The 57,671-nt window shown below is 67.2% G+C and carries 45 protein-coding genes (1 of these 45 running past the window's edge); 24 read left to right on the top strand and 21 right to left on the bottom strand.

What is annotated here, in order from left to right:
• Positions 1-564 carry the 3' end of an HlyD family type I secretion periplasmic adaptor subunit gene (locus K3725_RS22310; protein ID WP_260019205.1) on the top strand. The gene continues 864 nt to the left of window position 1, outside the view, so only the last 564 of its 1,428 coding nucleotides appear in the window; its start codon lies beyond the left edge, outside the window; it ends in the stop codon at positions 562-564.
• A 415-nt stretch (positions 565-979) separates the two neighbouring features.
• On the opposite strand, the gene K3725_RS22305 is transcribed toward K3725_RS22310, so the two are convergent.
• Complete coding sequence (locus tag K3725_RS22305) at positions 980-2,002, bottom strand: replication initiator protein A (protein ID WP_260019204.1); 1,023 nt, start codon at positions 2,000-2,002, stop codon at positions 980-982.
• Between the two features lie 485 nt (positions 2,003-2,487).
• Between K3725_RS22305 and K3725_RS22300 the strand changes: the two genes are divergently transcribed.
• Both K3725_RS22300 and K3725_RS22295 read left to right on the top strand, forming a co-directional pair.
• Positions 2,488-3,897: an AAA family ATPase gene (locus K3725_RS22300; protein ID WP_260019203.1), complete on the top strand. Its 1,410-nt coding sequence runs from the start codon at positions 2,488-2,490 to the stop codon at positions 3,895-3,897.
• Positions 3,898-3,957: 60 nt separating this feature from the next.
• Entirely contained in the window at positions 3,958-5,139 is a 1,182-nt protein-coding gene (locus K3725_RS22295) for a ParB N-terminal domain-containing protein (protein ID WP_260019202.1), read from the top strand.
• A 173-nt stretch (positions 5,140-5,312) separates the two neighbouring features.
• On the opposite strand, the gene K3725_RS22290 is transcribed toward K3725_RS22295, so the two are convergent.
• On the bottom strand, positions 5,313-6,641 hold the full coding sequence (locus K3725_RS22290) for a UDP-glucose/GDP-mannose dehydrogenase family protein (protein WP_260019201.1): 1,329 nt from the start codon (positions 6,639-6,641) through the stop codon (positions 5,313-5,315).
• 338 nt (positions 6,642-6,979) lie between these two features.
• Between K3725_RS22290 and K3725_RS22285 the strand changes: the two genes are divergently transcribed.
• Positions 6,980-8,092 (top strand): glycosyltransferase, encoded by a 1,113-nt coding sequence (locus tag K3725_RS22285; protein ID WP_311202239.1) that lies wholly within the window; start codon positions 6,980-6,982, stop codon positions 8,090-8,092.
• 33 nt (positions 8,093-8,125) lie between these two features.
• On the opposite strand, the gene K3725_RS22280 is transcribed toward K3725_RS22285, so the two are convergent.
• The gene (locus K3725_RS22280; protein WP_260019200.1) at positions 8,126-8,974 is read right to left on the bottom strand and encodes an ABC transporter permease; all 849 of its coding nucleotides are present in this window, start codon (positions 8,972-8,974) and stop codon (positions 8,126-8,128) included.
• 90 nt (positions 8,975-9,064) lie between these two features.
• Between K3725_RS22280 and K3725_RS22275 the strand changes: the two genes are divergently transcribed.
• Positions 9,065-10,537 carry a sugar transporter gene (locus K3725_RS22275; protein WP_260019199.1) on the top strand — a complete coding sequence of 491 codons (1,473 nt, stop codon included), beginning with the start codon at positions 9,065-9,067 and terminating at the stop codon, positions 10,535-10,537.
• Between the two features lie 38 nt (positions 10,538-10,575).
• Entirely contained in the window at positions 10,576-11,229 is a 654-nt protein-coding gene (locus tag K3725_RS22270; protein WP_260019198.1) for an ABC transporter ATP-binding protein, read from the top strand.
• A 3-nt stretch (positions 11,230-11,232) separates the two neighbouring features.
• On the opposite strand, the gene K3725_RS22265 is transcribed toward K3725_RS22270, so the two are convergent.
• Both K3725_RS22265 and K3725_RS22260 read right to left on the bottom strand, forming a co-directional pair.
• Complete coding sequence (locus tag K3725_RS22265; protein ID WP_260019197.1) at positions 11,233-12,261, bottom strand: hypothetical protein; 1,029 nt, start codon at positions 12,259-12,261, stop codon at positions 11,233-11,235.
• Between the two features lie 31 nt (positions 12,262-12,292).
• Positions 12,293-14,086 carry a glycosyl transferase gene (locus K3725_RS22260; protein ID WP_260019196.1) on the bottom strand — a complete coding sequence of 598 codons (1,794 nt, stop codon included), beginning with the start codon at positions 14,084-14,086 and terminating at the stop codon, positions 12,293-12,295.
• A gap of 193 nt (positions 14,087-14,279) precedes the next feature.
• Between K3725_RS22260 and glf the strand changes: the two genes are divergently transcribed.
• The 7 genes from glf to K3725_RS22225 all read left to right on the top strand — a co-directional run bounded on the left by glf (position 14,280) and on the right by K3725_RS22225 (position 22,027).
• Positions 14,280-15,452, top strand: a complete 1,173-nt coding sequence (glf, locus tag K3725_RS22255) for a UDP-galactopyranose mutase (protein ID WP_260019195.1) — start codon at positions 14,280-14,282, stop codon at positions 15,450-15,452.
• A 16-nt stretch (positions 15,453-15,468) separates the two neighbouring features.
• Positions 15,469-16,131 carry a sulfotransferase family protein gene (locus K3725_RS22250; protein ID WP_260019194.1) on the top strand — a complete coding sequence of 221 codons (663 nt, stop codon included), beginning with the start codon at positions 15,469-15,471 and terminating at the stop codon, positions 16,129-16,131.
• 102 nt (positions 16,132-16,233) lie between these two features.
• Positions 16,234-18,798 (top strand): glycosyltransferase family 2 protein, encoded by a 2,565-nt coding sequence (locus K3725_RS22245; RefSeq protein ID WP_260019193.1) that lies wholly within the window; start codon positions 16,234-16,236, stop codon positions 18,796-18,798.
• Between the two features lie 25 nt (positions 18,799-18,823).
• Positions 18,824-19,405, top strand: coding sequence for a class I SAM-dependent methyltransferase (locus K3725_RS22240; RefSeq protein WP_260019192.1), 582 nt, complete (start codon positions 18,824-18,826; stop codon positions 19,403-19,405).
• A gap of 44 nt (positions 19,406-19,449) precedes the next feature.
• Complete coding sequence (locus K3725_RS22235; RefSeq protein WP_260019191.1) at positions 19,450-20,004, top strand: hypothetical protein; 555 nt, start codon at positions 19,450-19,452, stop codon at positions 20,002-20,004.
• An 8-nt stretch (positions 20,005-20,012) separates the two neighbouring features.
• Entirely contained in the window at positions 20,013-20,978 is a 966-nt protein-coding gene (locus tag K3725_RS22230; RefSeq protein ID WP_260019190.1) for a glycosyltransferase family A protein, read from the top strand.
• Entirely contained in the window at positions 20,975-22,027 is a 1,053-nt protein-coding gene (locus K3725_RS22225; protein WP_260019189.1) for a glycosyltransferase family 2 protein, read from the top strand. Before K3725_RS22230 ends, K3725_RS22225 begins: the two co-directional genes overlap by 4 nt.
• A 7-nt stretch (positions 22,028-22,034) precedes the next feature.
• On the opposite strand, the gene K3725_RS22220 is transcribed toward K3725_RS22225, so the two are convergent.
• Complete coding sequence (locus tag K3725_RS22220; protein ID WP_260019188.1) at positions 22,035-23,222, bottom strand: peptidase G2 autoproteolytic cleavage domain-containing protein; 1,188 nt, start codon at positions 23,220-23,222, stop codon at positions 22,035-22,037.
• A 282-nt stretch (positions 23,223-23,504) separates the two neighbouring features.
• Between K3725_RS22220 and K3725_RS22215 the strand changes: the two genes are divergently transcribed.
• Positions 23,505-25,865 carry a calcium-binding protein gene (locus K3725_RS22215; RefSeq protein WP_260019187.1) on the top strand — a complete coding sequence of 787 codons (2,361 nt, stop codon included), beginning with the start codon at positions 23,505-23,507 and terminating at the stop codon, positions 25,863-25,865.
• A gap of 368 nt (positions 25,866-26,233) precedes the next feature.
• Here the strand turns inward: K3725_RS22215 and K3725_RS22210 are convergent, their stop codons facing one another.
• A complete protein-coding gene (locus K3725_RS22210) occupies positions 26,234-27,871 on the bottom strand; it encodes a hypothetical protein (protein ID WP_260019186.1) in 1,638 nt (545 codons plus the stop codon).
• Positions 27,871-28,134: a hypothetical protein gene (locus K3725_RS22205; protein ID WP_260019185.1), complete on the bottom strand. Its 264-nt coding sequence runs from the start codon at positions 28,132-28,134 to the stop codon at positions 27,871-27,873. Before K3725_RS22205 ends, K3725_RS22210 begins: the two co-directional genes overlap by 1 nt.
• 271 nt (positions 28,135-28,405) lie before the next feature.
• Between K3725_RS22205 and xrtE the strand changes: the two genes are divergently transcribed.
• The 6 genes from xrtE to K3725_RS22175 all read left to right on the top strand — a co-directional run bounded on the left by xrtE (position 28,406) and on the right by K3725_RS22175 (position 35,069).
• Positions 28,406-30,034, top strand: coding sequence for an exosortase E/protease, VPEID-CTERM system (gene xrtE, locus K3725_RS22200; RefSeq protein WP_260019184.1), 1,629 nt, complete (start codon positions 28,406-28,408; stop codon positions 30,032-30,034).
• A 171-nt stretch (positions 30,035-30,205) separates the two neighbouring features.
• A complete protein-coding gene (locus K3725_RS22195) occupies positions 30,206-30,709 on the top strand; it encodes a hypothetical protein (RefSeq protein ID WP_260016693.1) in 504 nt (167 codons plus the stop codon).
• A 119-nt stretch (positions 30,710-30,828) separates the two neighbouring features.
• Positions 30,829-31,560, top strand: a complete 732-nt coding sequence (locus tag K3725_RS22190; protein WP_260019183.1) for a metallophosphoesterase family protein — start codon at positions 30,829-30,831, stop codon at positions 31,558-31,560.
• 157 nt (positions 31,561-31,717) lie between these two features.
• Positions 31,718-31,984 (top strand): VPEID-CTERM sorting domain-containing protein, encoded by a 267-nt coding sequence (locus K3725_RS22185; RefSeq protein WP_260019182.1) that lies wholly within the window; start codon positions 31,718-31,720, stop codon positions 31,982-31,984.
• A 160-nt stretch (positions 31,985-32,144) separates the two neighbouring features.
• Positions 32,145-32,831: a sugar transferase gene (locus K3725_RS22180; protein WP_260016690.1), complete on the top strand. Its 687-nt coding sequence runs from the start codon at positions 32,145-32,147 to the stop codon at positions 32,829-32,831.
• 93 nt (positions 32,832-32,924) lie between these two features.
• Positions 32,925-35,069: a polysaccharide biosynthesis tyrosine autokinase gene (locus tag K3725_RS22175; protein ID WP_260019181.1), complete on the top strand. Its 2,145-nt coding sequence runs from the start codon at positions 32,925-32,927 to the stop codon at positions 35,067-35,069.
• An 84-nt stretch (positions 35,070-35,153) separates the two neighbouring features.
• Here K3725_RS22175 and K3725_RS22170 read toward each other — a convergent pair whose 3' ends face one another.
• Positions 35,154-35,441 (bottom strand): hypothetical protein, encoded by a 288-nt coding sequence (locus K3725_RS22170; protein WP_260019180.1) that lies wholly within the window; start codon positions 35,439-35,441, stop codon positions 35,154-35,156.
• 322 nt (positions 35,442-35,763) lie between these two features.
• Between K3725_RS22170 and K3725_RS22165 the strand changes: the two genes are divergently transcribed.
• Genes K3725_RS22165 through K3725_RS22150 form a run of 4 tightly spaced genes read left to right on the top strand, consistent with a single transcriptional unit; the run spans position 35,764 to position 41,215 of the window.
• Entirely contained in the window at positions 35,764-37,881 is a 2,118-nt protein-coding gene (locus K3725_RS22165) for a YjbH domain-containing protein (protein ID WP_260019179.1), read from the top strand.
• Positions 37,878-38,528: a YjbF family lipoprotein gene (locus K3725_RS22160; RefSeq protein ID WP_260019178.1), complete on the top strand. Its 651-nt coding sequence runs from the start codon at positions 37,878-37,880 to the stop codon at positions 38,526-38,528. Before K3725_RS22165 ends, K3725_RS22160 begins: the two co-directional genes overlap by 4 nt.
• A 25-nt stretch (positions 38,529-38,553) precedes the next feature.
• Positions 38,554-39,933, top strand: a complete 1,380-nt coding sequence (locus tag K3725_RS22155; protein WP_260019177.1) for a polysaccharide biosynthesis/export family protein — start codon at positions 38,554-38,556, stop codon at positions 39,931-39,933.
• Positions 39,934-39,979: 46 nt separating this feature from the next.
• The gene (locus K3725_RS22150; RefSeq protein ID WP_260019176.1) at positions 39,980-41,215 is read left to right on the top strand and encodes a glycosyltransferase family 4 protein; all 1,236 of its coding nucleotides are present in this window, start codon (positions 39,980-39,982) and stop codon (positions 41,213-41,215) included.
• 31 nt (positions 41,216-41,246) lie between these two features.
• On the opposite strand, the gene K3725_RS22145 is transcribed toward K3725_RS22150, so the two are convergent.
• The 12 genes from K3725_RS22145 to K3725_RS22090 all read right to left on the bottom strand — a co-directional run bounded on the left by K3725_RS22145 (position 41,247) and on the right by K3725_RS22090 (position 57,671).
• Positions 41,247-42,620, bottom strand: a complete 1,374-nt coding sequence (locus tag K3725_RS22145) for a hypothetical protein (RefSeq protein ID WP_260019175.1) — start codon at positions 42,618-42,620, stop codon at positions 41,247-41,249.
• 156 nt (positions 42,621-42,776) lie between these two features.
• Entirely contained in the window at positions 42,777-44,030 is a 1,254-nt protein-coding gene (locus K3725_RS22140; protein ID WP_260019174.1) for a lipopolysaccharide biosynthesis protein, read from the bottom strand.
• Entirely contained in the window at positions 44,027-44,821 is a 795-nt protein-coding gene (locus K3725_RS22135; RefSeq protein ID WP_260019173.1) for a sulfotransferase family protein, read from the bottom strand. The genes K3725_RS22140 and K3725_RS22135 overlap by 4 nt, the downstream gene beginning before the upstream one ends.
• Positions 44,822-44,846: 25 nt before the next feature.
• Positions 44,847-45,752: a sulfotransferase domain-containing protein gene (locus K3725_RS22130; protein WP_260019172.1), complete on the bottom strand. Its 906-nt coding sequence runs from the start codon at positions 45,750-45,752 to the stop codon at positions 44,847-44,849.
• Positions 45,752-46,903 carry a glycosyltransferase family 4 protein gene (locus K3725_RS22125; RefSeq protein WP_409201611.1) on the bottom strand — a complete coding sequence of 384 codons (1,152 nt, stop codon included), beginning with the start codon at positions 46,901-46,903 and terminating at the stop codon, positions 45,752-45,754. The genes K3725_RS22130 and K3725_RS22125 overlap by 1 nt, the downstream gene beginning before the upstream one ends.
• 450 nt (positions 46,904-47,353) lie before the next feature.
• The gene (locus tag K3725_RS22120; RefSeq protein ID WP_260019170.1) at positions 47,354-48,793 is read right to left on the bottom strand and encodes a mannose-1-phosphate guanylyltransferase/mannose-6-phosphate isomerase; all 1,440 of its coding nucleotides are present in this window, start codon (positions 48,791-48,793) and stop codon (positions 47,354-47,356) included.
• Positions 48,794-49,326: 533 nt separating this feature from the next.
• Positions 49,327-49,590 (bottom strand): hypothetical protein, encoded by a 264-nt coding sequence (locus tag K3725_RS22115; protein ID WP_260019169.1) that lies wholly within the window; start codon positions 49,588-49,590, stop codon positions 49,327-49,329.
• 186 nt (positions 49,591-49,776) lie between these two features.
• Positions 49,777-50,466 carry a YjbF family lipoprotein gene (locus tag K3725_RS22110; RefSeq protein ID WP_260019168.1) on the bottom strand — a complete coding sequence of 230 codons (690 nt, stop codon included), beginning with the start codon at positions 50,464-50,466 and terminating at the stop codon, positions 49,777-49,779.
• Positions 50,463-52,670: a YjbH domain-containing protein gene (locus K3725_RS22105; RefSeq protein ID WP_260019167.1), complete on the bottom strand. Its 2,208-nt coding sequence runs from the start codon at positions 52,668-52,670 to the stop codon at positions 50,463-50,465. Before K3725_RS22105 ends, K3725_RS22110 begins: the two co-directional genes overlap by 4 nt.
• Positions 52,671-52,881: 211 nt before the next feature.
• Complete coding sequence (locus tag K3725_RS22100; RefSeq protein WP_260019166.1) at positions 52,882-54,456, bottom strand: carbamoyltransferase C-terminal domain-containing protein; 1,575 nt, start codon at positions 54,454-54,456, stop codon at positions 52,882-52,884.
• On the bottom strand, positions 54,453-55,808 hold the full coding sequence (locus tag K3725_RS22095) for an SGNH/GDSL hydrolase family protein (RefSeq protein ID WP_260019165.1): 1,356 nt from the start codon (positions 55,806-55,808) through the stop codon (positions 54,453-54,455). The genes K3725_RS22100 and K3725_RS22095 overlap by 4 nt, the downstream gene beginning before the upstream one ends.
• 27 nt (positions 55,809-55,835) lie before the next feature.
• Complete coding sequence (locus tag K3725_RS22090; protein WP_260019164.1) at positions 55,836-57,671, bottom strand: carbamoyltransferase; 1,836 nt, start codon at positions 57,669-57,671, stop codon at positions 55,836-55,838.

Genomic DNA, 57,671 nt, shown 5'->3' with positions numbered 1-57,671 from the left:
CGCGACCAGGCCGCCCGGATCGCCGCCGAAAGCCAGGAGGTGCAGGAGCAGATCCTGGACCTGCGCCAGCGGCTGGATGCGATCGGCGACGTGGCCGAGCGGCTGACCATCCATGCGCCGCAGGACGGCCGGGTGGTCGGGCTGGCGATCAACACCCTGGGCCAGGTGGTGGAACCGGGCCAGACCATCCTGGAGCTGATGCCCGCAGGCACCGGCCTCCTGGTGGAAACCAAGGTTGCGGTGGCCGATATCGACGAGGTTGCGATGGGCAGCCAGGCACGGGTGCAGCTGACCGCCTACAGCTTCCGCTCCACCCCGCCGGTGCGGGGCGAAGTGGTGATGGTCGCGGCCGGCAGCACCACCGACACGGCCGGCGGCCAGCCCTATTACCCGGTGCATATCCGCATCGATGAGGCCGAGCTTGCCGCCCTGCCCAATGTCAGGGCGCTGCCCGGCATGCCGGCCCAGGCAATGATCGAGACCGGCCGCCAGACCCTGGCCGACTATCTGATCAGCCCGGTGCTGCAAAGCATGTCCGGCGCCCTCAAGGAGGGCAGCGGCTGAAACCGGGGGCCCGCGCAAGGCGGGACTGAAAGACGGGCTGAAAGACGGGCTGAAAGACGGGGGGAGACACCCTTGAGACAGCTTTGAGACGGCTTTGAGACAAGGCAGCAGCCCAGGGGGGAAGGGCCGGCTGCCTGCCAGGCCCGCACCCGCCGCAAGGCCGGGCGCGGGCCTGTTAGCTGCCGGGGGGCGGGGGGCCGGAAACCCTCCGCACATGTTTCTGAAAAAAGGTCCGGACCGGACCAAATGTTTCGCGCGCGAAACATTTGGTCAATCATGCTGACCTTTCCGGAGAGGCGAAAGGCCCGCTGCCCAAGCAAGGGCGGCGGCCTGCGGCCCCCGGCAAAATGAGTATTTATGGAAAGATGAAACCCCGGAGGCCCAAGGGGGGCCAGGGGGGGGGGCCGCCCGCCGCCTATTCCGCCGCGCGCTTGCGGACCCAGCCCAGGAACGCCGCATCCGGCATCCTGAGCCGCGGCGCGCCGGAGCGCACCCACATGGCGCGCCATTCCGCCTCCAGCGCATAGGCATCCGCGCCCGGGATCAGCGCCCGCGCCTCCTCCAGCGTCTGCGGCTTCAGCTGCGGCGCATTCAGCACCGCCTCGGTGACCGCGTTTTTCTGGCTGAAGCGGATCACGTCGCCCTCCAGCTCCTCCAGCGCGTAATCGGGCAAGGGCTGCGCGTCGATCATGTCGCGGATCATCTTGCGGAACACCCGGCGCGGGCTGGCGGAGCCGGATTTCTTCAGCAAGGTCTCCACCGAGACCTGCCAGCTGTTCTGCCGCCCGCAATGCTTGCGCGCGAGTTCATAAATCCGCCGCTCCAGGGGTTTGCGCAGCCGGAAGTAATCGCGGCTGAGCGTCAGCACCGATTTCGACAGCACCGCCCGGTAGAGCCAGTCCGACAGCGTCACCGCCACGCTGACCATCTTGCCCGCACCCTTCCTGCCGGCCGGCGCCTTCCGCACGATCTCCCATTTCTCGATCAGGCCGAAGCCGGTGGTCACCTCCTGGCCGCCGGTGACGATATTGGTGGTGATGCGGGTGCCTGCGAGCCGCTCGAACGCCTCGCGCAGCCGCCGGTAGGCATCGCCGGAGGTTTCGCGGTTGCAGGCGACAAGCAGGTCATGCGCCTTCAGATGCAGCACCCGGCTCACCTGGCGGCCGGCATTCAGCGCCGCCATCAGCTGGCTGATGCAGAAGATCAGGATGTCCTTGTCGTGGATCGTCGCCAGCCCCTTGACCGAGGGCGTCACGGTGATCTCGGCGCCGTTGTGCTGGTAGTTCAGAATGCGCCGGTCCGGCCGGGTGCCCAAGCTGAACAGCGGATGCTCCATCGACGCCAGGTCGTTCTTGGGAATCGCCCCGAAGATATCGCAGAGGAAAAAATCCCCCTGCCCTTCTGGCGGAATCGCTCCCGCCGTCAGCTCTGCTGCCATCTGCCTGTCCGCCGTCTGCTCAGCCGCCCGCCGGAATCTTCTGCCCCGGTCCGCGACTCGTTTTATCGTGGTTTTGATTACACTCACCCTAGGGTTATCCACACCCTGCCGCAACGGGGGTTCGGAATCGTTGGATCGGGGGTTCGGAGTCATTTCAACGGGGTTTCAGAGTCACGCCTCTGCCAAAATCAGCCCGGATCCTCCATGAAAAAAGGGCTTTGCGCGAGTCACGCTCTCCCTGTAACTAATAAATAACCCATATTTAACAGGGCAGATTTTTTTGCACGCCCTGGAACACCCCCGCTTTCCCCTGCCGCAACCGCCGGATTTGCTTAGAAAAACCAAAGGGGATGCGCATTTTTCTTCCATGTGCCGTGTTTTTGGGTATTCTGGCCAAAAGGCAGCACATCAGGGCTGCAGAGCAGACAAGACCGCACTTCACATGAGCTGGACCGCAGAGGTCCAAGGACAGCAGGCAGATCCTCATGGCCAGAGATATCCACAAGGCAGGCAGCAGCCTCCCCCCCTATTTCAGCATCGACCCGGACGCGGCATTGGCGGAGCTGGACGCCCCCACCAGCACCGCGGGCTTTGCCGGGATTGCCGCGGCCTGCGCGCAAGGGCGCGCCGACCTCGCCAGCCGGGGTCTCAATGAGGAAGGCCGCAAGGAGCTGCGCCTGTTCTCCACCTGGGAGATCACCCGCTATCTGATCCCGGTCGCCCAGGCCCATTTCCGCCGGGTGCTGAAGGCCAACCCCGATCTGCCCCAGGGCCGCTCCGAGACCGAGGGCGGCGCCAAGTGGTTCACCCTGGACGAGGTGCTGCGCCTGCGCGCCTTCTTTGCCGCCCAAGGATCCAAGGCCAAGGATTACACCCCCTACCGCCCCGCAGGGCTGCCCGCCAAGATGGTGGCGGTGGCCAACTTCAAGGGCGGCGTCGGCAAGACCTCCACTGCCGCCCATCTGGCGATGTCGGCGGCGCTCGACGGCTACAGGGTGCTGGTGATCGATCTGGACAGCCAGGGCTCCATGACCTCGATCTTCGGCGGCAAGGTGGAGGATGAATGGCAGACCGCCTTCCCGCTGCTGGCGCGCCACTACGGCGAACATCTGCGGCTGGAGAACCAGCGCCGGCTCGACCGCGGCGACGCCCCGCAGCCGCTGGATGAGGCGCTGGATGCGGCGATGGAGATGACGGCGGCAGACGTCATCCAGACCACCCACTGGCCCAATATCGACCTGATCGGCGCCCAGCTGAACCTCTACTGGGCGGAGTTCCAGATCCCGGTCTGGCGGATGGCGGCGCGCAGCTGGAAACTGTGGGATGCGCTGACGGAGCGGCTGGAGGCCGACGGGGTCCTGGACCAGTACGACGTGATCTTCATCGACACGCCGCCTGCCCTTGGCTACCTGACCATCAACGGGCTCAGCGCCGCCGACATCCTCCTGGTGCCGATGGGCGCGTCCTTCCTGGAGTTCGACTCCACGGGGCGCTTCTTTGACATGCTGCATTCCACCTTTGCCAGCATCGAGGAGGGCGAGAATCTGGCCGCCCGCGCCCTGGGCCGGCCCGGCCTCAGTTTCGAATGGGATGCGGTGCGCGCGGTGATCACCCGCTACGATGGCGCCCAGCAGGGCGAACTGGCGGCGCTGATGCAGGCCTATATGGGCCGGGTGCTGTCGCCCCATAAGCAGGATTTCACCGCGCTCATTGGCCAGGCCGGCGAGCAGGTGAGCGGCATCTACGAGGCCGACTACCGCGACTTCAACCGCGAGACCTATGCGAGAGGCCGCGAGACCTTTGACGAGACCTATGCCGCCTTCAAGAAGCTCTTGATCGGCGTCTGGCGGCGCGAGGTGTTGCATCAAGAGGCCGAACAGCGCGCGGCGGGCTAAGGCCCTAACAAGAGATTTGGGGTAGTCTGACCGCCCCACCCGGAAAGAGGCACGAGGACCATGGCAAAACGCAAACGGCTTTCCCCGGCGCAAAGCGATTACCTGACAGCGGCGCCATCCGGCAGGCCTGCGCTTGGCGGCCCGTCCAGTGTGGGGGCCGCGCCGATTGCCCAGGTGGCCTCGGATGCGTCCGCCCAGGCGGCGCTGCAGGAACTGTCGGGGGTGCTGGAAAACGCCCGCGCCAAGGGGCTGATGATCGAGGAACTGCCGCTGGCGGCGATCGACGAAAACCACCTGGTGCGCGACCGCATCGAGCAGGACGAGGAAGAGCTGCAATCGCTCATGGACTCGATCCGTGCCCGCGGCCAGCAGACCCCGGCCGAGGTGGTGCCGCTGGAGGATACCTTCGGCACCCGCACTCACGGGCTGATCTCCGGCTGGCGCCGCCTGACCGCGCTTCGCAGGCTCTATGAAGAGACTTCAGACCCGCAATTCGCCACGCTGAAGGCGCTGGTGATCCACCCGGACAGCGCCGAAGGCGCTTATGTGGCGATGGTCGAAGAAAACGAGATCCGGGTGAACCTGTCCCATTACGAGCGCGCCCGGATCGCGGTGCGCGCCTATAAGGAAGGCGTCTTCACCCGCCGCAAATACGCGCTGCAGGCGCTGTTCGGCAATGCGACCCGCGCCAAGCGCTCCAAGATCGGCAGCTTCGTCACCCTGGTCGAGGCGCTGGACGCGGTGCTGTTCTACCCCACCGCCATCAGCGAAAAGCTGGGCCTGGCATTGGTGCGGGCGATCGAGGCGGATGAAGGTTTTGCCGAACGCGCCACCGCCGCGCTGCAGGCCGCGGACCGCTCCACCCCGGAGGCAGAGCTGGCGGTGCTGACCCGTCTGGTGGAGGAGCAGGCGGCTGAAATGCACAAGTTAGAGCCTGATGTGCCCCCTGCCCCGCCGACCCTAGAACAACTGGCGGCACAGGCCAAGGAACGGAATGCAGGCCGGGATGCGCAACACGCCCAGCCCCCGGCATCCCCGGTGCCGCCGCTGGTCAGCGGCCCGCGGGTGCGCGGCGCGGGCGACTGGGACGCTGCCATGCCGGGCGAGCGGATCATCCTGCCAGCCCCCCGCCGCGGCGTGCGGCTGGCCTATACCCCCGGCGAGCAGAAGATCGAAATCAGCGGCGAGGCGGTCAGCGCCGCGCTGGTGAAGGCGCTGGAGGCCTGGCTGAAAAAGCTCTGATCAGAGCCTGTCCGGTCTTTCATCTTTCCCCAAATACCCGCGCCGCAGGCAAAAGGGCTTTTCGTTCGAAAAGCCCTTTTTAGCGTCTGATATCAGCCCGCGCGGGAGAGTCTATTCAGGTCAGCATGATTGACCAAATGTTTCGCGCGCGAAACATTTGGTCCGGACCGGACCTATTTCGCGGTGCCGTTCATCTGGCCGCGGCCCACCGCCACATAGGTCTCGAACCCGGCCCGTTTGGCGGATTTGGGCGAGTAGATATTGCGCAGGTCCGCCATCCGCGGCACCTCCATCCTGCGCGCCAGCTTCTTCAGGTCCAGCGCCCGGAACTCGTTCCACTCGGTGAGCAGCACCACCAGATCCGCGTTCTGCGCCGCCTTGTAGGGATCGTCCTCCCATTTGACCCCGGGCAGGAGCGCTTCGCCCTCGGCCCGGCCCTGCGGGTCCACCACCCGCACCCTGGCGCCGCCGCCCACCAGGGCGGGCACGATGGTCAGGCTCGGTGCGTCGCGCATGTCGTCGGTATTGGGTTTGAAGGTGACGCCGAGGACGGCGATGGTCTTGCCGTTGAAGGATCCGCCGCAGGCATCGCGCAGCTTCTCCACCATCCGGTGCTTCACCTCGTCATTCACCCGCATCACGGTCTCGGTGATGCGCAGCGGGAAGGCATGGTCCTGGCCGATCCGCGCCAGCGCCGCGGTGTCCTTGGGGAAGCACGACCCGCCATAGCCCGGCCCTGCGTGCAGGAACTTGTTGCCGATCCGCCCGTCAAAGCCGATGCCGCGGGAGACCTCCTTGACGTCCGCCCCGACCCGCTCGCAGAGGCCCGCGATTTCATTGATGAAGGTGATCTTGGCGGCGAGGAAGGCGTTGGCCGCGTATTTGATCAGCTCCGCCGATTCCAGATCGGTGGTCAGGATCGGGAAGTCGCGCAGATAAAGCGGTCGGTAGATATCCGCCATCACCTCTGCCGCGCGCTCGTTCTGGACGCCGACCACCACCCGGTCGGGTTTCATGAAATCCTCGATCGCGGCGCCTTCGCGCAGGAACTCGGGGTTGGAGGCGACATCGAACTCGGCCTTGGGATTGGCCTTGGCGATCACCTGTTTCACCTGCCGGTTGGTGCCCACCGGCACGGTGGATTTGGTCACCACCACCGCATAGCCCGTCAGCGCCCCGGCGATCTCCTCCGCCGCCGCCATCACGTAAGTCAGATCCGCATGGCCGTCGCCGCGCCGGGTCGGGGTGCCGACCGCGATGAACACCGCCTCGGCGCCGTCCACCGCCGCCGCCAGGTCATCGGTGAAGCTGAGCCGCCCCGCCTTCACGTTCTTCTCCATCAACTGATCGAGGCCCGGCTCGTAGATCGGCACCTCGCCCCGGTTCAGCCGCGCGATTTTCTGCGCGTCCTTGTCGACACAGACCACATCATGGCCGAAATCCGAAAAACAGACGCCGGACACCAGTCCGACATAGCCGGTGCCAATCATCGCAATGCGCATGGAATGCCCTTTCCCCAATCCCCTTTGGCGGCGGTTGTGCAGCCGCCTTATTCTGAGATTAGAAGGATATACGGCGCCGGACAGGGCGGGAACCGGTTTTTTACCGGGCCTGCGGGGGCTGGCAGCAGGCTTGCAAGAGTGTCTGATGAGAAAAGGTCCGCTTCGGACCAAATGTTTCGCGCGCGAAACATTTGGTCCGAAGCGGACCTAAATACCCTCCGGGTTTGCGGCGGCGGCGGGGCGCCGCCGGGGCGGTAAAGGATTTGACAGCATCGGGGAATTATGAGTTTTCGGGCCGGAACCGGCAGCAGAGTCACTTCACAGGCAGGGAGCCCCCTTTGACGGCAGCAGACGCAACCAGCAGCGCCCCCCCGGCGGAGCGCCCCGCACAGGCAGCAAACCTGGCCGCAAATCCGGCAGCCGGCCCGGCGGCGGCCGGGCGGCTGGTGGCGGTGGTGGTGACCCACAACCGGCTCGGGAAGCTCAAGGCGACGCTGGCGCGGCTGCTGGAAAGCCCCCCGGATGAGCTGGCGGCGGTGGTGGTGGCCGACAATGCCTCTTCCGACGGCACCGGCGCATGGCTGGCGGCGCAGCAGGATCCCAGGCTGGACATCTGCACCAGCGCCGGCAACCGCGGCGGCGCCGGCGGCTTTGAGATGGGCATGCGCCGGGCGATGGAGGCCCATGGCCCCGACTGGCTGGTGGTGATGGATGATGACGGCCGGCCCGCCCCGGGCGGGCTGGCGGCCTTTCACGGGCTGGCCATGCACCGGCAGCCCGAAGGCGGCTGGGACGCGGTGGCGGCGGCGGTCTATTTCCCCGACGGCCGCATCTGCGAGATGAACCGCCCCTCGCGCAACCCGTTCTGGCACGCCCGCGAGTTCCTGCGCACGCTTCTGGGCGGCGGCCGCTCCGGCTTTCATGTGCAGCCCGCGGATTACCAGGGGCCGGGGATGCAGATCGATGTCACCTCTTTTGTCGGCTTCTTCATCTCCGCGGATGCGGTGCGGCGCACCGGTTTTCCGGATCCGGAGCTGTTCATCTATGGCGATGACGGGATCTATACCCTGGGGCTGACCAAGGCAGGCGGGCGGATCGGCTTTGAGCCCTCGGTGCGTTTTGAGCATGACCTGTCGACCTTCCGCGCCACGAAGGCAGGCGGCGGCGCGGAGCCGCAGCAGGCGGCGGCGGCGCAGCGCGGCCGCTTCGTGCCGCTGTGGAAGGCCTATTACTACCACCGCAACCTCTTGCTTCTGTACCGGATGGCGGCGGGCTGGCTGTTCTGGCCGGTGCTGCTGGTGATCGTGCCGAAATGGCTCTTGAAGGCGCGCCAGCATGGCGGCAGCCGCCGCGTCTTTCTGCGGCTGATGGGCCATGCGCTGCGCGACGGGCTGCTGCGCCGCACCGGCGTGCGCCATGCCAGGGTGCTGCAGCTGTCCGGCGAAGGCTGAGCCCGCGGGCCGCAGCCGCCGGGCCCCGGCGGTTCAGCGGTTCAGGATCACCCGGTGGAACCGGCCCAGCAGCACCATCCCCAGCGCCAGCAGCACCAGGCTGCTGAGCACCACGAAGGGCACGTTCACATAGGCCGGCGTATAGGTCGGGTAGACCCCCGCGCGCATGATCCCGGCGATGTGGATCAGCGGATTGTACCACAGGATCTCCTGTGCCAGCGGCGGCATGTCATCGTAGAGAAAGAAGATGCCGGAGGCGAGAAACAGCGGCCGGGTGACGATCGACCAGATCACCTCCCACAAGGGATAGAGCCCCATCAGCACGCAGTTGAGCGTGCCCACGCCCAGCCCCAGCAGCATCGCCAGCCCCAGCGCCGCGGCCATCTGCGGCAGCTCCAGCACCGTCCGGCTGTCGATGACGGCGAGGATGCCGCCCAGCAGCAGCAGGGTGACCAGCACCCCTGTCAGGCTGTTCAGCAGGAAGCGGGCAATCACCGCATCGGCCCAGGTGACGGCGGGAAACCGCAGCAGCGGATGCGAAAAGCTGATCGCCCGGGACACGGTGAGCGAGACCGACTGATAGAGATTGAACGGCAGATAGCCGGTGGCGTAGAACAACAGGAAGCTGGTGCCCAGCGACGGGGTATGGAGCACCAGCGAGAAGCCCACCGCGAGGAACAGGATCGCCGCCAGCGGCTCGAGCACCGCCCAGATATAGCCGCCCGGGGTGCGCCCGTAGCGGGTCGACATCTCGCGCAGCACCAGCGCCGCCACCGTGCGCAGGGTGGCAAAGCGGCGGTGCCCTGCGGGCCGGGCCGGGACGGGAGCGGCGGCGGGCGGCGGGGCCGGGATGGCATCCGGAGCGGGAGGAAAGCTGGCCATGAATACCCATTGTGATTACATGTGCGGCGGCGGTACTATGGCGCAAAGCAACGCCGGTGACAAACAGCAGTGCAGCAGGACAGGCCACTCATGACACAGAAACGCCAGGCGGCCCAGGCCGGCAGTTCCGGCCCGCAGGGCGGGACCGGCAAGGACAGCCAGGACCGGCCCGGGCGCCGGCTGAATCTGACGGACGGCGGCGCGGGCCAAGCCAGGCAGAACCTGAAACCCGGCGGCGGCGCAAAACCGGGGCCGGGCGGCCCCGGAGCGAAACCCGGAGCCAAACCCGGAGCGAAACCGGGAGCAAAGCCGGGACCCGGTCCCGGCGGCAAGTGGCCGCTGCAGCAGATGCGCGAGCGGGCGGAACGGGCCGAGGCCGAAGCCCGGCAGGTGCGCGCGGAGCTGGCCGCAGCCCGCACCGAGGCCTATCCGGTGGCCGGCCCGGCCCGGATGAAGCCGCGCCACTGGGGGCTGCTTGCCAGCTTCATGCTGGCGGTGCTGCTGCCGCTGGCGGCGGCGGTCATCTACCTGTTTGCCATCGCCGAAGACCAGTACGGCTCCACCGCCGGCTTCACCGTGCGCAGCCAGGAGAACTCCGGCGCCCAGGATCTCCTGGGCGGGCTGGCCGCCTTCACCGGCACCTCCAATGCCTCGGACAGCGATATCCTTTATGAGTTCATCCAGAGCCAGGAGATGGTCAATGCGGTGGAGGCGCGGGTCGGGCTCCGGGCGCATTACACACGGGCCTGGCCAAGCGACTGGGCCTTTGCGCTGTGGCCGGACGCCAGCGCCGAGGATCTGTCCTGGTACTGGCAGCGCATCGCCCGCATCGCCTTTGACAGCAGCTCCGGCCTGATCGAGGTGCAGGCCACCGCCTATGATCCGCAGACCGCGCAGGCCATCACCCGCGCCATCCTCGAGGAAAGCCAGACCCGCATCAACGCGCTCAACGAGCAGGCCCGTACTGACGCGATGCGCTATGCCGAGGCCGATCTGGCGGAGGCGGTGGAGCGGCTGAAGGAAGCGCGCGAGGCGCTGACCCGGTTCCGCACCCGCACCCGCATCGTCGACCCGGAGGCCGACATCCAGGGCCGCATGGGGGTGATGAACAACCTGCAGCAGCAGCTGGCCGAGGCGCTGATTGAATACGACCTGCTGGCCGGCTCCGTGCCCGCGGGCGACGTGCGGCTGAACAAGGCGCAGCAGAAGATCGGGGTGATCCGCGAGCGCATCGATATCGAGCGCCAGGCCTTTGCCTCCGACAGCACCGAGACCGGCGCGGTGGGCGAGGATTACCCGACGCTGATCTCCGAGTTCGAGCGGCTCACGGTGGACCGGGAGTTTGCCGAGGAGGTCTACCGCGCGGCGCTGACGGCGCTGGAGCTGGCGCGCGACGATGCCGCCCGCCAGAGCCTGTATCTGGCCGCCTATATCAAGCCGACGCTGGCCGATGAGGCCGAATACCCGCGCCGCTTCATGCTGAGCGGGCTGGCCGGGCTGTTCCTGCTGCTCAGCTGGTCGGTCGGGGCGCTGGTTTACTACTCGGTCCGCGACCGCAGCTGAGACGCTGCGCAAGGGGCAGGGCGCAAGGGGGCGGGGGAATGATCCGGTTTGAGAACCTGACCAAGAGCTACTGGCTCAAGGGCGAGCGCAAGGTGGTGATCGATGATCTGACCCTGACGCTGCCTGCGGGCAGGTCGCTGGCGCTCCTGGGCCGCAACGGGGCCGGCAAGTCGACGCTGCTGCAGATCATCGCGGGCACCATGCGGCCTGATTCGGGGCGGGTGGTCAGCGATGGCAGCATCTCCTGGCCGGTGGGGCTGGGCACCTCGTTCCACGGTGATCTGACCGGCGCCGAGAACGTGCGGTTCATTGCACGGATCTACGGGGTGGACACCTCGGAGCTGGTGAAATTTGTCGAAAACTTCTCAGAGCTCGGGAAGTTTTACCATATGCCGGTGCGCAGCTACTCCTCCGGCATGCGCTCGCGGCTGACCTTCGGCGCCTCGATGGGAATCAGATTCGATACCTATCTGGTCGATGAGGTGACGGCGGTGGGCGACGCCGCCTTCCGCCGCAAGAGCCAGCAGGTCTTTGCCGCGCGGATGAAGACCGCCAGCGCCATCATGGTCAACCACGCGATGCCGCAGCTGCGCCAGTTCTGCGATGCGGGCCTGGTGCTGGAGGAGGGCAAGCTGCGCTATTTCGAGGACCTGGAAGAGGCCATCGCGCTGCATGAGGCGCAGCTGAAATAGGCTCTAACCAAGCAGATGCGCGCTGAAAGCGGCGAATTGATCCAGCGAGATCCGGCCCAGGTTGCCGGGCTGGCCTGGGCTGCTGCTGCCGGCAAACAGCGGCGCGGGGGCGCCGGGGAAAAAGGTCTCTGCGACCCAGGCATTGGCGGGGGCGAAATGCTGCATGATCTGCTGCGACCGGGCCGGGGCCATGCGCGGCCGCGGCGCGGCCGGCAGGCTGCTGATGCGCGCCAGCAGCCGCTCCCGCTCCGGGTTGGCCGCCCCGTCCTTGCGGAACGGGATATGCGGCTGCATCCGGCGCAGGAATTCCAGCGCCGGCGCCGACAGCCCGGTGTTGTCCTGCGTTGAGCGCGCCAGGGCAGAGAGATCCGGCAGGGCGTCCCCGAACAGGATCTGCATGACATCCTCGAGGATATCGCCGCCCGCCAGATGGCTGCGGCTGTAGAGACGCACCTTCAGCGCCTCCTGGCCGAACACCTCTGCCCACAGGCTGAGCAGGCGCCGGTAGTAGAGATAGGGGGCCGGGCTGTCCGGCCCCAGGCAGGCTTTCACGAACTGGGGAAAGGTCATGCTGTTGAAGCCGCGGCGCATGTATTCGCCGTACATGCTGAGAATGGCGTCATCCTGGCGGCGCAGGTAGACCACGATCTCGATGCTGCTGAACAGATCTCCGAACAGCTCCCGCAGATTGGCAATGCCGGGCCGGCCGGTCAGGTTGCCGGTCAGGTTTTCCGAGGACACCAGCATGGTATGGGTGCCGGGCGGCGCCTTGGCGGCCTGCCGCTCCAGCTGTTTGCGCAGCGTGCGGCGGAACTCCAAAACGTCTTCGCGGCTGTGCAGCCCGTGGCCGCGGGCAAAATCATGCAGCCCCTCATGGGCCGCGTAGAACAGGGTGATGTGGTTGGCGTCGCGCGACAGCAGATCAGGATAGAGGACGCCGTGACGCTGCAGCCAGGCGGCATTGGCGGCAAAGCTGTTCTGCAGGAAGGTCGAGGCGGTCTTCGGGGTGCCGATATGGCAGACAAGTCTCATGGGCGGTCATCTGATTTGAGGCGGGGCCGGATCACGCGGCCTCGCGCGTTCCGGGGCGGTTCAGGGTCTTTTCCCAGTAGGGACGGGCCGTCATCTCGCCGTAGCCCTTGCGGTAGGCGGCCCTGAGCTGCGGATAGCTGCTGCAGAAAGCCCGCAGCGTCTTGGTCATGCGCCAGGCCAGGCTGAAGAAGCGGGCCTTGGAGTGGCGCACGGTGTAGGCCTTGCTGCCATCGGTGCTGAGATAGGTGAGCCGGGCGCCGCCGAAGGCGGGGAACACAAGGCCGCGGCCGCTGATGTCCAGCCGCATGCGGTCGCCAAAGCGCGTCCAGAACGGCAGCAGGTGGCCATTGAGCGTCAAAAGCCCCAAATAGTGCCGCAGGCGGCGGGGCAGGCGGCTGAAGCGGGCCCGTCCCGGCAGCGGCTGGCTGGCGGTATCCTGCCAGATCTCGTCGCGGACCAGCGCCTTGATGGCGGCGCGGCGTGCCGACATGTCGATGTTGTCGTCAAAGAACTGCGGCCCCTGCATCACGTCCTGCCAGGCCAGGAGCTGGGCCTCGGCACTGTCGTATTTGCAGCGCAGCATCGAGCGCATCATGAAGCGGATGGCGATTTTCGCGGTGCCAAGCGCGCTGCGCTCCAGCTTGTCGAACACCAGATGGTGGATCAGGTGGTTGCGCAGGTCCAGATACAGGGTCTGCGGGCTTTCCTTCTCGGTGAAGTCGTCCTGGAAGGAGACCACGCCGTTCAGGGTGACAATGCGGAAATCATTGGCCAGCGAGAAACTGATGTCGTCGCCGCGCACAAAGAAGGGGAACGGGTGGCGGCGCACGTGTGCCACCGGGAAGGCAAAGAACCACCAGCCGCCGTAGAGGGTGGCGGGCTGCGGGCCTGCAGCGGCAAATGCCATCTTGCGCACGGCGGCCGGGTCGCGCAGATCGGTGCCGTTGAACAGCGGCCTGCAAGCCCCATCGAACCAGGCGCCGTTTTCCCACATCCGCCATTTGTGGGTGTTGTTGATCATGGCGCCTGCCAGCGCGGTGCGCGGGTCGCGGGCCAGCGCCAGCAGCATATAGGCGCGCAGGATGTTCTCCATGTGGAAGGAGGCATCGTCATCCATGAACAGGCAATGGCTGAAGCCGCCGTCCTCGGCCTCCAGCAGGCCGCGGGCAAAACCGCCCGCACCGCCCAGGTTGCGGTTCAGGTAAGGCGTGGTGTGGCGCGACGCCTCAATCCCGGCGCTCTGGCCGTTGTCGACCACCTGCACGTGGATCCGGTTGCCGTAGGCAAAGCCGCCGAGAAACTCCTGCAGCCGCCTGACCGTGCGCTGCACCTCGGCCTCGCGCTGGAAGGTGGTGATGGAAACCGCCAGCCGCGGCAGGTCCTGCGGCATCTCTGCGATGGCAAAGCGGGCGCTTTCGATTGTCACCAGCTCATCCAGCGACAGGATTTCCAGATACAGAAGCCCGTCCAGCCCCGCCGCTGCCAGGGCGGACAGATCGGCCCGGTGGGGGGAGTCGGGGCTGAGTTCGGCGACTTCGCAATAGACCACCTCCCAGGAACGCCCGGGGCGGGCATGCACCAGGCGCACCTCGGCGCGGCCGCGGCCGGTGACTTCAGCATAAAGCGACTGCAGATCGCAGGCCGCTGTCCAGATGGCCAGATTGAACAGGTTGAAATACGTGTCGAAGCAGAGTCTTGAGCTGCGCGGCACGGAGAAGCTGCCGGTGCTCCGGGAAAAACCGGCGGCTCCCTGCTCATGGTAATAGAGGGAATGCTCGCTACAGATCTCCGGTTCCGGAATAATGATGTTTTGCAGGGTAATCATATGTGCACGAGACCTTTTTGCCACCGGACCCGGCAGGAGGCTGCCGGAGGGGGTGGTCCGGGTTTTGCCCGATCTGCCGGGGTATTTCCAGCCGCAAATTCCAGTCCCCCGGGCGCCAGCGGCTCAGCAATTGGACATGGACGGGGTTTTCCGTTTTAAGCAGGCTGCAACCAGCAACAGAGGAACGGGACAGATGGCAGCAGGCAAATTTCTGATGGTGGGGGCGGGCCTCTCCGGTGCGGTGATCGGGCGCCAGCTGGCCGAGGCCGGCCACGCGGTCACGGTGATCGACAGCCGCGCCCACATCGGCGGCAACTGCCACACCGAGCGCGATGCGGAGACCGGCGTGATGGTGCATGTCTACGGGCCGCATATCTTCCACACCGATGACGCCGAAGTGTGGGAGTACGTGAACCGTTTCGGGACCTTCAAGCCTTATAAGAACCGGGTGAAATCGACCACCCGCGGGCTCTCGGGCGAGCGCGAAGTGTTCTCGCTGCCGGTCAATCTGCACACCATCAACCAGTTCTTCCGCAAGGTGATGCGCCCCGAAGAGGCGCATGATTTCATCGTCAACGAACAGGCCGACACCTCGATCGAAAATCCCGGGACCTTCGAAGAGCAGGCGATGCGGTTCGTGGGCCGCGATCTCTACGAGGCCTTCTTCAAGGGCTACACCATCAAGCAATGGGGCATGCACCCCTCGGAGCTGCCCGCCTCGATCCTGAAACGCCTGCCGGTGCGGTTCAACTACGACGACAATTACTTCTTCCACAAATTCCAGGGCATGCCGGAGAACGGCTATACCGCGATGATCGCCGGGATCCTCGATCATCCGGGCATTTCGGTCCGGTTAGAGACTGAATTCACGGCGGAGATGGGGCAGGGGTATGACCATGTGTTCTATACCGGGCCGCTGGATGGCTACTTCGGCTACAAGCTGGGGCGGCTGGGCTACCGGACGCTGGATTTCGAGCGCTTCACCCATCAGGGCGACTACCAGGGCTGCGCGGTGATGAACTACGGCGAGGAGGAGGTGCCTTATACCCGCATCACCGAGCACAAGCATTTCAGCCCGTGGGAAAGCCATGAGGGCTCGGTCCTTTACCGCGAGTTCTCGCGCCAGGCAGAGCCCGGCGACATCCCCTACTACCCGATCCGCCAGGTGAAGGAGAAGGAACTGCTGGCGGCCTATGTGCAGCTGGCCGGAGAGACCCGCGGCGTCACCTTTGCCGGGCGGCTGGCCACCTACCGCTACCTGGACATGGATGTGACCATCCGCGAGGCGCTGGACGCGGCGCGCGGCTTTGCCGCCTGCCTGGACAAGGGCGAAGCGGCGCCGGCGTTTTTCGCGGCACCGCTGTAACCGGGGGGAATGCCGGATGATCGTGTCTGATACGGAAAAATTCGTCTTTATCCACAACCCGAAATGCGCCGGCATGAGCTGCCACAACACGCTGCTGCCTTATGACACCCGGGACAACCTGTTCTTTGAATGGCGGCCGGTGAACGATGCCGGCAAGATCCTCGACCTGGCCCATATCACCCCGTTCCAGATGCGCCGGTTCTTCCCCAAGGCCTTTGAAGAGGTGCAGGGCTATCTGAAGTTCGTCTTCGTGCGCGACCCCTACCAGCGGTTCATGTCGGCGGTGTCGCAGCATCTGAAGCTGGGCACCGGCCATATGCGCAATGCCATCCTGTCGGACCCTGAGGCCTTCTACAGGGTGGCGGCGGCCTTTGCGCTGCAGGCGCTGAAGCTGCATGCGGTGGAGAACGACCACAAGCTGGTGCATTTCCGCCCGCAGGTGCATTTTGCCAATCTCGACGGGGCCCGCTGGGCCGATGAGGTGCTGAAGCTGGAGCAGGCCGGCAGCCTGGCGGCGTCGCCGGTGTCGCGCTGGCTGCCCGGGATGGCCGAGGCCAACCGCACCGGCGGCTTTGCCGCGCAGGGCTATGAGCCGGAGCGGCTGGGCGAGGCGGCGCTTGCGGTGCTGAGCGCATTTTATGCCCGCGACTTCGAGACTTTCGGCTATGACCGGCGGTAGCGGCCGCGGCGCAGCGAATCCGCCTGCGGCCAGGCCGCCGCAGGCCCGTGAAACAGAACCCGCAAGGCTGCGGACCGTATAGAGTACAGGAACAGAGACACCATGCCGGACCCCATTGACGTCAGCGTTGTTATCCCCTCCTACAATTCCGAAGCTTTCCTGAAGCGGTCGGTGCTGTCGGCGCTGGCCCAGCAGGGGGTGGCGCATGAGGTGATTGTGCTGGACGACTGCAGCAGCGACTTCTCGCTGGATATCCTGCGCCAGATCCAGGAGGAAAACCCGCAGGCGCCGCTGCGCATCGAGGCGCGCGAGGCGACCCTGGGGCAGTCCACCGCGCGCAACCGCGGCATGGAGCTGGCCCGCGGCCGCTATATCGCCTTTCTCGACAGCGATGACGCCTTCTGCGGTCTGCATGTGCTGGCGCAATGGGTGGCGGAGGCGGACCGGCACGGGCTGGAGATGCTGATCGCGCGGTTTTACAACGTGTCGCCGGAGATGGTGCGCAGCCCGGCCCGGCGGCTGGGGCTGCAGCCGGGGGAGGCCCATTCGGTGGCCTCGGCGCCGGAACTGGCCAATGTGGTCAGCTGCTGGCAGATCCTCTACAGCCGGGCCTTCCTGGAAGAGAACGGGGTGATCTTCTCGCCGCGGCTGCGCCAGCGCGAGGACCGGCTGTTCGTGATCGAGGCGCTGCTGCGGACGCGCCGGGCCGGGGTCAGCGAATTGTTTGCGGTCGATCACTTCAATGTCGCCAATTCGACCATGAAGCAGGTCAACCGCGATCAGCTGGCACAGTATGTGCAGCATCTGAGCGAGCTCAACGCCGCCTTTGCCGCGGCGCGGGCCGAGGGGCGCTCGGGGCAGGGGTTCGAGGCCGCCAATGCGATCCTCTACCTGCAGCAGCTGGATGAATACTGGGGCCGCATCTGCCAGCGCCTGGCCGGTTTCGAGCGGTTCCGGCCGCTGGTCGCGGAGTATTTCGCGGGCCTGCGCGCGCTGGTGCGGGAGCTGCCGGCGCTGTACCGGGACACGGTGCTGAACATCAACGGCCGCGAGGGGTTCCTGCGCGAAGGCCGCATGGACGTCCTGCGGCTGGCGCTGAAGCAGGGGGACGATGATCTGCTGCTGCAGATCCTGGCCCGCCCCCGGCCGCCGGCGCCGCTGCTGGCGGGTTTGCGCGGCGCGGATGCGGGGGCCGATGAGGTGATCACCCGCGCGCTGTCGTTCCGCCGCGATGCCGCGCCGGCGGTGTCCGCCGCGCCGGTGCCGCTGCAGCAGCTGGTCAAGCGGATCATCCTGCACACCGGGCTTCCGAAAACCGGCACCTCGACGCTGCAGCAGGTGATGGAGCGCAACCGTTTTGCGCTGCTGGAGGCGGGGGTCCATTATCCGGTCTTCGGCACCAACCGCGAATTCGGCATCCGCCGCGAGCGCACCCCGGGCCATGCCAGCCTGTTCCAGAAGATCCTGGAAGGCGCGCCGGGGGTGGCGGAGGCGCTGTCCGCCGAGGTCCAGGAGGTGTCGCAGATCGCGGGGCGGCCGGTGGAGACGCTGATCCTGTCGGCGGAGAACATCGTGTCGCCGCGGTTCTGGGACAGGGGCGCGGATTTTGCCGCGATGCTGGCACCGTTTGAGGGGATCGGGGTGGAGGTGGCCTGTGTGCTGCGCCATCCGGCGGACTGGCTCAGCTCGCTCTATGTGGAAATGTGCGGCAACCCCTGGAACGGCTTCACCAGCACGGTGGATGAGTTTGCAGCGTCGCTGGATCAGCTGGGGCTGTTCGACTTCGATCACATCGCATCCGTGCTGCAGGCGCCGGCGGCGGTGTCGAAGCTGCATCTGGGCTGTTTCGAGAAGATCCGGGCCGGCGGCGGCATCGAACCCTGGTTCTTCGGCCTGGCAGGCCTGCGCGCCGAAGGTTTTGCGCCGGTGCCGCGGGCGCTGACCAATGAATCGCTGACCCCGCAGCAGGCGGCGCTGATGCGCCTGATGAAGCGGCTGAACGGGCTGACCCGAGAAGATCTGGCAAACCTGTTCCTGATGGTGTCGGAGGACGCGGAGGCCGCCGCCAGCAAGGCGCCGACCGCTGCAATGGCGGCGGGGCTGGAGCGTTTCCGCAGCAGCCACGCGGCAGAAATTGCCGCCTATGAACGCGCTCATGGCCAGGCCGGGCGGGTCCGCGAGGCGGCGCCGGTGCTGGACCTGGAGGCGGCGCTGGACCGCCATCTGGCGGCACTGGCGGCGGCGCGCGGGCCGGGCGGCAGCAAGCGGGCCGAGCGTTTCCTGAAGCGGCTGGACGGGGCCTACAGGGACTCGAACCGGGAGCGGGTCATCCGGATCCTGCGCGAGGCGCGCAGCCTCTGCGTCTCGGTGGCGCTGGAGCCGGGGGAAACGGCCGCGGGCGCCCGGCTGATCCATCCGCAGGGCGAAGAGCCGCTGGCGCTCATGCGCTGGGAGAACGAGGCGCTGGCGCAGATCGACACCGCCCGGCTGGCGGCGCTCTGGCAGGCCGGCCTGCGCGAGGTGGAGATCGAGATCCCGACCAGCCTGCGCAACGGGCGGCGGCCGTTCCTGATCGTGCAGCTGCTGGCGGACGGCAGCTTCTGGCTGGTGCCGCCGAGTTATGCCGAGCGCCTGCAGGGCGGCGGTGTCGAGAGCATCTGGCAGTAATGGCAGCGCAGGCAGGAAAATCCGCATGCTCAGAGTGATCACCGATGAGCGCGCCAGCGTCATCCAGCAGGTCCGCAAACGGGGGGAAGGGGTCGAGATCGGCGTCCACGAAGGGGCGTTTTCCGAGCGCCTGCTGGAGGTGGCGCAGCCGAAGAAGCTGACCCTGATCGACCCCTGGGCCTATGACGGGACGCGCAGCGGCGCGCTCTACGGCGGCAAGGGCATGAGTCAGGAGATGATGGACGCGCGCCATGGCCGGGTGCTGAAGCGGTTCGCGCCGCAGATCGCCCGCGGCCGGATCGAGGTGCTGCGGATGGAGAGCCAGGCGGCGCTGGCGCGGTTCGCGGACGGCAGCCTGGATTTCGCCTATATCGACGGCGATCACAGCTATGCGGCGGTGAAGGCGGATCTGGAGGGCTGGCTGGTCAAGCTCAGGCCCGGCGGGCTGCTGATTGCCGATGACTACCGCAATGCCAGCTGGTGGGGCGACGGGGTGATCCGCGCCTGCCACGGGCTGCTGGCGGAGGGCGGGGCGGAGATCGAGATGAAGCTGGGCAGCCAGATCGCGTTCCGCAAGCTGGCGGAGCCGGATCTTGCATCGCAATAGGGGCCGCATTATCCCGCGGCCGGGAAGATCACGAGGACAGGCAGATGGCAGAGACTGAGACGAGGCTGCATCCCCAGGCCGGCAGGCCCTCCCTGGAAGCGGAAAATGCCCTCTTGTCGGCACTGCCGGGGGCCGTGCGGAAGATCCGCTCGCCCCGGCCGCGCCATGCGCTGGCACCGGGCATCTGGCTGGATTACCAGCCGGACGCCGGGGTCGGGGTGCTGGCCGCCCCGGAGCCGGAGGGCGATGGGGTGCGGCTGCAGCTGCAGGATATCGGCACCAGCCCCTGGTTCTCGCTGTCCTACGGCATCGATCTTGCGGCGCTGCGCCAGGGCCGCTACCTGGGCCAGCTGCTGGACTGCTCGAGCCGCGGCCCGGGCCGGTTCCGGATCTGCCTGCGCTACCTGCTGGCAGAGGGGTTCAGGGATGTCTTCGCCCGCGACCTTGTGGTGCTGACCGGCGCCCGCCAGGAGGACCTGGTGTTCATCCCCGTCGATGCGGAGCTGGCGGCGCAGGCGCAGGGCGCCGAGGTGCTCTATTTCTTCGAGGGCCGCAGCTTTGATGTGACCCTGCACGGCGCCGAAGCGCTGCTGATCTGAGCGCGGCCATGGCACAGGATCCCTTCGGCTACAGCTTCATCATCCCCGCCTATAATGACGCGGCGGGGCTGCAGCGGCATTTTGCGTATTTCGCCGCCTGCGGCGCCCGGGTGCAGCTGGTGATTGTCGACGATTGCTCGCAGGACGGCACCGAAGCCGCGGTGGCGGCGGCAGAGCTGCCGGAGAATATCCGCATCACCTACCGCCGGATGGCGGAAAACGGCGGCCCGGCAGCGGCGCGTAATCTTGGCATCACCCTGGCCGGGGAGGAGCGGGTGATGTTCCTCGATGCCGACGACCTGCTGGCGCCCTGTTTCTTTGACGTGATGCGGCTGGCGCCCCTGGGCGGCGAGACGGATTTCGTGCTGTTCAAATACCATCTCAGCCGCGATGCCGGGCAGCGCTTCAGCTATGACATGCATCCGGTCGACCGCCGCTTCTTCAGCCGCCGCCCGGAGGCGAGCTTCCCGCTGCAGCGGTTCCGGCTGCAGGACCGGCCGGAGGCGATGGCGACGGTGAACTTCCCCTGGAACAAGCTTTACAGCCGCGGTTTCCTGCAGCGGGCTGACATCCGCTTCCCGGACCTGCGCATGCATGAGGACATCACCCCGCACTGGCAGAGCTTCCTGCGCTGCCGCCAGTTCGGCGTGCTCGACTGGGCGCCGCCGCTGATCACCCATTGGGAGGTGCCCCAGGGCGGCCGCGCCACCCAGTATGTGGGTGAAAAGCGGATGGATGTCTTTGCCGAGCTGGCCAATGTCGAGGCGGAGCTGCTGACCCATGCCGGGGCCGGCAGGCTGCTGCCGGTGTTTGCCGGTTTCTGCGAGGACCTGTTCACCTGGATGCGCGGCCGGCTCTGCGATGGCGGCGGTGCCGGAGCGGAGCGCTGGCGGCGCAAATATGCCGCCGCGGCGGCGGCCTTCTGGGCGGCCAGCGAGGCGGAGCAGCCGCAGCAGGAGGATGAGGCGGCATGACCCGGATCAGCGCCATTATCACCGCCTACAACGTCGAGCCCTTCATCGCCACCGCGATGCAGTCGGTGATCGATGCGGGGTTCGACGATCTCGAGCTGATCGTGGTCGACGACGGCTCCAGCGATGCCACCCGGCAGATCGCGGATGCCATCGGCGCCGCGGCGCCGGCGGACCGGGTGGCCTATGTGCCGGTCTTCTTTGCCCAAAACACCATCGGCGGCGTGGCCTGTGCCGCCAATGCCGGGCTGGAGCGCGCCACCGGCGGTATCGTGGTCTTCGTGGACGGCGACGACTGGGTGCTGCCGCATAATCTGGCCGCCGCGGTGCAGAAGCTGCAGCAGACGGAGGCGGATTTCATCGTCTGCGGCTGCAAGGAATACTGGAACAGCAGCGGCAATTACACCAGCTACCCGGAAGCGCATCTGTGGGACCGGATGCGCCGGACCGGGGATCTGGAGGCGCGCCGGGAGCTGCTGCTGCAGATGGCGCCCTTCCCCTGGCGCAAGATCTACCGGCGCAGCTTTCTGGAGCGGCACACTCTCCGCTTCCCGGTGGGCGATTACTTCTTTGAGGACAACCCGTTCCACTGGGAAACCTCGGTGCGGGCGGCCAGCTTCTGCTTCTTCGAGCCGGTCACCCATGTGCACCGGATGGAGCGGGAAGGCCAGACCGTTGCCTCGATGGGGCTGAAGCCTTTGCAGATCTTCGAGCATGCGGCCACCATCCGCGCCATGCTGGAGCAGACGGGGCAGGCGGCGGCGCTGGAGGCGCGTTATTTCCACTGGCTGGCCGACCATGTGCTGTGGTGCGGCCGCCATGTGCCGCCGGAAGGGCTGAACCGGCTGTTCTCGCTGGCATCAGAAGCGCTGGCGGCGTTTCCCGAGGCGCTGTTCTGGGAGCGGCTGGCGGAGAAGCCGCGCGGCATGGCCGAGGTCCAGCAGCTCACGGCGGTGAAACTGGGCGACCGGATGGGGTTCCTCGGCGGGGCCCAGGCGATGCTGCAGGAGCGCGCCCTGGCCAGGCTGGCACCGCAGGAAGAGGACGGCTGACGGCGGCTCAGCGCACCAGCCATTCCCCGATGCCCGGCGCCGCGGTGCGCATCCGGATCCAGCGCGCGCCCGCCGGCTGGCCCTGGCGCAGGCGCAGCTTGCCCAAGAGCCCCACCAGCGCCCATTCCGGGCGCTGCGCGCGCGGCGCATAGACCCGTGAGGCGTCATAAGCGGGATTCTCCTGCGGCTTGCCTGCCGCATCCCGCAGCAGGGCGCCGTAGGGGTCGCGCAGCCAGCGCTGCTTCCATTCATCCATGTCGCCGTCGCCCACCACCGCCGGATTGGCGCTGATCACGCCGATTGGTGTTTCGCCGGCGGTTGCGGCGCGGATTTTCACGCCCTCCAGCACCACGGACAGGCCGCGGCGGTCTTCGCCACCGGGGTTGCCGTCAGCCCATTCGAACCACTCGGCATAATCGGCGCCGCCGCCGGACCAGGCGCCGGAGCAGCTGCCGTTGCCATCCGATCCCAGCCGGAAATCCGGGCTGGCGCCGCCATCACCGGCCAGCAGGTAGTCATCGCTGCTGCCCTGGATTTCCAGATGCGCCGCCGGGCTGGCGGTGCCGAACCCGGCGCGGCCCGCAGGGGTCAGCGCCAGCGCGGTGCTCCAGCTGCTGCCGTCCGCCGACAGTTTCACCGAGAAGTCATCATTGCCCGCCAGACCCATCTCGGCGCGGCCGCTCCAGTCCGACTGGAACAGCAGCGCGGCGGTGTCGCCGCTGGCGGATTTGTTGATCTTCAGCTGATGGCCGGCGCCTGCGTGGCTCAGCAGGGTTGCCGGGCCGGAGACGGCCAGCGGGTTGGCGGCATCGGCCATGGTGCCGACCCCGAGACGGGCAAGGTTCTGGGTGCCGGCGGGCGGCAGGATCCAGGCGCTGCCGGTCCAGACCCTAAGCTCCTGTTCCGCAATGCCCCAGGCCCGCCAGCCGGGCAGGGGGGAGAGGAACATCCAGCCCTCGCCCTGCCAGACAGCGATGGCATGGGGGCGGCCGGCCCAGGCGCCCGCCGGGCTGGCGGCCAGCACATGGGTTTCGCCCAAGGCAGGGCTGACGGGGGGCGTCACCGCATCGAAGGCTTCGGCGCTGAGCTGCACCAGCGCATCCAGCATCTGCAGCGCCTCATTATGGGTCACGTGTTTCTGCGCCTGGCTCGGCATCAGGTAGGGCAGGGCGAGGATCGGCGAGGCCTGGGTCATCGGCGGGGCTCCGGGATGGGGAAACGGGATCGCCGCCCAGAGTGCCAGAGCCGCGTCAAGACGGCGCTAACGGGGCGTACGCTGCTTGCGCAACACCCCCGCGGAGGGCGCCGCCGGTCCCGCTCTGTTCCCGGCCCATTCCCCGCCTGTTCGCGCAATTGTTCTCAATCTCTAAACAATGTCCCCGGTTTTGCCAGATTTGCCGCCCGCTTTGCGCCGCCTGTGCCCGCCAGTTTCAGCCTCGGGTTCACCTCGGGTTCAGCGGCGCATGGGAGCGGCACGATGGCACTGGCATTCACGGGACGGTTCGGCACGGACGACATGATTTTCGGCACTGATCTGCGCGATCTGGAGATCACGGTGCAGAACGGCCAGGCCACGCTTTATGCGATCAGCGGCCTGAACGGCGGCATCAGCCGCTGGCAGCTGCCCGGCACCGGCGGAGTGCCGCAGCTGGCGGGCCAGCAGCTGCATGGCCAGGCGTCTTTGCGCACCGGCAATTTCGAGCTGGCGGAGATCGGCGGCGATGTGCGGCTGCTGCAGGAGGGGACCAGCGGCGGCGGTCTCAGCTATTATGCAGTGGGCAGCGGCGGCAGCCTGGGCAGCCAGCAGCAGCAGGCGCTGGCGGGCGCGGATGCGGGCGGGCTTGGCGCGGTGGCGGCGCTGCAGCTGGCGGATGGCTCTTCGGCGCTTTATGCGGTGGGGCTGGCGGGCGGCGCCTTGCAGGGCTGGCAGCTGGATGCGGATGGCGCGGTGCAGGCGCAGGCTGGCCTGGGCGGCGCCGCGCAGGCCTATCAGCTGAGCGCATCGGCGCTGCTGTCCACGGTGCAGACCGCGGAGGGGGCGGTGGTGCTGGCGGCTGATGCCGGGGGCTTGCGCGGCTACAGCGTGGATGCGGCGACCGGCGCGCTCACGCCCGGGGCGGTGCTGGGCGCGGGGCAGGGGCTGTCTGTCTCGGCCATCACCGCGCTGGAAAGCTTTGAAATGAATGGCCAGGCCTGGGCGCTGCTGGGCGCGGCGGGCAGCAGCTCGCTGACGCTGGTTCAGGTGGACGCGGCGGGCGGCCTGCAGTTCCGGACGCAGCTGCAGGACAGCATGATGACCCGCTTTGGCGGGGTGACGGCGGTGGAGGTTGTGCAGGCGGGGGAGCACCTGCTGGTGCTGGCGGCGGGCAATGACGGCGGCCTCAGCCTGTTCACCCTGACCCGGGGCGGGGAGCTGATCCATCTGGAGAGCCTGGAGCATATGCCCGGCCTGGGGCTGCAGAATGTCACCGCACTGGAGGCGGTGGTTGCGGGCGGCCAGCTGCAGGTCTTTGCGGCGTCGGGCGCGGAGGCGGGCATCAGCCGGTTCACCCTGCCGCTGGCAGAGCTGGGGATTGTGCGCCAGGCCGGGGCAGGCGATGCGCGGCTGGATGGCGGTGCTGCAAATGACGTGCTGGAGGGCGGCGCGGGGCGGGCGGATCTGTATGGCCATGCCGGCGATGACGTGCTGGTCTCGGGCGCGGGCGGCGGCGAGCTGAACGGTGGCGCAGGCGCCGATATCTTTGTCATTGCCCCGGTCTCTGACCCGGTGGCGGACGCGGTGACCGTGCGCGATTTCACCCCCGGTGAGGACCGTCTCGACCTGTCGCTGTTCGAGGGGCTTTACAGCCCGGCCCAGCTGGAGAGCCGCGGCCGCAGCTACGGGATCGACCTGGAGATCGGCGGCATGCGGATCGTGGTGGCGCAGGCGGGCGGCGGGCGGCTGGAGCTGGAGGATGTATTCGGTCCGGCGCTGCGGTTTGAATTCCCGCAGCAGCAGGAGCTGGGCGACACCCTGCCCGGCGGCGGCTTCTACGGCACTGCCGGAGATGATGCGCTGCAGGGCAGCGGCGGCGATGACGCGATCTCCGGGCTGGCGGGGAACGATACGCTGTCCGGGGGAACCGGGGCGGATACGATCTGGGGGAGCTGGGGCCACGATCAGCTGGGCGGCAGCTGGGGGGCGGACCGTTTGTGGGGCGGCGGCGGCCATGACCGCTTGTGGGGCGGCGGCGGCCACGACATGGCGGATGGCGGCCTGGGCAATGACAGCCTGTGGGGCGGGGACGGGAAGGACCGCCTGTGGGGCCGGGGCGGCGATGACCGGCTGGACGGCGGGTCCGGGGCGGACCGGCTGGCGGGCGGCAGCGGGGGGGACTGGCTGGGCGGCGGCAGCGGCGCCGACACGCTGCTGGGGGAAGACGGGCAGGACACGCTGGCAGGCGGGAATGAGGCGGATGTCCTGTGGGGCGGCAGCGGCGCGGATGTGATCTATGGCGGCGGCGGCGATGATCTGTGCGGCGGCGGCGCTGGCAATGACCGGATTTTCGGCGGTGCGGGCAATGACCGGCTCGGCGGCAGCGGCGGCGATGACCGGCTGACCGGCGGCTGGGGAGCGGATGCCTTTGTGTTTGCGGCCGGCCATGGCCGCGACACGGTCACCGATTTCGCATCGGGGGCGGATTGGATCGACCTGCGGGCCCTGCAGCTGAGCGGCGGCTTTGCAGCGCTGGATATCAGCGCGCAAGGCAGCGGCACGCTGATCGGCACCGGCAGCGGCACGGTGTTCCTGGAGGGGGTGCAGCCCGGCGGGCTGGCGGCGGATGATTTCCTGTTCTGAGACCGGCAGGGGCAGGCCGGCAGGGGCAGGCCGTCTGGCGCAGGGACCGCCGGATGCGGCCCCGGACCGCAGGCTCCGGACCGCAGGCCTGGGGTCAAAAGGGGAAGGCAGGACAGGCCGCCCGCCGGCAAGCAGACAGCCTTAGACTGGAAATGCCGGCCCAAGGGACACAAGCGCAGACCTGGTTTGCCCTTGGCCGGCAAACCGGGTTTGAGGCATTGGCTGCGGTCCGGGGGAGCTGTGCCGGCGGTCCGGATCCGCTGGCCGGCACCGGCCCCTGGACAGATGGAGACCCGTGGCCCGCGCCTTCGCCGGACCCGCACAGCCTGCTGCCGGAGCAAGCCGCGCGGGCGGGGGCAGGGCGCCGCTCAGGCGGTTACCCGCCTTGCGCCGCCGCTGCCCAGATCCTCATCCCATATGCGGAACCGGCCAAGGTGGCCGTTGAACACCGGCGCCAGCCCGATCCCGGCGGCGGCCAGATCCGGCAGCGCTGAAGGCGCAGGCAGGCCCGGGGCGGCCTCCCCCTGGGCCGACAGTTCCAGAACACCCGCCTGGTGCCGGGCTGCAAAACTGACCGGCACATCCAGCCCGGGCGCATAGGCTGCGGCCGGCCCGCTTGCGGTGCTGGCGGCACCGGACTGTTCGCTGAAAACCCGGATCTGCCCCGTTGCGGTGCCGCCGGTGTTCAGCTCCGCCCGCAGGACGGTGCCGGCACCGGCCTGCCAGTCGAAGAACCTGGCGGCTGCAGCGGACCCGGTGTCCGCAAAACGCAGGCGGCCATCGAAGGCGACAGAGACCGCATGCGGCATGCCCGCAGGCAGCGCCGGCGCGCGCAGGGCCAGTGTCTCTGCGGCGCGGGCGGCCGGGCTGCCTGCGGTGGGGATGAACGAGCCGGGAGTATACCCGGCGGTCACCTGGAAGGCGGTGCAGGCATGTGATCCCATGACCTGCGGCCCGGGAGAAGAGGCCAGCCCGTCATGGGCCGGGAACACCTGGAAGTCGGCAGAGGCGTCCAGCCCGGTCAGCAGCGACGGGTCATAGGTGAACCACACCAGCCAGAAGGACCCCATATCGATGGCCCCCCGCATGTGGTCGCCGTTTGACTGCACCACGAGCCCGTTGTTCCATTTATTTGTGATGGTCCCGGTGAGCGTGTCGAACGAGATGCCGCAGAACTGGTTCGACCCGACCGACAGGCGGGCGCTGAACAAGGAGGTTTGGGAGGGGTTCTTGCGCACCAGGCAGGAGGCGGTGTGAACGCCTGCGATTGCACCGATGCTTGCGGTGCAATAGGCAAAAGCCGTGCTGCCGCTGTCCGTCAGATCCCAGGCCGGAATCCCGGCAATGGTGCCGGAGGCCGCCACCGCCAGCTGATTGTTCTTGAGCCAGTATGCATTGGAAAAGTCATGGCTCTGCGCGATGATATTCACGGCGGCGGCATCCTCGAGGAGCACCCCTGCCGGCGCGCCGCCCGCATAAGCCTTCCGGCGCGCGGTGAAGGCCGGCGCGGCGCCGGAGGGGACATAGGTCTCGAACCCCGCCCCCAGGATGTTGTCCGGGTTGTCTGCCATGCCGCCGAGATCGGAGCGGTACGCCCACAATCTTGTCACGGTTCCGGACAGGGTCAGCGTCAGGGCGCCGGACCCTGCCGTCACAACGGCCGGGCTGCCCCCGGTTGCCACGCCCGCGGCGGCACCGGACAAGGCGGCGGAGCCGGAGCCCTCCATGGCAACCGTATAGCCGGCTGCGGCGGCGACGCTGATCGTCTGGCTGGCCGGGGTTTCGCTGTTCAGCACCAGGTTATGCGCGGCCCAAAGGCAGTCCCCCGCCGGGCCGGTGAAGGTGCGCGGGCCGGTGCCGCTGTAGGTGAAAACCTCGTCAAAGCGCCGCTCGGTGCCGGCCAGCACATAGCGGTCCTGCCGGAAGTCCAGGTCGGTCAGGGCGGCGGGCGGCGGCCAGCGCCCCTGCGCGGCCGCCCCGGTGAGTGAAAGGCCGGTGTTCAGCATCAGTACCACCCCGCGACGGTTGCGGTGGTGCCGGTTGCCTCGATCCCGGCAGCCGAGAAGGCAACCGTCTCGCCGGATGCGACCGGATAGACAATGACCGTCCCTGCCGCATCCCGGACGGCCAGATCGCCGCCGGAGAGAACCCGCAGAACGCGCGGGCGCACCGGCAGGTCGGTGCCATCCTGGGGGGTGATGGCGAAATGGGTTTCTGCCGGGCTTTCCAGCCCGCGGCGGTGGCTTGCGAACGGATCGGTTTGAGGCATGTGTGTACTCCAGAATGTGCAGACTTGCTGAGCCCTGCGTCCCGATTCCTCCGATGAGCAGCATGGTGGCCTATCCGGGTTAAAGCCGGCAAAACCGGGCGTGCGCCGGACCGGCGCCTGCCGCAACGCCTTGCCGGGCTTGCGGCGGCACCTGTCCCGTCTGGAACTCTGCCCGCCATCTGGTACTATGCGGAAAAGAGGCGGAGCAGGCAGGCAGGCGGCGGCGCGGCCTGGGAACAAGGACCTTTGACAGAAATGCGCTGTTCTTGACATGAGCAATCCTGAAGCGAATTTACAGCCGGGCTGGATGTTCAAGCCGGCATCCGTGCGCCTTTTCATTCTCCTTGCGGTGGTCATGGCCGAGGCCGTGGCCCTGCGTCTGCTCACCTTTGAGACCAGTCAGTTCGACTGCAGGAATGTGTCTGCATATGCGCTTTGCCGGAGCATGCGCGCGCTGCCCCTGTGCGTTCTCTTTATGGGCACAGCCGTTGTTCTGATGAGCCTGGCCCGTCCCCGGCTCTGGCAAAGCTATATGCGCCTGGCAGAGGCGGCCGCGGGCTGGCGGCTGGTTCCGGCCGCCATGCATCTGCTGGGGGCGGCGCTGGTGCTGGCGCCGCTTGTCTGGCTCCCGCTTCCGGACCTGGAGGCGCAGTTTCTCCGGGTGGTGCCGGTGTTCCTGTCCGGGGCGGTGCTTGCCTTTTCGGGCACCGCGCTCTGGCTTTTGCCGCTGCGCGCCTGGACGCAATGGTTCTCCGGCAATGGCGCCTTCCTGCCGCTTGCCGCCGCGGGCTTTTTCCTTCTCCCGCTTGTGGTGGAGGTCATTGGCCTGTTCTGGGGGGAAAACCGCGTCCTGACCTGGCTGACATTCCAGGGCGTGAGCTTTGCCTTTGACGTGATCGGGCTGGAAAGCTTCAGCATGCCCAGTGAGCTTATCATCGGCCTGGAGGGGTTCACGGTCTATATCGCGGCTGGCTGTTCCGGCGCAGAGGGGATGGCCCTGGTGATGGTTTTCATGGGGCTTTATGCGCTGGTGGCCCGCCAGACGCTGCGCATGGGGCCGTATTGGATGATGCTGTTTCCGGTTGCGGTCGCTTTGAGCTGGGTTTTGAACATCGTGCGGATTTCCGGTCTGATCTGGCTGGGCGCCAATGTCTCGCCGCAGCTGGCGGTGGACGGGTTTCATTCCTATGCCGGCTGGCTGGCGTTTTCGGTGCTGGCTCTGGGCATCCTGATGGCCGCCCATAACATGCCGCTGTTCCGCGCGGCGGCGCCGGCCGGCGCGCGCGCGCCGGGGACGGCCTGGGCGGCGGATCCGCTGTTTGCCAGGTTCGTGCCCTTCATCCTGTTCATGATGAGCGGCACGCTCACCCCGCTGTTCTGGGAAAATCCTGCCGATGGCTACCCGCTGCGGGTGGCCTTCATGGTGCTGGGGCTGGGGCTGTTCCGGCCTGCGCTGAAGGCCTTCCGCTGGCGGGCGGGCCCGGCTGACTGGGCCACGGGCTGCGCGGTGGCGGCGCTGTGGCTCTGGACCGCCCCGGAGGCCGCCGCCGCCGCCTCTGCTGCCGGGGCGCCGGATCCGGTCTGGATCCTCTGCCGCCTGCTGGGCACGGTGCTGCTGGTGCCGGTGATCGAGGAGCTGTTCTTCCGCGCCTATGTGCTGGAGCGCATCGCGGGCCGCCCCGGCGCGGCGCCCTGGCGGGTCCTGGCGGGGCTGGCGGTGAGCAGCCTGCTGTTTGCCGCGCTGCATGACCGCTGGCTGGCCGGTGCCCTGGCGGGGCTGGCGTTCGGGCTGCTGTACCTGCGGACCCGCCATCCTGGCGGCGCGGTTCAGGCGCATATGCTGGCCAATGCGCTGATTGCGGCGGCGGCGGTTGCTTCCGGTGATTTCGGGCTGATCTGAGCGGGTTCGGCTTGGGTTTGGCGGGGCTGCGTTAAGATCCCTTAAAATTTGCCTAACATGCGGGCTAAAGTGTTGATAATGTACTAACTTTTGCCACATCCGCACCCCGGCCCGCCCGCAGGGGGTGTCTATCCAGTCTCCAACGCCCGTGTTTGCCTTGGAGATCTGACCATGCCGGCCCTTGCCCCCCTGTCCCGCGCCCGTTCCGCCCTTCGCCTGGCCGCCTGTCGCCTGGCCGCTCGGGCGGCCGCCGCCTGCGGCCTGGCGCTGATGCTGCAGCCGTCTGCGGCGGCGGCCCAGCAGACCTATGTGGTGGGCAGCGACCGCGGCGGCTACCTGCATGACCGGCTGATCGAGCTCAGCAACCTGCAGAAGCACGGGGTGCGGGTCGAGATCCGCGGCAAGGTCTGCTATTCCACCTGCACCATGTTCCTGGGCCTGCCGGGGGCCTGTGTCGATCCGGCCACCACCTTCGGCTTCCACGGCCCCTCGCGCGGGGGGCGGCGCCTGACCCAGGAGAAGTTCGACTATTTCAGCCGGGTGATGGCGCAGTATTACCCGGCGCCGCTGCAGTCCTGGTTCATGGCGGAGGGGCGCAACCGGATTTCCGGGGTGCACAAGATCAAGGGCAGCGAGATCATCCGCATGGGGGTGCCCGCCTGCAGCCGCGCCTGAGCGGGCCGCCTTGCCCCGCAGCGGGCGGGGGGCTATCACCCTGAGACAGTCCTTGCCCCGGCGCGCGGCCCTGCGCCGGGATTTTGCTGCATCCGGGGCCGCCGGGAGGCCTGGCATCCGTGCTGTCATCCTTGTTCAACAGTCTCTGGCCGGCGGCCCGGTTTGACGACCCGGCGCCGGGGGCGCCGCTGTGCGTGATCGGCGATGTGCATGGCTGCCTGGAGCTGCTGGAGGCGATGCTGGCCAAGGTGCCGCCGGGCCACCGGACCGTGCTGGCGGGCGACTATATCGACCGGGGCGAGCAGAGCGCGGGGGTGCTGCGCTATCTGAGCGGCCGGGCGGATCTGACCTGCCTGATGGGCAATCACGAGGCGATGCTGCTGGCGTTCCTGGAGGATCCGGCCCGCGCGGGCGGGCGCTGGATCCGCAATGGCGGGCTGCAGACGCTGGCGTCCTTCGGGGTCCGCGGGGTGCGGCCGCAGATGACGGCGGAGGAGCTGCGCGGCTGCCGCGATGACCTGCGCGGCCGGATGGGGGATGCGCTGATTGCCTGGCTGGCCGGGCTTCCGGCCTCGCTGCGGACGGGCACTGTGCTGGTGGCGCATGCCGGCGCGGATCCGGGCGCGGCCCCGGAGGCGCAGCCGCAGGACGTGCTGCTGTGGGGGCATCCGGCGTTTTTGCGCCGGCCGCGCCGGGACGGGATCTGGGTGGTGCACGGGCACACCATCGTTGCGGCGCCCGCGGCGGCGCAGGGCCGGATTGCCATCGATACCGGCGCCTATGCCGGCGGGGCGCTGTCCGCGGTCTGCCTGGACGGCAGCGCGCCGCGGTTCCTGCAGGTGCGCAGTTAGGGTCTGATTCCAGGGGGCGGCAGGCGGGCGGCGGTGCAGCCCGGACACAGATGGCCGCCAAGGCCGGGGCTGCCCGGTGGCGGAAATTGCGCAATTTTCGGAAAAGTGTTAACGGTCTTCAAAAGGAAACATATCCCGATCTGGTGAGGCCGGAGCAATGAAAACCTTTCTGACTGCTGCAGGTGCCGTCTGTGCGGTGCACTGCATGACCCTGACAGCTGCGTTTGCCATGGGCAACGGCCACGGGCACGGCATTGGCAACGGTGGCGGCAATGGCAACGCTGGCGGCAATGGCTGGGGCAACGGCGTCGGCAATCCGCATGGGGTGCCGGAGATTGATGCGGGCGCCGGCCTGCTGGCGCTGGCGGCGGTGGGCGCGGCGCTGGTGCTGGCCTGGGAAGCGGACCGCCGGAGCCGGGCTTGACCGCTGCCGCGATCCGGCTGCGGCGGCATACCGCCGCCGGATTTCAAAACTATAGAAATTGCCACTTAAATTTGTTGCAATTTGGATGTATTGAGAACCTGCCCGTACCGTTTTGCGTGTGGGTTTTGGTTGAATCAATTTACATTCAGGGTGTTTGACGATGCAGGATTTTGCACTGGCTGCGTATTCCGCAGAAGGCTCTGCTGATCACCATCTGCCCGTGCAGGTCCCGGCCGGTCTTTACGCCAAGGCGGGAAAGCGGCTCTTCGATATCGGTTTTGCGCTGCTGCTGCTGCCGGTTCTGGTGCCTGTGATCCTGTTGCTGTGGGGGCTGGTGCGCCGCGATGGCGGCCCCGGCTTTTTCGGCCACACCCGGGTCGGGCGGGACGGCAAGCCGTTCAAGTGCTGGAAGGTGCGCAGCATGGTGGCGGATGCCGAAGCCCGGCTGCAGGCGCATCTGGACGCCGATCCCGCAGCCGCAGCCGAATGGGAGCGCGATCACAAGCTGGCCAAGGATCCGCGCATCAGCCGCCTGGGCCATGTCCTGCGCAAGACCAGCCTGGATGAGCTGCCGCAGATCTGGAATGTGCTGAAGGGCGAGATGAGTTTTGTCGGCCCGCGCCCCATCGTCACCAAGGAACTGGCCAAATACGGCAGCAGCGCCAGCGCCTATCTGGCCCAGAAGCCCGGCATCACCGGATTGTGGCAGGTCTCGGGGCGCAACGATGTCAGCTATCAGGAACGGGTGGCGCTGGACGTCGCCTATCTCCGCCGCCGCAGCTTCCCGGCCGATCTCAAAATCATCGCCAGAACCGGCCTCGCCGTGCTGGGCGCAACAGGCCGCTGAACCGCGGCGCGCTTTCTTCTTGCAGCCGCCGCGTGTATGCGGGGGCAACGCGCCCTTGCGGCACGCTCTGATCATTATGGTATGCGGGTATTCATGAAACAATCGCCTTTGAACGAGACATCCTTTCCGGTGCCGCGCCAGGCTGCTGCGGAAGCGCCGGAAGAGGATGTCATTGATCTTGGGGCTCTGTTTGCCACCCTGTGGCGCGGCAAGTGGATCATGGCTCTGGCCACTCTGGCCGCCATATTCATAGGCGGCATTTATGCCTATGTTGCCGCGGTGCCGCTTTATACCTCCAGCGCCGTGGTGATGCTGGAGACCAAGCAGCAAAGCGTGGTGGACCTGCAAAGCGTCGTCAGCGGTTTGTCGGGCGACTATGCCGAGGTCAACTCCGAGCTGGAGGTGCTGCAATCCCGCGGGCTGATGACCAAGGTTGCCGATAAGCTCGCCCTGATGGAGGATCCGGAGTTCAACGGGGCGCTGGTGGAGCCTTCCGCCCTGGGGGGGCTGGTCCGGGCGGTGAAATCGGGGATCAAATCGCTGCTGGGCCTGCAGCGCCCGGCGGCACCGATGCCCCCGGAGCTGGCCGAACAGCTGATCCGGGACAGTGTGGTCTCCACCCTGCTGGACAAGGTGTCGGTGCGCAACGTTCCCAGCACGCTGGTGTTCCAGGTGGCCGTGGAGACCGAATCCGCCCTCAAATCGGCGCTGATCGCCGATACCATCGTCGATCTCTACATCCTCAACCAGATCGAGGTGAAATTCGAGGCCACTGAACAGGCGACAACCTGGCTGACCGGCCGGGTGGCCGAGCTGAAGGCGGAGCTGGAAACCGCGGAGGCCAGGGCCAGTGAATTCAATGCCGGCACCGCGCTGATCTCAGCAGAGGCGCTGCAGGCGCAGGAGGTGCAGCTGAAGGACCTGCGCGAGCGCATTTCCCTGGCAAGATCCGCCGCGGAGACGGCGCAGGCGCGTTATGACGGGCTGCGCGGCGCAGAGACCCGTGCGGCGCAGGCGGAAATCAGCCAGAACCGGCAGCTGCAGCGGCTGCTGGCGCAGGCGGATACCGCTGCCGGCGGAGACGCTTTTGACACCGCGTTCCAGCGGCTGCTGGCGCGGGCCGCGCTGGATGCCCGCCGCGCGGGCCAGCAGCTGCAGACGCTGGTGCAGTCGGAGGCGGAGCTCTCCAGCCAGCTGGCCCGGCAGGGCGAAGACCTGATCACCCTGCAGCAGCTCAGCCGCGAAGCGGAAGCGGTGCGGCTGCTCTATGAGTATTTCCTGACCCGCCTCAAGGAGACCTCGGCGCAGGAGGGCATCCAGAAGGCCGACAGCCGCCTGCTGTCGCGGGCGGTGATCCCGCTGTTCCCCTCTGCCCCGCGCAAGTCGCTGATCCTGGCGATGAGCGGCATCCTGGGGCTGATGCTGGGGGCGGGTGCGGTGCTGCTGCTGGAGGCGCGGCGCAAGGGCTACCGCTCGGCCAAGGAGCTGGAGCGCAAGACCGGCTACAGCGTGCTGGGGCAGATCCCGGTGTTCCCGGCATCAGGCCGCCGCAAGGTGCTGGAATACCTGGCCGAGAAACCCTCTTCCGCGACCGCGGAGGCGGTGCGCAACCTGCGCACCTCGCTGATGCTGTCCAATGTGGACCAGCCGCCGCAGGTGGTGGTGATGACCTCCTCGCTGCCCGGCGAAGGCAAGACCACCAACGCGCTGGCGCTGGCGCAGAACTTCACCGGCATCGGCAAGAAGGTGCTGCTGGTCGAAGGCGACATCCGGCGCCGGACCCTGACCGCGCAGCTCAGCAATGTGCCGCCGCAGGGCATTGTCTCGGTGCTGGCAGGCGATGCCCCGGCCGAAGCGGCGATTTTCCAGGACCCGCTTTTGGGCTGCGACATCCTGGCGGGGGAAAAAACCTCGGCCAATGCAGCTGACCTGTTTGCCTCGGGGCGGTTCAGGGACTTCCTGCAGGAGATGCGGCAACGCTATGACATCATTCTGATCGACACGCCGCCGGTGCTGATCGTGTCCGACGCCCGGCTGATCGCGCGCAATGCGGATGCGGTGCTGCTGGCGGTGAAATGGGATGACACCGCCGGGCAGGACGTGGAGGAAACCCTGCGGCTGTTCCACACCGACAACCAGCGCCTGACCGGGATGATCCTGGGCCAGATCAACACCCGAAGGATGAAGCAGTACGGCTACAGCTACGGTGATTACGGCTCGAAATACTACGTCAGCTGAGGCGGCAGCCCCGGGGGCCTGCCTTGCAGACACGGCGCGCCCCCAAGGGGCGCGCCGGTCTTGTGAGCCGGGGCCGGGACCGGATCAGTTGGTGCTGACGGTGCTGGTGGTGGAGGGGGTCGAGCCGCCGCCCGCGGCGGCCGCAAGGCCGGCCGCAGCCGCGGCGGCGCCCAGGGCGGGGGCAATCAGCGGCACAAAGCCGGTGACGCCTTCCGCTTCCGCTGCGGCGGCGGCTTCGCCGGCGTCCACCACAGCGCCGATGCAGCTGTCGTCATCATTGGTCTGGTTTTCTTCACAGTTGTCCTGGCTGGCCGTCTGGGCGGCAACGCCGGTTGCAGACAGGGCCAGTGCCAGAAGGGTAATCCGGATCATCGTCAATCTCCTAAACCTATTCGCGGCCAAGCTATCATGCCCGGCTGCTCCTGAGAATGCGGCAGCGCCGCAAAGTTGCCGCGCTGTGCCAAAAAACAGCATTTTCCGCTGCGGTGCCGGACCCGGGCAGCGGCCGGGAGCGGCCGCCGCCGCGCCAGCGGCCTTTTCGCGCAGGCAAGGGTTGCGCTGCCGCGCCAAACAGGGAAAGAGACAGGCAGATTCGCCACAGAAAAGAGACATTTCAGGCCTTTTCGCCTGGCCCCGGGACAGCCTGCCGGAAAACGGATAAGGGAACACCGGGGCAAGTGATTTTAAAAGTGTTATGAGACAACGGATACTTCAGGGGCGGCATTTGCTGCTGGCAGCGCTGGTGCTGACGGCCCCCGCAGCCGTGAAGGCGCAGACCACCTCGAACTACGGCACACCGGGGCTGATCGAAACGCCGTCGGCCGAGATGTATCCCGACGGCACCCTGGCCTTTACCAGCGGGATGCTGGACCGGACCCTGCGGGCCACCATGACCTTCCAGATGCTGCCCTGGGTGCATGGCAGTTTCCGCTACGCGGTGATCGAGGGGTTCGACGGGCAGATCGGCGACCGTTTCGACCGCAGTTTCGATCTCCACTTCCTGCTGCGCGAGGAAAGCCGCACCGCCCCGGCCCTGGCCCTGGGGCTGCGCGACTTCGGCGGCACCGGGATTTACGCCTCGGAATACCTGGCCGCCACCAAGACTTTCCGGGAGCGGCTGAAACTCTCCGGCGGCATCGGCTGGGGCAGGATGGCGGGGCGGGGCAGTTTCTCAAACCCGCTGGGGGGGCTGTCGGACCGCTTCAAAACCCGTCCGGATGCCAGCGCAGGCGGCATTTCGACCACCGGCCAGCTTGATTTCGGCAATTGGTTCCGCGGCGATGCGGCGCTGTTCGGCGGTGTCAGCTGGGCCTGGAACGACCAGCTGACCCTGCTCGCGGAATATTCGCCGGACCTGTATTCCCAGGAACGGGACCGGATCGGTTTCGAGGCCGCAAGCCCGTTCAATTTCGGCGCCCGGTACCGGTTCGAAAACGGCACCCAGCTGACCGCCTCCTACATGTACGGCACCACGTTCGGGCTCAGCTACAGCTATTTCATCGACCCGCGCCAGAGCGTGGCGCCGGGCGGGCAGGGGGCGGCGGCGCCGCCCTTGCTGCCGGCCGGCCGGGTGGCGCTGGCCAGCTGGAACCTGCCGGACGATCCCGCCGCCCCGGCCCGCCGCCAGCAGGTTCTGGCGCAAAAGCTGCAGCAGGAGGGGCTGCGGCTGGTCTATCTGGAAACCGATGGGGACAGCCTGCGCATCGGGGTGGAAAACAGCCGCTACGGCCAGGCCGCCCAGGCCATCGGCCGCACCGCCCGGGTGCTGGCCAACACCCAGCCGGCCCAGGTGCAGGGCTTTGACATTGCGCTGATGGCAGGCGGGGTGCCGCTCAGCTCCGTGCGGATTGCCCGCAATGATCTTTATGAGCTGGAGCATGACCTGGACGGCGCCTGGCGCAGCTTTGCCCGCGCCGAAGTCTCCGACAGCATCTCCCTGGTCAAGGGCGGCTTCACAAGGGATGCCTATCCGCATTTCAGCTACCGCTTCGGTCCCTATCTGCAGGCGTCCTTCTTCGACCCGGATGCCCCCTTCCGCTATGAGATCGGCGCCCAGCTGGGGCTGGATTACACGCTGTCGCCGGGGCTGAGCCTGTCCGCGGGGCTGCGCCAGCCCGCGGCCGGCAACCTGGACGACAGCCAGCGCCGGTCCAACTCGGTGATCCAGCGGGTGCGTTCCGACTGGGGGCTTTATGCGCAGCAGTCCGATCTGCGCATCGAGCATCTGACCGCGGAATATATCTGGCGGCCCGGCGAAAATCTCTATGCCCGCGCCACGCTGGGCTATCTGGAAACCATGTATGGCGGGCTGTCGGGGGAGATCCTGTGGTTCCCGGCCAACAGCCGCCTGGCCCTGGGGGCAGAGCTGAACTATGTGCGCCAGCGCGATTTCGACGTGCTGTTCGGTTTCCAGGATTACGCAACGGCCACCGGCCATGTCTCGGCCTATTACGACCTGCCGGGAGAGTATCACGCCCAGGTGGACGCAGGCCGTTACCTGGCCGGCGATTACGGCGCCACGCTCACGCTGGACCGGGAATTTGCCAATGGTTTCAAGGTCGGTGCCTTTTTCACCCTGACCACGGTGAGCTTCGATGACTTCGGCGAAGGCTCCTTTGACAAGGGGATCCGGCTGGAGATCCCGGTGTCCTGGCTGACCGGCCGCCCGTCGCGCGACCGGCTGGCCCAGGTGATCCGCCCGGTGCTGCGCGATGGCGGCGCCCGGCTCAACGTGCGCAACCGGCTTTACGGGGTCACCCGCGAGGCGCGCGCGCAGCAGCTGGTCAAGGGCTGGGGGAGGTTCATGCGATGAAACGCCTGTGGCCTGCGCTGTCCGCCCTGCTGCTGTCCGCCCTGCTGCTGCTGTCCTGCGGCGAGGCAAAAGACGATCTCGACCTGCTGCGCGGCGCGCTGCAGCCCGATGCGCCCCGGTTCCATCCGCGCGCCTCGGCGCTGGCCTCTGTCCGGCCGATCCCGCCGCGGCTGGAGGTGGGGTTTCCGACCCGCGGCCTGAGCGGTGTCATGCTCTTGGAAACCGAACGTGCGGGGGTGCAGACCTGGCTCACCGCCGATGGCGCCACCATCACCCTGGAGCAGGGCTTCCTGACGTCGGCCAAGGGGTTCGGCTCCGGCCTGGCGGCGTCGGATGTGCGCCAGAGCGCGGATCTGGTGCTGGCCGCCCGGGAGGGCACCGCGGAGCGGTTTCACAGCTTCCTCAACGGCAACGACCAGATCGGGCTGCATGCCTACAGATGCGGCATCACGCGCCTGGGGGCGGACAGCATCTTCCTGCGCGGCGTGCCGGTTCCAGTGCAGAAGCTGGAGGAGCGCTGCCACGGGCTGGCGGAAAGCTTCACAAATACCTATTGGATACGGCAGGGGGCAGTGCTGCAGTCTTCGCAGTGGACCGGCAGCTTCCTGGGCAACCTTTTCATGAAAAGGGTGCCGGATGAGAATTGAATGTAAGTTGATTGGAGGACGCATCGTGCGCCGCATTTCCCTTGCCCTCAGCGCCCTGGCCCTGGCCGGACTGGCCTCCGGCTGCTCGGCCATCTACCGCAGCCCTGCCGTCAAGGCCGGGGTGTCGGAGGCCGGCAAGGTCCGGGTGGTGGCAATGACGCCGGAGACGGTGCTGGTTGCCAACCGCGCCGCCTATCAGCCGAAGACCCTGCCGGCGGTCTTCGGGATCTCTGCGGGCTCCGGGGCCGGCGCCAGCCCGCGCGGCCTGGGCGCGCTGCCTGATGCGCCGTCCTCCCAGGACGGCAGCCGCCAGGGGCTGCGGCTGGACCCGCCGCCCAGCGTTGACCCCGGCCCCTATACCATCGGCACCGGCGATGTGGTGACGCTGTCCACCCCCTCGACGCAGGGCACGGTTGCCGAACTTTCGGGCCTGCTGGCGGCGCAGAACAGCCGCAACGGCTATACCGTGCAGGATGACGGCGCGATCAATATCCCGGATGTGGGGCGGGTGCGCATTGAGGGGCTCACCGTGGATGAGGCCGAGGCGCTGCTGTTCCAGCGGCTGGTGGAAAGCCAGATCGACCCGACCTTCAGCCTGGAGGTGTCGGAGTTCAATTCCCGCCGGGTGTCGGTGGGCGGTGCCGTCGGCACGCCCGGCGTCTACCCGATCACCCTGACGCCGCTCACCCTGGGCGAGGCGCTGGCGGCAGCGGGATCGGTCTCGGTGGCGGATATCGACACCAGCTCGGTGCGGATCTACCGCGATGGCGCCATGTACCAGATCCCGCTGGAGGATCTCTATGCCCGCTCCGCGCTGCAGCGCCTGACCCTGCTGGCGGATGACTCGGTGTTTGTGGATACCGATTACGACCTCGATCGCGCCGAACGTTATTTTGCCCAGCAGATCCAGCTGCAGCAGACCACGATTAGCGGCCGCCGCGCCGCTGTTGAAGAGCTGACGGCTGCGCTCAACCTGCGCCGCGCCGACCTGGAAGAGCGCCGCGGGAATTTCACCCAGGCGGTGGAACTGGACGCGGTGGAGCGGGATTACGTCTATCTCAGCGGCGAGGTCCGCACCCAGGGCCGCTACACGCTGCCGTTCGGGCGCAAGGCAACGCTGGCGGATGCGCTGTTCGACACCGGCGGCGGCATCGCCAAGGAGACCGGCGACGCATCAGAGGTCTATGTGCTGCGCGCCTCACAGGACATCCGCGAATTCGGCGCGGTGACCGCCTGGCACCTGGATGTGCGCAATGCCGCGCATCTGCCGCTGGCGGCCCGTTTCGAGCTGCGCCCCGATGACATCGTGTTTGTGGCGGAAAACCCGGTGACCCGCTGGGGCCGCACCATCGACCAGATCACCCCGTCGCTGATCACCGCGCCGGTGAACGCGCTGGCGGATTGAGGATAAGGCAGGGGCGCTGGACGATCCCGCGGAAGGTGAGGCTGAAATGAGCAAGGCAGTACCCGGCCGCGGCGGCCTGAAGAGCGTGATCGTCGCCTATGATTTTGCCCATATCAACGGCGGTCAGGCCAAGGTGGCCATCGAAAGCGCGCTGCTGCTTGCCGCCACGGGCCTGGATGTGACCTATTTCGCCGCGGCCGGGCCGGCCGACGCGCGGCTGGAAGAGCACGGGATCCGTGTCGTGCTTCTGGATCAGAAGGATATCCTGTCCGACCCCAGCCGTCTGAAGGCGGCGGCGCGCGGGATCTGGAACACCCGTGCGCGGCGGGAACTGGCGGCGCTGGCACAGGAGTTTGATCCGGCCTCGGCCGTCCTTCACTGCCATGGCTATGCCAAGGCGCTCTCTCCTTCCATCGGGCCGGAGCTGGCCGGCGGCGCGCTGGCCGCCGTCTACACGATGCACGAGTACTTCCTGGCCTGTCCGAACGGGGGGTTCTATGATTTCAAGAAGCATGAGATCTGCACCAGAAAGGCGCTGAGCGCCGGCTGCCTCAGGACCAATTGCGATGTGCGCCACCCGGCGCACAAGGCCTGGCGGGCCGTCCGGCAGGCGGTCACGCGGGGGCCGGGGCAGCTGCCGTCGGGCCTGCGCGACATCATCTATATCTCGGACCTCCAGCGCAAGGTGATGGCCCCCTATCTGCCCGGCGGCGCCCGGATGCATTATGTGCCCAATCCCGTGGTCTTTCCGGATATGCCGGCGGCGCCGGCGCAGGATCAGGACATCTTTCTGTTCATCGGCCGGATGTCGCCGGAAAAGGGCGCCCGGATCTTTGCCGAGGCGGCGAAGCTGGCCGGGGTCAGGGCGGTCTTTGTCGGCGACGGGCCGGACGCGGAGCATGTGCGCAGGATCAATCCCGCGGCAGAGATCACCGGCTGGGCATCGCCGGCAGAGGTCGAGGCGTGGATTGCGCGCTCCCGCGCCCTGGTGTTTCCCAGCCTGTGGTATGAAACCTTCGGTTTGACACCGGCCGAAGCCCTGGGGCAGGGCCGCCCGGTCATCACCGGCGCCTGGTCGGCGGCAGCGGAATTTGTTCAGGACGGTGTCAACGGCATCCTCTGCCGCGATGCCTCGCCCGCCGCCCTGGCCGAAGCCATCGGCAAACTGGCCGCGGTGCCCGGTTTCGACCCGGCGCCGCTGCGGGACTTCGTCTCGCCGGAGCGGCATGTGGCGCGGCTGCTGGAGATCTACGGGACAGCGCTGGCCGGGCATCAGGCCTGAATCCGGCTGTTTGCCCCGGCGCGGGCTTGAATCAGGCGGTGCCGGGCGTGGCTTGAAGGCGCGGTGTGCCATGCGCCAGAAGGCAGAGAACCCAGAGCGGCAATACCGTCATGAAGATTTGCTGCGGCAATCCCATCGATATCCCGCCGCCCGCTATCAGAAGCGGCAGCATCACCCCCATGACCGTGTTCCAAGGGCTGGATTTGTCGCGGTAATGCGCATCAAAAACCGCCAGCAGGAAGCCGGACAGAATGGCCCCCAGAATGATGCCGAGCGATCCGAAATTGATGTACCAGGCCCCGGGCAAGGCCGGGGGCCAGCCATTGATGGTGTGGGGTTCATAAACCTGCCGCAGCCACCCGCCGATATGGAAGGTCTCTTTGGAAGGGAAAAGGGCTCTGGGCACCCAGCTCAGCAATCCGTTCAGAAAATCCGCGCCGTGGCGGAAATCAAACAGGCTGCCGGCATCCCGGATTGCCAGCAGCATTGCGTCGAATTCCTGGAAATGCAGCGATAGGGAGATCTCCTGCCAGAACGGCATGCCGCCCGACAGGTCGCGGCCGACATTTTCGCTGAACAGAGCGGTTCTCAGCATTCTGAGCCCTTGCAGGGCAGCAACCGAGCAGAGGCCGAGTACGGCTGCCCGCACTGGCGAAAGGCGCCGGACGTGATAGTGCCAGGAAAAGGCCAGCCCGATCAGAATGAGCGCGATGTTGTACCTGTTGCCCCACAGGAAGTTGGTGGCCAGGCCAAGCAGCAGCGCCGCCGCTGAAAGCCAGAACAGCCCGCCCGGTCTGCGGCCCGGTCTGCGGCCCGGTCTGCGGCCCTGTGCACGGCCCTGTGCACGGCCGGTGCCGCGCGGGCGGGCAAAGGAAATCAGCGCGATCATGACCAGCAGCAGGCCAAGTGTTCCGATATGGCGGAGCATGTAGGCCCCGGCGAAATCCTTGGACACCTTCACCGCAAACTGAAAGGCGGCAAAACCGCCGGACACCGCCACCAGGTAAAAGGTGATCCCGGCAGAAACAGCGATCAGCGCGCCGCCCCAGAACAGCAGCACGCCAGGCCGCAAGGCGCGGCTGCCTCTGGGAAACAGCCCTTTTCCGGGCACCCCTGCGGAGGTCCAGAAGGCGAAGGACAGCGTCAGCACCAGGATCCAGATGCAGGAGACCGCGGATCCCAGGGCAAATGTGCCAGGCTCTTGCCCGGCAAACCAGGCAGATGGAATCGGGCTGCTGAGGCCAAACAGCACGATGGGCGGGCGCGCAATCATCGAGACGAAGACCGCGATGACCGTTGCGAACAGCGCCCCGCTCCGCAGCCGCACGGTCAGGCCTGCCATCGCAAGCCATGCAGCAAAGCTCATCATCCAGGCGGCCCAAGCCAAGATGTAATCGCTGCCCATAGTGCTTCTCCTCAAAGCTGTCCGGAACGCTGTGATGCTGTTGCCGCCCGGGGCCGGTTCAGTCCCGCCGTTGCGGCCCCAACCGAGTGTTAGAGCATATCCGGCTTGATCTCATCCTGTTTCTGGCCGGGCTGGAAGGCGCGGAAACTCCGGCATTCAGGCCGCGCCGGGTGTGCCGAACGGTTCCCTGCGCAGCGCCAGCCACAGCAGGCCGGAGTGCATCAGGAAACTGGCGGACATGCCGGCCGCGATGCCGGTGAGCCCGCCGGCCCAGCCGCCGGCCGCGCACAGCAGGGCCATCAGGCACAGCATCGCGGCCCGCACTTGCAGGTTGCGGCCAAAACGCCGCGCGGCCAGCAGCGCGCCCTGCAGGACCAGAACACTGGCCCGCAGGCCGGCGCCGAACACGGCAATCGTCAGCACCAGGCCCAGCCCGGCAAAGTCCGGCCCGAAAACCGCCGTCAGAATCCAGTCCCCCCAAAGGGCGGCCGCTGCGGTGGCGGCCAGCGCCATCATCCAGACCGCCGCCAGGAGCTTGTGCAAAGTCCGGAAGAACCCGGTCCGGTTGCCCTCCTGTGCCTGGCGCGCAAAGGTTGCGGTCAGGGAGTGGCTGGCGGCCATCGCCACGGTGGTCATCGCCTGCATGGCATAGAGCACCACGGTCAGCTGGCCCAGGGCGGCGATCCCGATCAGCCGTTCGGCCGCATAGCGCGGCATGTTGCCCTGCAGGGCCGACAGCAGCCCGTTCATCCCCAGCGGCAGGGAGCGGCGGAACAGGTCCAGCATGCGCGCGCGCCGGGGCGGTCCCCAGTCTCCCAGCCGCTGCGCGGTGCGGATGGCCGCGGGCAGGTCGAAACACAAAAGCATCCCGGCCCAGACCAGGCAGAGCGACAGAAAGCCGGCGGCGGCGTTCCGCGTCAGGGCCATGACCGCACCAAACAGTACCATGCTGAGCGTGCCGCGCAGGATCTGCGACCGGGCAACGCGCGTCATCCGGTGCTCCTTCTGGAACATGCCGTAGCAAAGCTCGCTGAAGGTTTCCGCCAGTTTGGCAAGCCCGAACAGCAGCAGGACCGGGCGGGCTGCCGGGTCGAACACCGTCAGTGCCAGCCCGGCCAGGACCAGATAGGCCAGCGCCATCGTGCCCGCGAGCAGCAGAAGGAATTCACTGAAGCGGTAGCGCTGCGCGGAATCCGAGGCCAGATTGACCCGCAGATCCAGCCGCATCAGCCAGTAGACCGGAATGATGATGGCGCTGGCGAGGCCAAAGTAGCCAACGGTTTCAACGCTTGAAAAACGCGCCAGCGCGACCAGGAGCACGAATTGAGTGGCCACGTAGGCGGCCTGGCCGAGCAGGCCCCAGCTCACCAGGCTGCGGCTTCTGCCTGCGCCGCCGGAGGCCTGCGTCATGCCGCTGCCTGCGGCCCGAAAGCCGCATTCCACACTGCGAGATCGGGGGCGCAGAGCGCCTCGATCTGCGCCCGCAGCTCCGGGCTGTCCAGCTCGCTCTTGCGGCGGGCCTGCGGTTTGCCCTTGTTTTCGTGGCCGATGCGTATGCGCACGCCCAGTTCCCGCCTGAGATCCTGCTCGAAGAGATCCAGCCGGTCCAGGCGGCCGATCACCTGGAAGTGCGCCAGGTTGGCGATGGCGGCGGCCACCGCGTCATCGGAATACGGCGGGATCTCCTTGGGCAGGCCGCAGAAATATTCCGCGTAGGTGGCGCCGATGCGGCGGGCGCGCTCGGTTTTGAGAAAGGCCGGGAAGTCCTCTTCGATCCGTGCGTGGGCTTCCGGCTTGCCGTGGCTCCAGTGGTAATGCGACACGAAACGCTCCACCGGGTCCCTGAGAATGGTGACGAACTTGTAGCTGCCGCCGAACCGGGCGCGGGCATGTTCGGAAAACCGCACATGCAGCGAGATTCCCCTGACCCCTTCGTACAGATGGTAGAGCAGCATCTGCTCGCGCAGGTCCAGCACGTCGATCAGCATCTGCTCCCGGTCGCTGCGGCCGGTGAAGGCTTCAAAGGCGCGGTAGCTCGATTCCGGTGTGACCGTGGCCTGGCTGAGGATGTAGCGCTTGCGCAGGGCGCGCCCTACGGATGTCCCGCCGCATTTCGGCACGTGGTGAAACACAAACTTCTGCGGCAGCAGGCGCTGGCTGGCGATCGCCCGCAGCGCCTTTGCCTGATCAACAATGCCCATGGCGTTTCCATTCCTGCATATCCGTTCACACCGGCCAGCTGCGCAGGTCCAGGCCGAACCGGCCGGCCAGGCGGCGGTTGCTGCCGGCAAATTCCTGCCCCAGGCTGGCGATAAGCTGCTTGTCGCCGTCTTGCGGCCCGCGCCGCTTCTGCGTGTTCAGCCGGCGGTAGATGCCGCGGGCCAGCTCATAGGCGCGGCCCTTGGGAAGATGGCTGCGGAGTTTCACATTCAGCGACTGCAGAGCCCTGTTCCTGGGGGTGTAGGTCTCGTTCTCGCGCGGAAACCCGTAGTCCTCGTAAAAACCCGGGTCGAGGCCAAGCCACTCCGCCACACGCCGGGTCAGCCCGCGCTGGTCGCTCTTCAGCTCGTCGAAGGTGGCCACCATCATCCGGTCCTCTCCGAGGCGCGCCTGCCATGGCTCGAGAAAGTCTATGTAACGGGCATGCGCGAAGGCGTTGCGGGCCAGTTCGTTGCCCTTGAAGCCATGGCTGCCCTGCCGCGCGGCCTCCAGGAACTCCGCAAACCCCATATCTGCCGGCACCCAGTCCCAATTGTCACGGAAATAGCTGTACAGCGAATGGATCTGCGCCCCGGGCTCGCGCAGGATGAACAGGCATTTGGGCCGGCTCGGCAAGTCGGGCGCCACCTGCAGCGCGGTCTGGTAGTAGATATAGGCGGGGGTCGATTCCACGATGATTTTCGGGCGGCTGCCGGGGGGCACCGGGAACTGTGCCTGCCAGGTTTCAAGCCCCTGGGACACGTGAAAACCGGGCCGGTGCATATGCGTGCCCGGATCCACCAGGAAATAGGTTTCCTTGTCGGTTGAGCCGAAGGCATCGGGGTGGTCGGCAATCCAGCGCTGCAAGGAGGACGTCCCGGCCTTGGGGGCGCCTGCAATCAGGAAGTTGGGCAGCCATGTCAGATCAGCCATCATACCGCCTTCAGCATGCCGTTGTAGAGACCAATCAGGTCCCGGGTGAAGCGTTCCATGGAAAAGCGCGTCTTGTAGGTCTCCAGGCAGGCCGTGCGCATGGCCCGCAGGTCTTCTTTCCTGAGAGAGAGAAGGCAATTGCACAAGGCTGTTTCCTCCAGCGCGAAGATATGTCCGGTCTCGTTCTCGCGGACCAGATCAGGAAGCGCGCCTCTGCTGCTGCAGATCACGGGGGTGCCGTTGCGCATTGCTTCTGCAACGACGAGCCCGAACCCCTCCCATCTGGATGGCACCACAAGCACGTCGGCAGAGCGGTACCAGCTGTCAAGCGCGCTGCTGTCCACCCATCCTGCAAAATTGACCTGTCCGGGGGCCGCAACGCCGCTCCCGTCAGCCCGCACGGCTTCCCCCACCACATGCAGGCGCAGATCAGGGCGCTGCCTGGCGGCTTTCTCAAACGCCGGGAACAGGATGTCGCATCCTTTCTGCCGGTCCAGGCGGCCGACAAACAGAACGTTCAGCGCATCCGGGGTTGCGGCAAAAAGCGTCGAAGCCGCGTCTTGCGCCGGGGCCGGCACCGCGTTTTCCAGCAGCTGATGGCGGCCGCGGTAGCCCTGCGTCCTGGCAAGCTCCAAGTCATGCCGGGAAATGCTGATGGAAACGTCAGCGAGGCCCGCCAGAAACCCCTCGGCTGCAGCGGTGAGCCTGGCCTTGACGCTGCCAGTCTCGTAGCGGCTGAAGGCCCAGCCATGCGGGCAATAGAGAACAGGCAGGTCCAGCCCGCGCAGCCGCAGCAGGGCAAGCGCGATCAGGGCAAAGCTGGAATGCAGGAAGAGAATGTCCGGTTTTTCCTGCTGAATGCAGCGGCGGATGTGTTTGGCCTGCTGCCAGCATCCCCGCAGGCCGCGCTTCTTCTGCGGATAGGTCCGGATCCGCGGATCATTTGGCAGCAGATGGCGCCGGTGATTGGACGGGATCAGAAAGATCTGCTCAGCCTCCTGCTCCGGCATTCCGGAGAGAATGCGCAGGTAGCTGCCAACTCCGCCTTGGATGGTTTCGGAGCTGTGGAGTATCTTCAGCGGCTTGGGCAAATCTTTTGGGGCCTTCTGCGGAATGGGGTGAGTACTCTGCGCATGAATGAGCGGGGTCATGAAAATGAGGCGGCAACCGGCAGGAGCGGCGCTGCCTTTCGCCTTGCGAAGCCCTTCCCGCAGAAACGCGGTTGCAAACGGGATCCGGCGCCTCCGCACGAGAGGACGGGAGTAATCAGCATGAAAAAATACTCGATCAAAGTGCGCTTGCCTCCGGTCCTAGTAAATGCCTGCCGCACTGACAAGCCTCAGGAGGGAAACCGCGGCAATAAATTCACCATGCGGTTTATGGCCGGGACCCTGGCGGACGGCTTCTGGCAGGCGGGCGGGGAAGGCGTGTCCGGAAGGGAGCAAGCGATACAGGCCAGAGCGTTGCCTGGCAGGCTTCAAACCGGCCGGGCCACACCCGGTGCTCTGCACACAGGGCTGCCGTTTGACCTATGGCGGGGGGGAGAAGGCAGGCAGGTGTCTGATGCAGGCCCTTGAACGGCTCATCAGCGCTGCCGCGTCTCATCCCTGGCCGCGGGCATAGACATCCTCATAACGAATGATGTCATCTTCTCCGACATAGGCCCCGGTCTGCACCTCGATCAGGACCATCGGCACCTTGCCCGGGTTCTCCATCCGGTGGACCGAGCCCAGCGGCACGTAGACGCTTTCGTTCTCGGTCACGAGCTTCACCTCGCCGTCCACCGTCACCTTGGCGGTGCCCTCGACAACGATCCAGTGCTCGGAACGGTGCACATGGCTCTGCAGGCTCAGCGCCGCGCCGGGGTGCACCAGGATTCGCTTGACCTGGAACCGGTCGCCCACCACCAGGCTTTCGAACCAGCCCCAGGGGCGGTGGTCCTTGGGGAACTGGGTGGCCTGGACCGCGCCCTTTTTCTTCAGCGCGGCAACCGCCTTCTTCACATCCTGGGCGCGGGATTTGTCGGCCACCAGCACCGCGTCATTCATCGCCACTGCCATGATGCCGTCCAGTCCGATGCCGACCACCTCCAGCTGCTCGCTGTCGGAGCGCAGGAGCGTGTCCTGGCAGTCAATTGCCGTGGCGCCGCCGCTGGTGACAACGCCGTCCGCATCCGGCCCGCTTTCGCGCCAGACCGCATCCCAGCCGCCAAGGTCGGACCAGGCCGCATCAAAGGGCACAACCGAGAGGTTTTCCGCCTTTTCCATCACCGCATAGTCGATGGAAATGTCTTCGGCGCGGCTCCAGGGCTTTGGTGCGAGGCGCAGGAAGCCGAGGTCCGGCCGCGCCTCATCCAGCGCCGCCTGCACCGGGGCCATCAATGCCGGCGCATGGGCTGCAAAGGCGGCGATGATATCCGCGGCGCGGAACAGGAAGATGCCTGCGTTCCACTTGAAATTGCCGGCCGCCAGCATGTCGGCGGCGCGGGCCGCATCCGGCTTTTCCACGAACTGCTTGAGCGGCACCGGCGCGCCGCCGCTGTCCGCCGCGGCGGCAAGCTCGAGATAGCCATAGGCGGTTTCTGCATGGCTGGGGGTGATGCCGAAGGTCACCAGCTGGCCCTGGGCCACCGCCTCAAGGCCGCGGGACACCGCTGCGTGGAACGCCGCGGTGTCCGGCACCACGTGATCCGACGGGGCCACCAGGAGAACCGCCTCTTCAGTTTCGGAATGGGCGCGCAGGGCGGCTGCCAGCACTGCCGGCCCGGTGTTGCGCCCGTCCGGTTCAATCAGGATGGCGCCGGGGTCGATGCCGGCTGTCTGCAGCTGTTCCGTCACGATGAAACGGAAATCGGAATTGGTCAGAACCATGGGGGCGGCAAAGCGGAAGCTGCCGGTTTCACCGGACAGGCGGCGCGCTGAGGCCTGAAACAGGGTCTCCTCGCCCATGATCGGGACAAACTGCTTGGGGTAGCTCTTGCGCGACAAGGGCCACAGGCGGGTTCCGGAGCCTCCGCACAGGAGGACGGGGGTAATCAGCATGATTTACACTCGATCAATGGTTGGTCGCGCTCCGGCTTTAGGTAATGGCCTTCATGGCGGTAAGTCAAAGAGCAGTATTGCAACAAAACTTCATCATGGGGTTAAAGGACGTGCTGAAGTGATATGCTGCCCGATGCGCCTTTGGCCGCAGCCGGGATTCCCGCCGCTTCCTCCGGCCGGCCGGGCCCCGGTGCCCGGCGGTGTTACCGGCCCGTCATCGACCTGCGCCAGAACCTCAACGCGGTTCAACTCGCGCTCGCTCATCATCACCCATCCCATGTCCGCTCGTCCTCGCTGCCTTATGCGAAGAGAGTGACACTTCTGCTTTGCCGATGGGTGGCATTACTGCTTTGCGCTTACGAAGAAAAATCCTGTAATGATGATTATGTAAAGGTCTTAAACGCATTGCAAGCTGGTCTGGATCCGCCGGATCCGGGTGGTGCCCTGACCATAGAGCGGAATGCAAAAAACGGGCCTGCAAGGGCCCGTTTTCCTGAAGTCCTGCCTGCGCCCCGCCGGGGCGCCCGGGGGCATCACTCGGTGGTGGTGGTGGTGCCGGAGGTGTCGTCGTCATTGGCAACCACGCCGACCACAACGGCAGCGGCCACGATGCCGGCCACGGCACCTGCGCTCAGGCCGCCCAGGGCAAAGCCGCTCTGGGCCGCGGCGCCTGCACCTGCGCCGCCGGCGCCTGCGCCGGCACCCGGTGCAGCCGGTGCAGCCGACTGCTGCTGCGCCGAAACGGCGGTGGCGGAGGCCAGTGCGGCCAGGGTCAGGGCAGTCAGAAGATTCTTCATGTCAAACTCCTTTGGAGAACTGTGAAAGACGTGTTGAGGCGACCTTAGGGGAGGCTGGTTTTCATTTCAACGCATGGAATAGCTGCAAAACAGTTGAAATCCGGTTTGCAGGACCGATTTTTTCCGTTCGTTGCGGCAAAGCCGCGAGGGCCGGGCGGCAGGCGCGGGCCGGAAATCCGCGCCGCCTCAGCGCTGCAGATGGCGGATCCGCACATAGCCGGTCTCTGCGCCGGCCCATTGCCGCGACTGCCAGACCAGGGTGCGCCCCGGGCGCGAATCAACCCAGTAATCGTTGACCACCACCCCGCCGGCGCCTTCGCAGTATTCCTGCAGGTGGCGGACGGGGCGGGTGATTTCGACAATTTCCACCGTCTCCGGGCCCAGATCCTGCAGCCTGCAGGCCATGGCCACCACCCTCTGGCCATTGCCATCGGCGCGCAAGCTGTAGCGCCGGGCGCCGCCGCGGGCCGGGCCGCCAACGCCCTCTGCAGCCGGCACCTCTGCCGACAGCAGGCCGCCGCCAAGGCCGCGGGTGGCAATTACCATGCCCTGCCGGAAGGCAAGCGAGACATTGTCCTGGGTGCGCCAGACCTCGATGGTGCCGGGATGGCTGTCGCGGCGCTCCAGAACGCGGACCAGATAGGCCTTGGCATCGCGGTTCTCGATGGTGACCTCGATGTAGTTCTGCGGCTGCTGGTCCAGGAGCGCCCGGGTCAGCGGTGCGGCGGGCGGTGCCGGCTTGCGGCGGCGGCTGATCTGCTCCCCCACCGCCTGCAGCACTTCCAGTTCGCCCGGTTTCTCCTCGGGGCCGCGGGCGCAGGACGCCAGCAGCAGCAGGGCCGCGGCCAGAGCGGCGGTCAATCGGATCAGCGTCATTCCCAGAACCTCGCGCGCTGTTCTTCCAGGCTGCGGCGGTGGGCCGCGCGCACCGGGGCATAGAGCCGGTCCGGCACCACCACCTTCTGGCCGCCGTCGCGCTGGGTCGGGCGGATGGTCAGGCCGAAGCCGGAACGCGACGGCTTGCCCAGGAGCCAGTCCACCGGAATGCGGAAGCGGAAACCCTTGTCAAAGGAGCCTTCGCCGAAATCCTCGGCGGAAACATTGGTGAGGGTGAAGAAGGCGCCGACCAGAAAGCCGTTGTCGAACTCCCGGTTCAGGCTGAAGGTGCCGCCGTAATCGCCGGCCAGGTAGCGGCCCGCATCAACCTGCAGCTGGTAGCCGCGGTCCAGCTCGTAATAGGCCGAGGCATGGCCGGTCAGCACCCGGTAGTCGCGGAAGGAGAACCGCTGGTCGAAATCGCGCTGCACCACATAGTTCAGGTCCATGCCGAGGCCGAGGCGGCTGTTCACCGGCTTCCACAGAACCTCGCCCGAGACGCCGCCGTACATGCTCTCGAACAGGCCGGCGCTGGCTCGGGCATAGAGATTGCGGCCCGGTTTCCACAGGCGGCTGACATAGAGGTTTTCCAGGGTGGTGCCGAACTGGGCATATTCCACCTGATCGGTGCGCACATGCGGCAGCACCGAGTTGGAGGCGCGGCCGTTCTTCACATTGCCGGCCAGCCGCTGGCGGATGGTGCCGGCGATGCGCCAGCCGGGCGCGGGTGCGTAAGACGCGGCGAAATCCAGTCCCGCATCGATCCGGAACGGCTGCTCCGGGTCGAAATAGGCCGGTTTGGTATAGGGGCTGACCGAGGTGGCGAAAGCCGGGTACAGCTCGCCTGAGAACAGCGCATCCGGCGGCAGCGGCCCGGCCTCGCTGACCCCGGTTGCGGCAAACAGCGCGTCCGGGGCGTCGGGGCTGAACTCCAGCGCCTCCAGGTCGGAGCGGCGGATCTCGACCGCCGCAAGGCCGGTGCCGCGGTGCACCGGCACCAGGCGGAAGGTCTCCACCGAGGGCGGCAGTGCCTGCGCCAGGGCGCGGGCGGCACGGCCGGCCGCCTGCCCTGCCGACCGGTAGCGCGGGTTGCGGTAGCGCAGCTCGGCCCGGGTGCCCTCAAGGGTGATCGCCTCCAGCACCAGCCCGTCCGCCTTCAGCGCCTCTGCCGCCAGATCGCGGATCTGCCGCTGCCTGGCCTCGCTGGCGGCCCAGTCCCGGCTCCAATGCGCCTGCTCTGTGGCCCAGTGGCTGCGCGGCACAACCGGATGCGGTGCGGGCACCGCCATCGGGGTCGGCGGGTGCTTGGGGTTGAGCTGGATCTGGGCGGTGAGGCCGAATTCCGAGCCGTAGAGGTAATAGGCGCCCAGGCGCAGCCGCTCCGAGCGCTGGTATTCGACCCCGAAGTTCGCGGCCGACTTGTGCTCGAACACATCTGAATCGCGGGTTTCGGTCACATAGGCATCGGTGGAATATTCCGCCTTGAAGCTCCAGCGCTCGTCCGGCTGCCATTCAAAGCCCGCAAAGGGGGACACCGTGCCGCGGAACCACTGGTCGGTGGCCAGTTCGCCGCCGGTGTCGCCGCCCACGAAACTGGGGCGGGCGCCGCCGGTGGTGGCGATGCCGCCGTTGCTGCCGAGCCGCCCCCAGCCGAAGCCGCCGGTGAGCTTCAGCCGCCCCGGCCCCCGGCCCCAGCCCAAGGCGGCGGCTTCGAACCGTTTGGTGGCGACGAGATACTCTGCCGCATAAACCCCGGTGCCGGCGAAATCCTGCAGGCCGAGGGTGACCTCGGGCAGCCAGCCCCGCTCGCGCCAGAGCCGGGCGCGCACATCGAAGCCGCGGTCGTAATAGGTGCTGAAGCCGAACAGGTTCAGGTCCTGGATGCCGTTGTAGCGGAAGCTGGCCGACAGCCAGGGCAGCGCCTGGAAGGTCATGTTGTAGCGGGAAATGCCGGCAAACCAGGAATAGGTGACCGCATACTGGCCGTCCGGCAGCATCTCGGCGCTTGGCAGGTCGATGAGGCCGGGGGAGCCGTAGAAGTTGAGGCTGGGGGGCGGCAGCGGTTTCAGCCGCGGCGCCGCGGCCGCGGATCCCGGCCCGGTTTCCGGGGCCGCCTGCGGCGGCTGTGCCGGGCCAGGGGCAGCGGCCAGGCACAGCAGCATTGCCGGAACGGTCCTGCGCATGAGGGTCTTGATCGGGGTCACGGGGAAACCTGCCTTCTCGGAACTGCCTGCTGCCGGGTGCCGCGGCCCCGGGCGTGTTATTTGCTGCCCCGCTTAGAGCATGGATGGCCGGGCCGGATCAATTGCCGCGCTGCCGGGGGGTGCGCTTTTGCCGGCGGTGCAGCCCTCAGGCCGCAGTTCCGCCCTCCCTGCCCTGCCCTCCGGTTTCCTTGTGCCTCCGGCCCTGCGCCGGTCAGCCGAACCAGTAGCAGCTGGTGCCGGCCACAAAGCCGTCGAGGCCTGCGGAGCGGGCGTAATGGCAGAGATCGCTGGTCTTGTTGATGAAACCCGCATCCGGAAAATTCAGCGAGGTATTGCACAGCACGCCGGTCCCCGACTGCGCCTTGAAGGCGGTCAGCAGATCATGGAACGCCGGGTTTTGCGTCCGGCTGACGGTCTGCAGCCGGGCCGAGCCGTCAGCATGGGTGACCGCCTGCAGCTGCGGATCGGTGACCTGATGGAAATCCAGCATATGCGGGGCCGGCAGCGGGCCGCTGAAATGCCGCGCGGCGTCCTCTTCCAGGCAGGCCGGCGCCACCGGGCTGTCATCGGCGCGGCCCTTGATCCGGTTCAGCCGCACCCGCATCGAGGCCTCGAAGGGGGCCGCCAGGATCGAGCGGTTGCCAAGCGCGCGCGGTCCGATCTCGCAATTGCCGCGGGCCCAGCCGATAACCTTGCCCTCCAACAGCGCCTGCGCCACGGTCTCCAGCTTCAGCTCTTCGGTCCGGGCGCCGTTCAGCGCCCCGTTCATTGCCGCCCGGTCGTCGAGGAAGGGCTGGCCGCAATAGACGCTCCAGTCCAGCTTGGCGCGGCCGGTGAAATGGCGCATCGCATCTGCGGCGGTGCCGATGGCGCAGCCGGAATCCCCGGTGCAGGGCGGCACGAAGACATCCTGGAACAGGCCGCATTCGCGCCAGCGGCTGTTCCAGCCGCAGTTGAGCCCGCAGCCGCCGGAAATCAGCAGCGGATAGCCTTTGGTCAGGGTCCGGGCGGCAAAATCATGAAACCGCAGGAACAGCGCATCCTGCAGTTTCACCGCCAGATCGCGCAGCGCCTGGCTTTGGGTGCCGGCATTGCAGAGCGGCGAGGCGGCCAGCCGCACCTTGTCCAGCGCCTGTTCCAGCGGCGCCTCCAGCAGATGGGTGATCAGCGCCTGTTCCTGCGTATCCGCCGCACCGTTGCGGCCCAGGGCGGCGGCGGCCATCAGCCGCCCGGGATCCTGCCGCCGCTGCTGTCCGGGCGGCAGCTGAAAGGCGGGATCCGCCAGCCCGTAGAGAGCCGCGAAGCGGGCGCCGGGCGCCTCCATCACCCGGCCCAGGCGGCGGATCTCCAGATCCGCGGTGATCTCGTAGAAATCCCCCAGCGCCCCCTCCCAGACCAGCACATAGCAGGGCTGCCCCTGGGGGAAGGGCGACAGCGCATAGGCGCTCCAGATATGGGCGCGCTCATGGGTGGAGGAATAATAGTCCAGCGTCTTGCCGAAGAAGGTCTTCTTGCCGATCCGCTCGGAACCCGGCCCGGTGCCGAAATAGCCGGCCCCGGAGGCGGTGGCATGGGTGCTGCCGGTGCCGGACCATCCGCTGAGCGCCAGCACATCGGGCAGTTCCCGGAACCAGAGGCCCGCGTCGATGAAGGTGTCCGGGGTGACCGGCGCGGCGCGCGGGTGGCTGTCTTTTTCCGCCTCATAGGAAAACAGCAGCTGGCCGCGGGCGGCATCCGCCCCGGCAACGGTGCCGTCATGTCCGGATTTGAATGACAGGATCTTCATGGCCGGTTTCCCTTTCCCTGCCGGGCGGCGGTTTCTGTTCCGGCACCGGCTGCACGGGCAATGATCTGCGCCGCCAGTTCCGCGCCGGCGGCGCTGAAATGCGCATCGGGCGCATAAAGCGCCCGGGGATCGGGGCTGGCTTCAAACCCCTCGGTGAGATCGATCATCCGCAGCCCGGCCCGGGCCGCCGACTGCGCCACGATCCGGCGCAGCGGATCATGCACGGACTCGCTGCGGAACAGCCCGTGGAAGCGGTTGACCTCCGGAATGAACACCACCACCAGCTCGCCGTCCCACTGCGCGGTGATGCCGGCCGCCCGCTGCAGCACCGCATCATAGAGCGGCATCGGCTGCGCCGCCTGCGGGTAATGCAGGCCCAGCACCGCGGCCGTTTTCTGCAGCGCCAGGAAGTTGCGCAGGAACTTCCGGCGGCTGGCGTATTCCAGCAGAGGCGGGCGGCTTTGCTGCCACCAGCCCCGGATCACCGCTTCCGCTTCGGCCTGCCGCTCCGGGCTGCCCGCCGGGCCGAAGCGGGCGTCTTCCTGCAGGGCTTCGGCCAGCCAGGGCAAGGCGGCTTCGCGCTCCAGGTTGGTCCAGTCGTTGCCGGAAAAGAAGGCCATCACGGTGAGCCGCGGCTTCAGCAGCGGCCCGTAGCGGCCCAGCACCGCCAGCTCGTAGAGCGGGCCGGCGCCGCGGGTGCCGGAATTGACCAGGCCGGGAAAGCGCTGCCGCAGGCGGCTGGCCAGATCCTCGCCGTCGGGCAGGCACATGCCTTCGGCAAAGGAATCGCCCAGCAGCAGCATTCCGGCGGGCTGGCCCGGTGCGCTGCCGGGGTCCGGGTTGCGGAACCCGAAGCGGCCGGAGCGGTAGGTGACCGGCCCGGCGGCCCGGCTGCACAGGTACACCGGCGCGCCGGGGCGGCCTTCCAGCACCGCCATCTCCAGCCGGGCGGTGCCGAGCTTTTCGTTCAATGCCTTGAAGGTATAGGCCGGCGGCAGGCTGCGCTGATAGGGCGCGGTATCCGCGGTTCTGCTGTCCAGCCCCAGCATTCCGGCCTGGGCGGGCAGGTGAAGCAAGGTCAGCCAGGCCTCGAACAGGAACAGCGCCGCCAGCACCGAAACCGTGGCAAGCCCGGTCATCAGCCGGGCGGCGGACGGCAGCCGGAAGGCGGCGGCGGCGAGGACGAGCGCCAGCGCGCCGGGCACAGCCACATAGCGCAGGAAGCGGGGCAGCCCGGCCGTGAAATGCTCCGGGTGCAGCAGCGCATAAGCCGCAATGGCCAGGAAATAAACCGCCGGGATCAGGCACAGCAGCCGTCCGGCGCCCCCCTGCCCTGCGGATATCTGTGCCATGCTGCGTCTCCTTGCTTGCCGGGCCGGTCAGTCCAGTTCGTATTTGGTTTCGTAATTCTCCCGCAGGCCCGGATCCTGGTCCTCCTTGCGCAGCAGGCAGTTGCCCGCGGCCAGCAGATCCATTTCGGTGCCCATGAAGCAGTGGAAGGCGTCTTCGGGGGTGCAGACGATCGGCTCGCCGCGCACGTTGAAGGAGGTGTTGACCACCAGCGGGCAGCCGGTGAGCGCCTTGAAACGGGAAATCAGCGCATGATAGTCCGGGTTGGTCTCCGCATGCACCGTCTGCACCCGGGCGGAATAGTCCACATGGGTCACCGCCGGGATCTCGGAGCGCGCCACGTTCAGCTTGTCGATGCCGAACAGCGCCTCCTCCTCGGCGCTCATCTGCCGCCGCCGGCCGGGCTGCACCCCGGCCACCAGCAGCATGTAGGGGCTGCTGCCGTCCAGCTCGAACCAGCGGCCTGCGTCCTCGGCCAGGACCGAGGGGGCAAAGGGGCGGAAGCTTTCGCGGTACTTGACCTTGAGGTTCAGGATCTTCTGCATCGAGGGGGAGCGCGGATCGCCCAGGATCGAGCGGCCGCCAAGCGCCCGCGGCCCGAATTCCATCCGCCCCTGGAACCAGCCCACCGCCTTGCCCTCGGCCAGCGCCTGGGCCGTCAGACCGGTCAGCTCGTCCTTGCCGTGGGTGGTGAAGCGGGCGCCGGCGGCGCTGAGCCGGTCCGCCACCTTGCTGTCGGCAAACTGCGGCCCCAGATAGGCGCCGCGCATCGCGTCGCCGCCATTGACCCGGCGCGGCTGCTGCAGTTCCTGGTGCCAGGCGGCATAGGCGGCCCCCAGGGCGCCGCCGGCATCGCCCGCCGCGGGCTGCACCCAGAGGTTCTCAAAAGCGCCGTCGCGCAGGATCCTGCCGTTGGCGACGCAGTTGAGCGCCACCCCGCCGGCCATGCAGAGATTGGGAATGCCGTATTCCTGCGCCAGGCTGCGGGTCATCCGCAGCACGATCTCCTCGGTCACCTTCTGGATCGAGGCGGCCACATCCATGTGAAACTGGGTCAGCGGATCGGTCTCCGGCTTGCGCACCGGCGCGCCGAACAGTTTTTCCAGCGCCGGCCCGGTCATGGTGAGGCCGGAGATGTAGTTGAAATACGCCTGGTTCAGCCGGAACGAGCCGTCCGCTTTGAGGTCGACCAGATGCGTGAGGATCAGTTCATAGAACCGCGGCTCGCCATAGGGCGCCAGCCCCATCAGCTTGTATTCGCCGGAATTGACCTTGAAGCCGGTGTAATAGGTGAAGGCGGAATAGAGCAGCCCCAGCGAATGCGGGAAATGCAGCTCCTTCACCATCTTCAGATCATGGCCGCGGCCGATGGCGACGGTGGTGGTGGCCCATTCGCCGACCCCGTCCAGCGTCAGCACCACCGCCTCCTCGAAGGGCGAGGGGTAAAAGGCGCTGGCGGCGTGGCTCATGTGGTGTTCTGCAAACAGCAGCTTTTCAGCGCTGAAGCCGGCATCGCAGCGGCGCAGCTCCTTGGTCAGCAGATCCTTCAGGAACAGCTTCTCGCGCAGCCAGACCGGCATCGCCATGCGGAAGGAATTGAACCCCTTCGGCGCCACCGCCAGATAGGTTTCCAGCAGCCGCTCGAATTTCAGGAACGGCTTGTCGTAGAACACCGCGTGATCGACCTGGTCCAGGGTGATGCCCGCTTCCTCCAGCACATAGGCTATGGCATGGGCGGGAAAGCCCGGGTCATGCTTGCGGCGGGTGAAGCGCTCCTCCTGGGCGGCGGCAACAATCTCGCCGTCGCGCAGCAGCGCTGCTGCACTGTCATGATAGAGTGCCGAAATTCCCAGCAGATAGGTCAT

This window comes from Leisingera sp. S132, from assembly GCF_025144465.1.
Lineage (GTDB): Bacteria > Pseudomonadota > Alphaproteobacteria > Rhodobacterales > Rhodobacteraceae > Leisingera.
The sequence above is the reverse complement of the archived record's forward strand: the minus strand, read 5'-3'. Positions and strand labels throughout refer to the sequence as shown.

What these genes read in the sequence shown, in the direction of transcription:
- K3725_RS22305 (WP_260019204.1), bottom strand. Translation starts at nt 2,002, where the DNA reads ATGGCAGCAGAGCTGACGGCGGGAGCGATTCCGCCAGAAGGGCAGGGG.
- K3725_RS22300 (WP_260019203.1), top strand. Translation starts at nt 2,488, where the DNA reads ATGGCCAGAGATATCCACAAGGCAGGCAGCAGCCTCCCCCCCTATTTC.
- K3725_RS22295 (WP_260019202.1), top strand. Translation starts at nt 3,958, where the DNA reads ATGGCAAAACGCAAACGGCTTTCCCCGGCGCAAAGCGATTACCTGACA.
- K3725_RS22290 (WP_260019201.1), bottom strand. Translation starts at nt 6,641, where the DNA reads ATGCGCATTGCGATGATTGGCACCGGCTATGTCGGACTGGTGTCCGGC.
- K3725_RS22280 (WP_260019200.1), bottom strand. Translation starts at nt 8,974, where the DNA reads ATGGCCAGCTTTCCTCCCGCTCCGGATGCCATCCCGGCCCCGCCGCCC.
- K3725_RS22275 (WP_260019199.1), top strand. Translation starts at nt 9,065, where the DNA reads ATGACACAGAAACGCCAGGCGGCCCAGGCCGGCAGTTCCGGCCCGCAG.
- K3725_RS22270 (WP_260019198.1), top strand. Translation starts at nt 10,576, where the DNA reads ATGATCCGGTTTGAGAACCTGACCAAGAGCTACTGGCTCAAGGGCGAG.
- K3725_RS22265 (WP_260019197.1), bottom strand. Translation starts at nt 12,261, where the DNA reads ATGAGACTTGTCTGCCATATCGGCACCCCGAAGACCGCCTCGACCTTC.
- K3725_RS22260 (WP_260019196.1), bottom strand. Translation starts at nt 14,086, where the DNA reads ATGATTACCCTGCAAAACATCATTATTCCGGAACCGGAGATCTGTAGC.
- glf (WP_260019195.1), top strand. Translation starts at nt 14,280, where the DNA reads ATGGCAGCAGGCAAATTTCTGATGGTGGGGGCGGGCCTCTCCGGTGCG.
- K3725_RS22250 (WP_260019194.1), top strand. Translation starts at nt 15,469, where the DNA reads ATGATCGTGTCTGATACGGAAAAATTCGTCTTTATCCACAACCCGAAA.
- K3725_RS22245 (WP_260019193.1), top strand. Translation starts at nt 16,234, where the DNA reads ATGCCGGACCCCATTGACGTCAGCGTTGTTATCCCCTCCTACAATTCC.
- K3725_RS22240 (WP_260019192.1), top strand. Translation starts at nt 18,824, where the DNA reads ATGCTCAGAGTGATCACCGATGAGCGCGCCAGCGTCATCCAGCAGGTC.
- K3725_RS22235 (WP_260019191.1), top strand. Translation starts at nt 19,450, where the DNA reads ATGGCAGAGACTGAGACGAGGCTGCATCCCCAGGCCGGCAGGCCCTCC.
- K3725_RS22230 (WP_260019190.1), top strand. Translation starts at nt 20,013, where the DNA reads ATGGCACAGGATCCCTTCGGCTACAGCTTCATCATCCCCGCCTATAAT.
- K3725_RS22225 (WP_260019189.1), top strand. Translation starts at nt 20,975, where the DNA reads ATGACCCGGATCAGCGCCATTATCACCGCCTACAACGTCGAGCCCTTC.
- K3725_RS22220 (WP_260019188.1), bottom strand. Translation starts at nt 23,222, where the DNA reads ATGACCCAGGCCTCGCCGATCCTCGCCCTGCCCTACCTGATGCCGAGC.
- K3725_RS22215 (WP_260019187.1), top strand. Translation starts at nt 23,505, where the DNA reads ATGGCACTGGCATTCACGGGACGGTTCGGCACGGACGACATGATTTTC.
- K3725_RS22210 (WP_260019186.1), bottom strand. Translation starts at nt 27,871, where the DNA reads ATGCTGAACACCGGCCTTTCACTCACCGGGGCGGCCGCGCAGGGGCGC.
- K3725_RS22205 (WP_260019185.1), bottom strand. Translation starts at nt 28,134, where the DNA reads ATGCCTCAAACCGATCCGTTCGCAAGCCACCGCCGCGGGCTGGAAAGC.
- xrtE (WP_260019184.1), top strand. Translation starts at nt 28,406, where the DNA reads ATGAGCAATCCTGAAGCGAATTTACAGCCGGGCTGGATGTTCAAGCCG.
- K3725_RS22195 (WP_260016693.1), top strand. Translation starts at nt 30,206, where the DNA reads ATGCCGGCCCTTGCCCCCCTGTCCCGCGCCCGTTCCGCCCTTCGCCTG.
- K3725_RS22185 (WP_260019182.1), top strand. Translation starts at nt 31,718, where the DNA reads ATGAAAACCTTTCTGACTGCTGCAGGTGCCGTCTGTGCGGTGCACTGC.
- K3725_RS22180 (WP_260016690.1), top strand. Translation starts at nt 32,145, where the DNA reads ATGCAGGATTTTGCACTGGCTGCGTATTCCGCAGAAGGCTCTGCTGAT.
- K3725_RS22175 (WP_260019181.1), top strand. Translation starts at nt 32,925, where the DNA reads ATGAAACAATCGCCTTTGAACGAGACATCCTTTCCGGTGCCGCGCCAG.
- K3725_RS22170 (WP_260019180.1), bottom strand. Translation starts at nt 35,441, where the DNA reads ATGATCCGGATTACCCTTCTGGCACTGGCCCTGTCTGCAACCGGCGTT.
- K3725_RS22165 (WP_260019179.1), top strand. Translation starts at nt 35,764, where the DNA reads ATGAGACAACGGATACTTCAGGGGCGGCATTTGCTGCTGGCAGCGCTG.
- K3725_RS22160 (WP_260019178.1), top strand. Translation starts at nt 37,878, where the DNA reads ATGAAACGCCTGTGGCCTGCGCTGTCCGCCCTGCTGCTGTCCGCCCTG.
- K3725_RS22150 (WP_260019176.1), top strand. Translation starts at nt 39,980, where the DNA reads ATGAGCAAGGCAGTACCCGGCCGCGGCGGCCTGAAGAGCGTGATCGTC.
- K3725_RS22145 (WP_260019175.1), bottom strand. Translation starts at nt 42,620, where the DNA reads ATGGGCAGCGATTACATCTTGGCTTGGGCCGCCTGGATGATGAGCTTT.
- K3725_RS22140 (WP_260019174.1), bottom strand. Translation starts at nt 44,030, where the DNA reads ATGACGCAGGCCTCCGGCGGCGCAGGCAGAAGCCGCAGCCTGGTGAGC.
- K3725_RS22135 (WP_260019173.1), bottom strand. Translation starts at nt 44,821, where the DNA reads ATGGGCATTGTTGATCAGGCAAAGGCGCTGCGGGCGATCGCCAGCCAG.
- K3725_RS22130 (WP_260019172.1), bottom strand. Translation starts at nt 45,752, where the DNA reads ATGGCTGATCTGACATGGCTGCCCAACTTCCTGATTGCAGGCGCCCCC.
- K3725_RS22125 (WP_409201611.1), bottom strand. Translation starts at nt 46,903, where the DNA reads ATGACCCCGCTCATTCATGCGCAGAGTACTCACCCCATTCCGCAGAAG.
- K3725_RS22120 (WP_260019170.1), bottom strand. Translation starts at nt 48,793, where the DNA reads ATGCTGATTACCCCCGTCCTCCTGTGCGGAGGCTCCGGAACCCGCCTG.
- K3725_RS22115 (WP_260019169.1), bottom strand. Translation starts at nt 49,590, where the DNA reads ATGAAGAATCTTCTGACTGCCCTGACCCTGGCCGCACTGGCCTCCGCC.
- K3725_RS22110 (WP_260019168.1), bottom strand. Translation starts at nt 50,466, where the DNA reads ATGACGCTGATCCGATTGACCGCCGCTCTGGCCGCGGCCCTGCTGCTG.
- K3725_RS22100 (WP_260019166.1), bottom strand. Translation starts at nt 54,456, where the DNA reads ATGAAGATCCTGTCATTCAAATCCGGACATGACGGCACCGTTGCCGGG.
- K3725_RS22095 (WP_260019165.1), bottom strand. Translation starts at nt 55,808, where the DNA reads ATGGCACAGATATCCGCAGGGCAGGGGGGCGCCGGACGGCTGCTGTGC.
- K3725_RS22090 (WP_260019164.1), bottom strand. Translation starts at nt 57,671, where the DNA reads ATGACCTATCTGCTGGGAATTTCGGCACTCTATCATGACAGTGCAGCA.